Source organism: Streptomyces sp. NPDC058289, assembly GCF_042880975.1.
Classification (GTDB): Bacteria; Actinomycetota; Actinomycetes; order Streptomycetales; family Streptomycetaceae; genus Streptomyces; species Streptomyces stoeckheimensis.
This window is the reverse complement of the sequence record NZ_JBHVYI010000073.1, coordinates 1-43,673: the sequence shown is the minus strand read 5'-3', so window position 1 is coordinate 43,673 and position 43,673 is coordinate 1. Positions and strand designations below refer to the sequence as shown.

32 protein-coding genes are annotated in these 43,673 nt (G+C 73.0%); 21 read left to right on the top strand and 11 right to left on the bottom strand.

The annotated features are described in order from the left end of the window. Positions 1–308: 308 nt before the first annotated feature. Positions 309–1,268 (top strand): hypothetical protein, encoded by a 960-nt coding sequence (locus ACFVX6_RS29970; RefSeq protein WP_389696699.1) that lies wholly within the window; start codon positions 309–311, stop codon positions 1,266–1,268. 5 nt (positions 1,269–1,273) lie between these two features. Here the strand turns inward: ACFVX6_RS29970 and ACFVX6_RS29965 are convergent, their stop codons facing one another. Together ACFVX6_RS29965 and ACFVX6_RS29960 are read right to left on the bottom strand one after the other, a co-directional pair. After that, the gene (locus ACFVX6_RS29965) at positions 1,274–2,152 is read right to left on the bottom strand and encodes a pyridoxamine 5'-phosphate oxidase family protein (RefSeq protein ID WP_389696697.1); all 879 of its coding nucleotides are present in this window, start codon (positions 2,150–2,152) and stop codon (positions 1,274–1,276) included. After that, positions 2,152–2,610, bottom strand: coding sequence for a VOC family protein (locus ACFVX6_RS29960; RefSeq protein ID WP_351384907.1), 459 nt, complete (start codon positions 2,608–2,610; stop codon positions 2,152–2,154). Before ACFVX6_RS29960 ends, ACFVX6_RS29965 begins: the two co-directional genes overlap by 1 nt. Before the next feature lie 119 nt (positions 2,611–2,729). Here ACFVX6_RS29960 and ACFVX6_RS29955 point away from each other — a divergent pair, with 119 nt between their 5' ends. Beyond that, positions 2,730–3,302, top strand: a complete 573-nt coding sequence (locus tag ACFVX6_RS29955; RefSeq protein WP_389696695.1) for a CGNR zinc finger domain-containing protein — start codon at positions 2,730–2,732, stop codon at positions 3,300–3,302. A 273-nt stretch (positions 3,303–3,575) separates the two neighbouring features. Then, a complete protein-coding gene (locus ACFVX6_RS29950) occupies positions 3,576–6,893 on the top strand; it encodes a S8 family serine peptidase (RefSeq protein ID WP_389696693.1) in 3,318 nt (1,105 codons plus the stop codon). 91 nt (positions 6,894–6,984) lie between these two features. Here ACFVX6_RS29950 and ACFVX6_RS29945 read toward each other — a convergent pair whose 3' ends face one another. Continuing rightward, complete coding sequence (locus tag ACFVX6_RS29945) at positions 6,985–8,472, bottom strand: M28 family metallopeptidase (protein WP_389696692.1); 1,488 nt, start codon at positions 8,470–8,472, stop codon at positions 6,985–6,987. 251 nt (positions 8,473–8,723) lie between these two features. Here ACFVX6_RS29945 and ACFVX6_RS29940 point away from each other — a divergent pair, with 251 nt between their 5' ends. After that, complete coding sequence (locus tag ACFVX6_RS29940) at positions 8,724–9,752, top strand: aspartate-semialdehyde dehydrogenase (RefSeq protein ID WP_375956986.1); 1,029 nt, start codon at positions 8,724–8,726, stop codon at positions 9,750–9,752. A gap of 66 nt (positions 9,753–9,818) precedes the next feature. Here the strand turns inward: ACFVX6_RS29940 and ACFVX6_RS29935 are convergent, their stop codons facing one another. Beyond that, positions 9,819–10,316, bottom strand: coding sequence for a DUF1203 domain-containing protein (locus ACFVX6_RS29935; protein WP_389696690.1), 498 nt, complete (start codon positions 10,314–10,316; stop codon positions 9,819–9,821). A gap of 140 nt (positions 10,317–10,456) precedes the next feature. Here ACFVX6_RS29935 and pepN point away from each other — a divergent pair, with 140 nt between their 5' ends. Next, positions 10,457–13,027 (top strand): aminopeptidase N, encoded by a 2,571-nt coding sequence (gene pepN / locus ACFVX6_RS29930; RefSeq protein WP_389696688.1) that lies wholly within the window; start codon positions 10,457–10,459, stop codon positions 13,025–13,027. 280 nt (positions 13,028–13,307) lie between these two features. On the opposite strand, the gene ACFVX6_RS29925 is transcribed toward pepN, so the two are convergent. The 3 genes from ACFVX6_RS29925 to ACFVX6_RS29915 are packed head-to-tail and all read right to left on the bottom strand — an operon-like array spanning position 13,308 to position 16,140. Further along, the gene (locus tag ACFVX6_RS29925) at positions 13,308–14,210 is read right to left on the bottom strand and encodes a LysR family transcriptional regulator (RefSeq protein ID WP_389696687.1); all 903 of its coding nucleotides are present in this window, start codon (positions 14,208–14,210) and stop codon (positions 13,308–13,310) included. A gap of 10 nt (positions 14,211–14,220) precedes the next feature. Further along, the gene (locus ACFVX6_RS29920; protein ID WP_389696685.1) at positions 14,221–15,138 is read right to left on the bottom strand and encodes a DMT family transporter; all 918 of its coding nucleotides are present in this window, start codon (positions 15,136–15,138) and stop codon (positions 14,221–14,223) included. Between the two features lie 51 nt (positions 15,139–15,189). Then, positions 15,190–16,140 (bottom strand): EamA family transporter, encoded by a 951-nt coding sequence (locus tag ACFVX6_RS29915; RefSeq protein WP_389696683.1) that lies wholly within the window; start codon positions 16,138–16,140, stop codon positions 15,190–15,192. 129 nt (positions 16,141–16,269) lie between these two features. On the opposite strand from ACFVX6_RS29915, the gene ACFVX6_RS29910 reads away from it, so the two are divergent. Next, positions 16,270–16,761 carry a MarR family winged helix-turn-helix transcriptional regulator gene (locus ACFVX6_RS29910; RefSeq protein WP_389696681.1) on the top strand — a complete coding sequence of 164 codons (492 nt, stop codon included), beginning with the start codon at positions 16,270–16,272 and terminating at the stop codon, positions 16,759–16,761. A gap of 100 nt (positions 16,762–16,861) precedes the next feature. Here the strand turns inward: ACFVX6_RS29910 and ACFVX6_RS29905 are convergent, their stop codons facing one another. From ACFVX6_RS29905 to ACFVX6_RS29895, 3 genes are all read right to left on the bottom strand, one after another. Further along, positions 16,862–17,101, bottom strand: coding sequence for a hypothetical protein (locus ACFVX6_RS29905; RefSeq protein ID WP_389696679.1), 240 nt, complete (start codon positions 17,099–17,101; stop codon positions 16,862–16,864). 20 nt (positions 17,102–17,121) lie between these two features. Continuing rightward, a complete protein-coding gene (locus ACFVX6_RS29900) occupies positions 17,122–19,182 on the bottom strand; it encodes a 4-alpha-glucanotransferase (RefSeq protein ID WP_389696677.1) in 2,061 nt (686 codons plus the stop codon). 181 nt (positions 19,183–19,363) lie between these two features. After that, a complete protein-coding gene (locus ACFVX6_RS29895) occupies positions 19,364–19,561 on the bottom strand; it encodes a hypothetical protein (RefSeq protein WP_389696707.1) in 198 nt (65 codons plus the stop codon). A 450-nt stretch (positions 19,562–20,011) separates the two neighbouring features. On the opposite strand from ACFVX6_RS29895, the gene ACFVX6_RS29890 reads away from it, so the two are divergent. Continuing rightward, complete coding sequence (locus tag ACFVX6_RS29890) at positions 20,012–23,041, top strand: beta-N-acetylglucosaminidase domain-containing protein (protein ID WP_389696675.1); 3,030 nt, start codon at positions 20,012–20,014, stop codon at positions 23,039–23,041. Positions 23,042–23,223: 182 nt separating this feature from the next. Here ACFVX6_RS29890 and ACFVX6_RS29885 read toward each other — a convergent pair whose 3' ends face one another. Next, the gene (locus tag ACFVX6_RS29885; RefSeq protein ID WP_266877654.1) at positions 23,224–23,778 is read right to left on the bottom strand and encodes an HNH endonuclease; all 555 of its coding nucleotides are present in this window, start codon (positions 23,776–23,778) and stop codon (positions 23,224–23,226) included. 261 nt (positions 23,779–24,039) lie between these two features. Here ACFVX6_RS29885 and ACFVX6_RS29880 point away from each other — a divergent pair, with 261 nt between their 5' ends. The 14 genes from ACFVX6_RS29880 to ACFVX6_RS29815 all read left to right on the top strand — a co-directional run bounded on the left by ACFVX6_RS29880 (position 24,040) and on the right by ACFVX6_RS29815 (position 43,620). Next, positions 24,040–25,137 (top strand): mechanosensitive ion channel family protein, encoded by a 1,098-nt coding sequence (locus ACFVX6_RS29880; RefSeq protein ID WP_389696673.1) that lies wholly within the window; start codon positions 24,040–24,042, stop codon positions 25,135–25,137. A gap of 152 nt (positions 25,138–25,289) precedes the next feature. Continuing rightward, positions 25,290–26,537 (top strand): ROK family transcriptional regulator, encoded by a 1,248-nt coding sequence (locus ACFVX6_RS29875; protein WP_389696671.1) that lies wholly within the window; start codon positions 25,290–25,292, stop codon positions 26,535–26,537. Between the two features lie 139 nt (positions 26,538–26,676). Further along, a complete protein-coding gene (locus tag ACFVX6_RS29870) occupies positions 26,677–28,011 on the top strand; it encodes an ABC transporter substrate-binding protein (protein ID WP_389696669.1) in 1,335 nt (444 codons plus the stop codon). A 4-nt stretch (positions 28,012–28,015) separates the two neighbouring features. Further along, positions 28,016–28,966 carry a carbohydrate ABC transporter permease gene (locus tag ACFVX6_RS29865; protein ID WP_389696667.1) on the top strand — a complete coding sequence of 317 codons (951 nt, stop codon included), beginning with the start codon at positions 28,016–28,018 and terminating at the stop codon, positions 28,964–28,966. A 5-nt stretch (positions 28,967–28,971) separates the two neighbouring features. Continuing rightward, positions 28,972–29,889 carry a carbohydrate ABC transporter permease gene (locus ACFVX6_RS29860; RefSeq protein ID WP_389696665.1) on the top strand — a complete coding sequence of 306 codons (918 nt, stop codon included), beginning with the start codon at positions 28,972–28,974 and terminating at the stop codon, positions 29,887–29,889. Between the two features lie 5 nt (positions 29,890–29,894). Continuing rightward, positions 29,895–31,160 (top strand): 6-phospho-beta-glucosidase, encoded by a 1,266-nt coding sequence (locus tag ACFVX6_RS29855; protein ID WP_389696663.1) that lies wholly within the window; start codon positions 29,895–29,897, stop codon positions 31,158–31,160. Then, positions 31,151–32,176, top strand: coding sequence for an N-acetylglucosamine kinase (locus ACFVX6_RS29850; RefSeq protein ID WP_389696661.1), 1,026 nt, complete (start codon positions 31,151–31,153; stop codon positions 32,174–32,176). Before ACFVX6_RS29855 ends, ACFVX6_RS29850 begins: the two co-directional genes overlap by 10 nt. A 196-nt stretch (positions 32,177–32,372) precedes the next feature. Continuing rightward, the gene (locus tag ACFVX6_RS29845; RefSeq protein WP_389696659.1) at positions 32,373–33,776 is read left to right on the top strand and encodes a hypothetical protein; all 1,404 of its coding nucleotides are present in this window, start codon (positions 32,373–32,375) and stop codon (positions 33,774–33,776) included. A 203-nt stretch (positions 33,777–33,979) separates the two neighbouring features. Beyond that, entirely contained in the window at positions 33,980–34,915 is a 936-nt protein-coding gene (locus ACFVX6_RS29840) for a glutamate ABC transporter substrate-binding protein (RefSeq protein WP_389696705.1), read from the top strand. A 131-nt stretch (positions 34,916–35,046) separates the two neighbouring features. Beyond that, positions 35,047–36,354 carry a hypothetical protein gene (locus ACFVX6_RS29835; RefSeq protein ID WP_389696703.1) on the top strand — a complete coding sequence of 436 codons (1,308 nt, stop codon included), beginning with the start codon at positions 35,047–35,049 and terminating at the stop codon, positions 36,352–36,354. A 5-nt stretch (positions 36,355–36,359) separates the two neighbouring features. After that, positions 36,360–39,095, top strand: coding sequence for a tetratricopeptide repeat protein (locus ACFVX6_RS29830; protein ID WP_389696701.1), 2,736 nt, complete (start codon positions 36,360–36,362; stop codon positions 39,093–39,095). 3 nt (positions 39,096–39,098) lie between these two features. Further along, entirely contained in the window at positions 39,099–41,093 is a 1,995-nt protein-coding gene (locus tag ACFVX6_RS29825; RefSeq protein WP_389696657.1) for a protein phosphatase 2C domain-containing protein, read from the top strand. A 26-nt stretch (positions 41,094–41,119) separates the two neighbouring features. Then, on the top strand, positions 41,120–42,445 hold the full coding sequence (locus ACFVX6_RS29820; RefSeq protein ID WP_389696655.1) for a VWA domain-containing protein: 1,326 nt from the start codon (positions 41,120–41,122) through the stop codon (positions 42,443–42,445). A gap of 113 nt (positions 42,446–42,558) precedes the next feature. After that, entirely contained in the window at positions 42,559–43,620 is a 1,062-nt protein-coding gene (locus ACFVX6_RS29815) for an FHA domain-containing protein (protein ID WP_389696653.1), read from the top strand. The last annotated feature ends 53 nt before the right edge of the window (positions 43,621–43,673 follow it).

Below are 43,673 nucleotides of genomic sequence, written 5' to 3'. Positions count from 1 at the left end.
CTCCCGGGCAAGGACGGCTGGGTCTCCCTCTACCTCGCGGAGGCCGCCCCCCCCCGCCACCCCCCCCCCCCCCCCCCCGGGCACGACCCCCCCCACCAAACGGGGGAAAACCCCCCCAACCGCGGGGGGGGGGGGTTTTTTACCCCCCCCCCGCCGACGTTTGAGCCCCAGGAAGCGGTGCCCGACCTGCTCAGCGGCGCATGCCATCGGCACTCGAACGTCCGTACTTTAGCCCCGGCTTGTCCCGATTTGCCGACGGATGTGTAACAGGGGTTAGCGAGGCCATGGCCTGAGGGAATCTCAGCGTCATGAACCACAACGCACCCCTCCCCCTCGCCCACCTCACCGACAACCGCCCCCGCGTGCTGTCGCTGGCCCAGCTCCGGGAGCACGGGGTCACCGCCTCCGACGCCGCCGAGCGGTCCTGGCAGCAGATCCTGCCGGGGGTGTTCCTGCTCCACTCGGGGCCCGCGACGAGCGAGGAGCGGCTGCACGCGGCGCTCCTGTACGCGGGGCGCCGCGGGGACGAGGTCATGATCACCGGGCTGGCCGCCCTCGCGCTGTACCGGTTCTCCTCCGCCCCCGCCCTGCTCGGCCTCCCCCAGATCGACGTGCTCGTCCCGAACACCCGCCGGCTGCGCTCCGCCGGACAGGTCCGCATCGTCCGGACGCACACCCCGCCCCGACCCATGGAGGTCACCGGGCTGCCCGTCGCCCCCGTGGCCCGCGCCGTCGCCGACGCCGTCGCCCACCTCTCCGACGCCGGTACGGTCCGCCGCCTGCTCAGCGAAGCCGTCCGCGGCGGGCACTGCGAACCGGCCGCCGTGGTGCGGGAGCTGACGGTGGCCCGGCTGCTGAACCGCCCGCACGTGGTGGACGCCGTCGAATCGCTGCTCGCCGAGGGCCGGGCCATTGCCGAGGACCGGCTGTACCAGCTCGTACGGGGCTTCGAACTGCCCGAGCCCGTCTGGAACGTGGACCTGCGGCTGCCCGGCGGCCCGCACCTGGGCGGGGTCGACGCGTACTGGCCGGAGCAGGCGGTGGCCGTGGAGATCGACACTCGGGCCCCGCGCCAGGGCGAGGACGAGGCGTGGTCGGAGTCCGTCCGCAAGCGGGAGACCCTGGAACGGTGCGGGGTGACCGTCCTGCACATCACCCCGCGCAAGCTCCGCGACTGGCCCGAGCAGCAGGCTGCGGTCGTACGGACCGCCCTGACGGCGTCCGCCGACCGCGAGCCCGCCGCCTACCTCGTCGTCCTGCCCAGGTGAGGGCCCTACAGCGCAGGATTGGCCGGCGAGTACTCCGGGGCGCTCCACAGCAGCCGCCCCGGGTGCACGCTCTCCACCACGGACTCGATCCGGAAGCGGACCCGCCGGTCCCCGCCCGCCCCGAACTCGGGCTCCGCCCGCCCGCTGAGCTGGAGCAGCGCCCCGCTCTCCCAGTCCGGGAACAGCAGCCCGGCCCGCGGGTCGGCCAGCAGGTTCCCCAGGGTCAGGAACATGGCGTTGCCCGCGTAGTCCGGCCAGGCCAGTTCGGTCGGGGACAGCACCTCGACGAAGCCCGGCATTCCGCCCCGGTGGCTCGCGTCGGCCCCGTCCGCCCCCGCGGACGTGGCGACGAAGAAGGTGTCGGCGGCGCGGACGGCCCGTTCCTGGTCGGGGGTGAGCGCGTCCCCGCGCCGCACGACACCGGCTCCTTCGGCGACGAGCTGGACAGGCTGCCGCTTCTGGAGGTACTTGGGGCAGTTGGCGAAGACCCGTTCGGCCGCCAGCGCGAACCCGCCGGGGGTCACCTCCAGGGTTCCGCCCAGCCGCATCCGGCGCCGGGTGCGCGGGTCGAGGGAGATGGTCCCGACCCGGGTGCCGGCGGTGGCCAGCGCCTCGGCGAGCGGATCGCCCTCGGGGATCCCGCCCTTGACCGTTATCCGGTCCGGCCCGGTGGCCCGTACGAACCCGGGGGCGCCGGTCAGCAGTGAGGCCCAGAGCAGACCTCCGGGATCGGCCGCGCCGACGACCAGGTGCGGCTGCAGCCCCAGGAAGGCCGCCGCCACGTCCTTGATGTGCGGGGTGATGGACTGGCCGACGTGCACGGCGTGCTCGCGGACACCGACCCGCTCCTGGATGGCCAGCGAGCCCCAGTGGTACCCGGACATTAGAAGAACCCGCAGGTAGGGGCCCCTGTGGTGGGAGCCTCGGCGCCTTCGGCGCCGCTCGGCACGGAGATCTCCAGACGGGTCCCGTCGGGGTCGTGGAAGAAGATCCCGCCGGAGGCCGCCCCTTCGCCGTGGGCGACGACCCCTTCGTAGGCGAAATCGACGCCCAGACCGCGCAGCCGCTCCTCGTACGCCCTGACCTCTTCGATGGCGTCCGCGGAGAGCGCGAGGTGGTGCAGTCCGGCCGCGCCGGGTGCGTAGGCCCCCTCGGCCTGCTGCCACAAGGTGAGCACGAGCTCGCCGTCCTGGCCGAGGAAGGCGAAGCGCCGGTCCTCTTCCTTGCCCTCGCCGAGCAGCTCGAAGCCGAGGCCGTCCCGGTAGAAGACGAGCGACCGGTCGAGATCCGTGACGTTCAGGCCCACGTGGCCGGTGCGCAGCTTGCTGATGACGGTCGTCACAACGGTTCCTTCCCCAGAACTACTCAGTTTCTAACCCTCTAAATCGAGATTAGAGGTTAGAACCAGAGGAGTCAACCGCTCACGTACTCTTGAGGGGTTAGTGCCACGAGGAGGCGGACATGACGGCGGCGGACAAGACGACGGACCCACGACCCCTGACCGGGGAACCGGTGGCCCTGGACCTGCTGAACACCCGGTGGGTCCAGGAGGGCGAACCCGTCGACCTCTTCGCCGGCGCCTTCGGACTCACCCGCGTCGAAGGGCTCGCGCTCTGGCTGGAGAGCGCCGGCCTGGCCGGCCGCTTCCGCGCCGACGCCGCGACCCTGGTCCACCTGCTCACCGCCCGCGAGGCACTGGCCCGCGCGGTCGCGGACCCGGCCGACGAGAGCGCCCGCACGCTGGTCGACGCCGTCCTGGAGCACGGCCGGATCCGGGCGACCCTGACCGCCGAAGGGCCGGGCGAGCGGACGGAGTTCGACGACCCGACCTGGGGTCCGGCCTGGACGGCCGCCCGCGACTACCTGGAGCTGCTGGGCTCCGACCCCGGCCGGATCCGCAAGTGCGCCTCCGAGACCTGCGTGCTGCGCTTCCACGACACCTCGCGCAACGGCACCCGGCGCTGGTGCTCGATGTCGGCCTGCGGAAACCGGGCGAAAGCATCCCGCCACTACGCGCGCACGCGCGAGCGCTGAACACCCGGAAGTTGTCACACCTGATCTGAGACGGGGGCCCGGCCGACCCCTGACGCACGGTCGGGAAGTCTACAAATCCATGTTCCACCCCGAAGGTTCGCACCGGTTCATTCCGGTACGGGCCTTCTGGCGTATGCCCCGAGCTGGCGGGAGTCCGCCACGGCAGGTATCGGTCCGTGACAACTCTCCCCAAAGAGCTGTCACTTACGCGAGGCTGACCGGTCATCCGGCACCGAAATCCGGACCGTACCTTTCACTTAGCCAGGGATGCTGATGACCCTCGACTCCCCCAGCTCTATATCCGCGGCCCGACGCGTCTCACGCGTCGCGGCTGCGGCCGGCCTGGTGGCCGCCCTCGCGGCCACCGGCGCCATGCCCGTCTTCGCGGCGACCGGCACGAATACCCCCGCGCCCAACCCGGCGGTGAAGTCTGCCGACGAGAAGCTCGGCTCGGCCGACGCCGAACTGCTCCAGGAAGCCAAGACCAAGGGCGAGAAGACCGTCACGGTCATGGTCGCGACGGCTCCCGGCGAGACCCAGCAGGTGGCCAAGCAGCTCGATGACGTCCAGGGCGCCTCGGTGGGCCAGACGTACGACAAGCTCGGCTACGTGCGCGCCACCCTGCCGATCGACAAGGCGGAGGCCGCGCTGAAGGCGGCCGCCAAGCTGTCGTCCGTGCACGGCATCGACCTGCGGCACGAGATCCAGCTCCCGGACCCCCGTCCGGACGCGGACCGCGAGACGGGGACGGTGAAGCGGACCGCCGCCGAGACCTACCCCGGGCCGGGCAAGAACACCCCGGCGAAGAACCCGTACAACCCGTCCTTCGAGACCGGTGCGCTGGACTTCCTCAAGAAGAACCCGACGGCCGACGGCCGCGGCGTGACCATCGGCATCATGGACTCGGGCGTCGACCTCGGCCACCCGGCGCTCCAGAAGACCACCACCGGCGAGCGCAAGATCGTCGACTGGGTCACCGCGACCGACCCGATCACCGACGGCGACGCCACCTGGCGTGCCCAGATCACCCCGGTCGCCGGTGGCACCTTCACCGCGGGCGGCGGCAGCTGGAAGGCTCCCGAGGGCTCGTTCCAGTGGAGCCGTTTCACCGAGTCGATCACCGCCACCGGTGACATGAAGGGCGACGTCAACCGGGACGGGGACACCACCGACCGGTTCGGCCTGCTCTACGACCCGGTCGCCGGGACCGTCCGCGTCGACACCGACCAGGACAACGACTTCACGAACAACGAGCCGATGAAGCCGTACAAGGACGGCTACCAGATCGGCTACTTCGGCACGGACAACCCGGCGACCGAGGTCGCCGAGCGCATCCCGTTCGTGATCGAGATCCGCAAGGACGTCCCGATGGACCCGCTGGGCGGTGACTGGGTCGGCAAGAAGGCCGACTTCGTCAACGTCGGCATCATCGAGTCCGAGCACGGCACGCACGTCGCGGGCATCACCGCCGCCAACGGCCTGTTCGGCGGGGCGATGAACGGCGAGGCGCCCGGCGCCAAGCTCGTCTCCTCGCGCGCCTGCTCCTGGTCCGGCGGCTGCACCAACATCGCGCTGACCGAGGGCATGATCGACCTCGTCGTCAACCGCGGCGTGGACATCGTCAACATGTCGATCGGCGGCCTGCCGGCCCTGAACGACGGCAACAACGCGCGCTCCGAGCTCTACAAGAACCTCATCGACACCTACGGTGTCCAGCTCGTCATCTCGGCGGGCAACGAGGGCCCCGGCATCAACACCATCGGCGACCCCGGTCTCGCGGACAAGGTCATCTCCGTGGGTGCGGCGGTCTCCAAGGAGACCTGGGCGGCCAACTACGGCTCCGGCGTGACCAAGAAGTACAACATGTTCCCCTTCTCCTCCCGCGGTCCGCGCGAGGACGGCGGCTTCACGCCGACGATCACCGCCCCCGGCGCGTCGATCAACACCATCCAGACCTGGCTGCCCGGCGCACCGGTGAAGGAGGCCGGCTACAACCTGCCGGCCGGTTACGGCATGCTCCAGGGCACCTCGATGTCCTCGCCGCAGGCGGCGGGCGCCAGCGCCCTGCTGATCTCGGCCGCCAAGCAGCAGAAGATCGCCCTCACCCCGGCGAACCTGCGCATCGCGCTCACCAGCAGCGCGAAGAAGATCGATGACGTTCCGGCGCACGCCCAGGGCGCGGGCCTGATCAACATCCCCGGCGCGTGGGAGTCCATCCAGCGCGGCGCGAAGGCCAACGACTTCACCGTCAAGGCCCCGGTCGACACCGCGATCGACCAGTTCCTGAAGACCCCGGGCTTCGGCACCGGCGTCTACGACCGCGAGGGCGGCCTTAAGGTCGGCCAGAAGAAGGTCTACGACGTCGTCGTCACCCGCACCACGGGCGTCAAGTACGGCACCCGGCACGACCTGACCTGGCGCAACAACGACGGCACCTTCAAGGTCATCGGCGGCTACGACTACGTCACCCTGCCCCTGAACAAGCCCGTCACCATCAAGGTCGAGGCCAAGCCCAAGACGGCCGGCGTCCACAGCGGCATCCTGCAGCTCGACGACGAGACCACCGAGGGCATCGACAAGCAGATCCTCTCCACGGTCGTCGTCTCGACCCCGCTGGCGAAGCCCTCGTACAGCTACTCGGACACCTCCTCCGTGCAGCGCAACAGCCACAAGTCGTACTTCGTGACCGTTCCGGCGGGCGCCAAGACCCTCGAGGTCGCCCTCGGCGGACTCGCGGCGGGCAGCCAGACGCGCTTCATCTCGATCCACCCGTACGGTGTGGGCGTCGAGGACAGCGCGACGACCCAGTGCTACCCGAACTACGACAACCCGGCCAACCAGTGCCGCCCCGACCTGCGTTCGTACCCGAACCCGCAGCCGGGCGTCTGGGAGATCGAGGTCGAGTCGCGCCGTACGTCGCCGCTGCTCGACAACCCGTTCAAGCTGGACGTCTCCGTGCTCGGCGCGGCCTTCGACCCCGCGGTCAAGGTCCTGCCCGAGGTCAAGCTCGGTACCCCGGCGCCGGTCCAGTGGACCGTCAAGAACGAGGGTGCGGCGATCTCCGCCGGCAAGCTCCAGGGTGGTCCGCTCGGCTCCGCGAAGGTCGCCAAGCCGACCATCGCCACCGGTGAGACCCACACCACCGAGGTCACGATCGGCGAGGGCGTCTCCCGCCTCGACATCGCGATCGGCAAGGTGTCCGACACCGCCGCCGACCTCGACCTGGACGTGTACAAGGACGGCGTCAAGGTCGGCTCCTCCGCCGACGGCGACTCCGAGGAGGCCGTGAGCCTCGTCAACCCGGCCGCGGGCACCTACACCATCGAGGTGCTCGGCTACGCGATCCCGTCCGGCTCCACCACGTACGACTACCGCGACGTCTACTACTCGGCCGCCCTGGGCACCGTCCAGGTCGACGAGGCCGCCGCGGTCAACCTCGCCAACGGCGCCTCGGCGACCGTCTCCGCGAACGTGCTGGTCAACAGCGCCGCTCCGGAAGGCCGCCAGTTCTTCGGCGAGGTCAAGCTGCTCAACGCCCGCGGCACCGCCGCCGGCACCGGCAGCGTGCAGATCGAGAAGGTCCTGCCGTAACCCGGTAGGAGCCTGAACACAGCGGGGGCGGTGCTCGTCAGAGCACCGCCCCCGCCTGTTTCCCCCAGCCCGTTTCCCTCTCGGGTGCGGACTACTTCCCCAGCGAACTCAGATCCTGTGCGTACGTGCCCACCGCGTGGGCGATCACGTCCAGGTTGGTGTCGAAGGCCTTCAGGTCGATGTTCTTCAAGGTGTCCCCGGCCCCGTGGTAGTTCGGGTCGTACGGGGCCCCGGCCGTGCCGCCGTACCGCTCGGCCTGCTCCGGCGTCTTGATGCCCTCGGCTCCGGTGAAGGTGCCGCCGGCCGGGATGCCGTTCGCGATGAAGGGGCCGTAGTCGGAGCGGCCGTCGAAGTCGCTACCCTCGTGCGGCTTCGCCTTCTTGTCGAGGAAGCCGTTGATCAGCGCCTCGATCTGCGCCGAGCCGGCCGGTCCGGCGCCCTCGCCGGTCTTGTCCGAGTCGTCGCCGTCGTAGACGAACTGCGCCGGGTTCGGCGAGGCGATCATGTCGAAGTTCAGATAGAGCGCGATGTCCTTCTTCTGCCGCTCGGACAGCTGCGCCACGTAGTGCTCGGAGCCCAGCAGGCCGAGCTCCTCCGCCGACCACCAGGCGAAGCGGACCTTGTTGGCGGTCTGCTTGCCCTTGCCCTTCTTGTTGGCGCCCTCGTCCGCGAGCTCGAGGGCCACCTCCAGCAGGCCGGCCGAGCCGGAGCCGTTGTCGTTGATGCCCGGCCCCTCGGGGACCGAGTCCAGGTGGGAGCCGACGGTGACCACGCGGTCGGCGCGGCCGCCGCGGGTCTCGGCGATCACATTGCGCGTGGTCTTCTTCACGTGCTCCTGGTCCAGCTCCAGCCGCACGCTCACCTCACCCTTCGCCGCGGCAGCGCTCAGCGCCTCCCCGTCGGCGAGGGTGATGCCGGCGCTGGGGATGATTCCCTCGGCGGGCGAGGAGAAGCTGCCGCGGACCGGGGTGGTCCCGCTGTGGTTGTAGACGATCACGCCGATCGCGCCCGCCGCGGCGGCGGCCCGCTGCTTCTCCACGAAGGTGCAGGTGCCGCGCTTGACCAGGGCGATCTTCCCGGTGAAGGCGCCGGCCGCGTAGTCGTCGGCGTCGCAGCCGGGACTCTCGTCGACCCGGGCGAGGGCGAGCGCGGCGGTCAGGCCGCCGGCCGGGGTCGACTTGGTGAAGGTGAAGGCGGCGGTGGCCAGCTCACGGGACTCCGCGCCGAGGACGGTGGTCTTCTCCGTCTTGGTGTGCGCGTCGTAGATGTCGAAGTCCTGGTACGAGACCTGGTACCCGGCCTTCTTCAGCGTGTCGTGGACGTAGGCGGCGGAGGCCGCGTGGCCGGGGGTGCCGGCGGCGCGGTTGCCGCCGTTCGCGTCGGCGATCTGCTGGAACTTCGCCAGGTGGCGGTAGGCGCCGCGGGCGGTGACCTCCTCCACCAGCTCCCTGGCCAGCCGGCCCTCGCGCGGGTGGGCGGCGGCCGGCGTGGCGGCGAGCAGGACGGGTGCGGCGACGGCGGCGGCCGCGAGGGCGGCGAGCGCCGGTATGGACCGGCGGCGGTGGCGGATGGCGCGCACGTGGTTCTCCCCGAGTTCGAAGTACGGAACACGCGTCCGAATTGCGGACGCGACAGACGGGACCGTAACCGGCTACGACCAGGCGAAACGCCCACCGGGCGGCGGTGCAACACGCCCGCCACGGAGTTGTCACGCGGGTTCACAGGAAGAACACCGTCCGCTCCTCGGACAATGGATTGGACAAGGCTCGTGGGGTCGAACGCATGATGGCTTCACGCGCGCCCGCGTCGTACGTACCAAGAGGAGTCACCGTGAGGGTCGGAATCGTCGGAGCCACCGGACAGGTCGGCGGAGTCATGCGCGGCATCCTGGCCGAGCGCAAGTTCCCGGTGGACGAGCTGCGGCTGTTCGCCTCGGCCCGTTCGGCCGGCTCCACCCTCGAATGGGAGGGCCGGGAGATCACCATCGAGGACGCCTCCACGGCCGACTACTCCGGCCTGGACATCGTGCTCTTCTCCGCGGGCGGCGCCACCTCCAAGGCCCTCGCCGAGAAGGTCGCCTCGCAGGGTGCCGTCGTGATCGACAACTCCTCCGCCTGGCGCCGCGACCCCGAGGTCCCCCTCGTCGTCTCCGAGGTCAACCCGCACGCGATCAAGAACCGCCCCAAGGGCATCATCGCGAACCCGAACTGCACCACGATGGCCGCGATGCCGGTGCTGCGCCCCCTGCACGACGAGGCCGGTCTGACCGCGCTGATCGCCACCACCTACCAGGCCGTGTCCGGCTCGGGCCTGGCGGGCGTCGCCGAGCTCAAGGGCCAGGCCTGCGCGGTCTCCGAGGCCGCCGACCAGCTGACCTTCGACGGCGACGCGGTGGAGTTCCCCGAGCCTGCCGTCTACAAGCGTCCGATCGCCTACAACGTGATCCCGCTCGCGGGCTCGATCGTCGACGACGGCTCCTTCGAGACCGACGAGGAGCAGAAGCTCCGCAACGAGTCCCGCAAGATCCTCGAGATCCCGGAGCTCAAGGTCTCGGGCACCTGCGTGCGCGTGCCGGTCTTCGCCGGCCACTCCCTCCAGGTCAACGTCCGCTTCGCCCGCCCGCTGAGCGTCGAGCGCGCCTACGAGCTGCTGAAGGACGCCCCGGGCGTCGAGCTCTCGGAGATCCCGACCCCGCTGCAGGCCGCCGGCAAGGACGCCTCGTACGTGGGCCGCATCCGCGTCGACGAGACCACCGAGAACGGCCTCGCGCTGTTCCTCTCCAACGACAACCTCCGCAAGGGCGCCGCGCTGAACGCGGTCCAGATCGCGGAGCTGGTCGCGGAGGAGCTGCGCGGCTGATCCCGTTCGCACGACCGGAGGGCGGCACCGTCACGGTGCCGCCCTCCGGCGTTCCCCCCGCGCCCGCTACGCCCGGCGGACCTCGAAGAGGTAGCAGCCGAATTCGGCCGAGCGGACGTGGACGAGCGCGGTCCGAGGGTCCTCGAAGGCCTCCGTCAGCGCCTGCCCGACCACCGCGTCCGGGTCCTCGGCGAGGTCGAGCACCCGCCCGCCGAGGATGCGGCCCGCCGCGTCGTAGCGGCGGGCCGTGCGCAGGGCGCCCGGGTGGGCGAAGGGAAGGCCGGACTCCGGGGCCGGTCCGCCGCAGTCGGCGGCGTGGATGAACACCGGGCCCTGCTCGTCGTAGGCCTCGGGGTCGGCGCCTGTCGCGGCGGCCCAGCGGCGCAGCGGGGCGTACGCGACGAGGGCGATCCGCTCCCCGGAGACGCTGCGGCGCAGGCAGCAGCGCAGCGGGGCGCCGCCCTCCGGGTCCTCGTAGGCGGTGCAGGGCCGCCCGGCATCGTCGACGGCGCGCAGGCGGGAGAGGACGGGAGGGGCGATGGCGAGCACGGTGTGGGTGGTCATGGGGTCCAGGGTGCTCCCGGCGGACCGGCCGGAGCTGGCGGAAATCGGACGTCGCGTTTCGCCCGTGGATGACTCCGGCGCGGGGGCGCGGCCCGCGTGGAAGGATGGGCCGGAACGTCACCATCGAAGGAGATGACCGCGTGCCAGGCACGAATCTGACCCGTGAAGAGGCTCAGCAGCGCGCAAAGCTGCTCACTGTCGACTCGTACGAGGTCGAGCTCGATCTCAGCGGCGCGCAGGAGGGCGGCACGTACCCCTCCGTGACCACGGTGCGCTTCCAGTCCGCCGAGGCCGGCGCCGAGACGTTCATCGACCTGGTCGCCCCGGCCGTGCACGAGGTCGTCCTCAACGGCAAGGCCCTCGACGTGGCCGCCGTCTTCCGCGACTCCCGGATCGCGCTCGCGCACCTCGCCGCCGGGGCCAACGAGCTCCGCGTCGTCGCCGACTGCGCCTACACCAACACCGGTGAGGGTCTGCACCGCTTCGTCGACCCGGTCGACGAGCAGGCGTACCTGTACACCCAGTTCGAGGTCCCGGACGCGCGCCGCGTGTTCGCGAGCTTCGAGCAGCCCGACCTGAAGGCGACGTTCCGGTTCACCGTGACGGCCCCCGCGGGCTGGACGGTCATCTCGAACTCCCCGACGCCCCAGGCTCCGGCCGACAACGTCTGGCGCTTCGAGCCCACCCCGCGCATCTCCACGTACATCACGGCCCTGATCGTCGGCCCGTACCACGCGGTGCACAGCTCGTACGAGGGCAAGGACGGGCAGTCCGTCCCGCTCGGCATCTACTGCCGCCCCTCGCTCGCCGAGTTCCTCGACGCCGACGCGATCTTCGACGTGACCCGGCAGGGCTTCGACTGGTTCCAGGAGAAGTTCGCGTACGACTACCCGTTCGCGAAGTACGACCAGCTCTTCGTGCCGGAGTTCAACGCGGGCGCGATGGAGAACGCGGGCGCGGTCACCATCCGCGACCAGTACGTCTTCCGCTCCAAGGTGACGGACGCGGCGTACGAGACGCGCGCCGAGACGATCCTGCACGAGCTCGCGCACATGTGGTTCGGCGACCTCGTCACCATGGAGTGGTGGAACGACCTGTGGCTGAACGAGTCGTTCGCCACCTACACCTCCATCGCCTGCCAGGCGTACGCGGAGGGCTCGAAGTGGCCGCACGCCTGGACCTCCTTCGCCAACTCCATGAAGACCTGGGCGTACCGGCAGGACCAGCTGCCCTCCACGCACCCGATCATGGCCGACATCCGTGACCTGGACGACGTCCTGGTCAACTTCGACGGCATCACGTACGCCAAGGGCGCCTCGGTGCTCAAGCAGCTCGTTGCCTACGTCGGCCAGGACGCCTTCTTCAAGGGCGTGCAGGCGTACTTCAAGGCGCACGCCTTCGGGAACACGCGCCTGTCGGACCTGCTGGGCGCCCTGGAGGAGACCTCCGGCCGCGATCTGACCGCCTGGTCGAAGGCATGGCTGGAGACGGCCGGCATCAACATCCTGCGCCCGGAGATCGAGACGGACGCGAACGGCGCCATCACCGCCTTCGCCGTCCGCCAGGAGGCCCCGGCACTGCCCGTCGGCGCCAAGGGCGAGCCGGTGCTGCGCCCGCACCGCATCGCGGTCGGCCTGTACGAGCTGACCGACGGCAAGCTGGTGCGCGGCGAGCGGATCGAGCTGGACATCGACGGCGAACTGACCGCCGTACCCGAGCTGATCGGCCGGACCCGTCCGGCCGTGGTCCTGCTGAACGACGACGACCTGTCGTACGCCAAGGTCCGCCTCGACGAGGTGTCGCTCGCCAACGTCACCGCGCACCTGGGCGACTTCACCGAGTCGCTGCCGCGCGCGCTGTGCTGGGCCTCGGCCTGGGACATGACCCGCGACGGCGAACTGGCCACCCGCGACTACCTCGCCCTCGTCCTGTCGGGCATCGGCAAGGAGTCGGACATCGGCGTCGTCCAGTCGCTGCACCGCCAGGTCAAGCTGGCCGTGGAGCTGTACGCCGACCCGGCGTGGCGCGACCAGGGCCTGGCGCTCTGGACGGAGGCCTCGCTGGAGCACCTGCGCGCGGCCGAGCCGGGCAGCGACCACCAGCTGGCGTGGGCCCGCGCCTTCGCGGCGACGGCCCGCACCGAGGAGCAGCTGACCTACCTGTCGGCGCTGCTGGACGGCTCGGCCGAGGTCAAGGGCCTGGCCGTGGACACCGAGCTGCGCTGGGCGTTCCTGGAGCGCCTGGTCGCCACGGGCGTCGCCGACGAGCCGGCCATCGCGGCCGAGCTGGAGCGGGACAAGACCGCGGCGGGCGAGCGGCACGCGGCGACCGCCCGCGCGGCGCGTCCGACGGCGGAGGCCAAGGCGGAGGCGTGGGCCTCGGTCGTCGAGGGCGACTCGCTCCCGAACGCGGTGCAGGAAGCGGTGATCGGGGGCTTCGTCCAGACCGACCAGCGCGAGCTGCTCGCCCCGTACACGGCGAAGTACTTCGCGGCGGTCAAGGAGGTCTGGGAGACCCGCAGCCACGAGATCGCCCAGCAGATCGCGGTGGGGCTCTACCCGTCCCTCCAGGTCTCCGCGGAGACCCTCGCGGCGACGGACGCCTGGCTGGCCTCGGCCGAGCCGAACGCGGCCCTGCGCCGCCTGGTCTCGGAGTCCCGCGCGGGCATCGAGCGCGCGCTGACCGCCCAGGCGGCCGACGCTCGGGCGTAAGCGGCTCGCGCCGCTGCCGGGGCTCCGCCCCGAACCCCGCGCCTCAAGCGCCGGCGAGGCTGAGATGTGCCGCTGCGCGGCACGTTCAAGCCCGTCCGGCCTTGAGGCGCGGGTCCGGGCGGAGCTGATTTCAGCCCGTCCGGCGTTTGAGGACCGGGTCCGGGCGGAGCCGATTTCAGCCCGTCCGGCGTTTGAGGACCGGGTCCGGGCGGGGCTCGGGGAACGGGCGAAGGGCGGGTAGGGGACTCTGCCCCGCAGGGCCGCCCACCCGCAGCGGCGGCTACGGCCGGGCGGCGGCTACGGTCCGTAGGGCCGCCAGGACGTGCGCCACGGCAGGCGCCGACTCCGAGCCCCGCCGCAGGGCGGCGATGACGTGCCGGGTGGGCCGGTCGTGGGACAGCACCCGCACGGCGACGCCGGCCGCGCGACTCGCCACCATCCGCGGCACCAGCGCCACCCCCATCCCCGCCTCGACCATCGCCAGGATCGCGGTCCACCCGGACGCCGAGTGCGCCTGTTCCGGGACGAACCCCGCCGCCTCGCACGCGTTGCGGGTGATCTCCGACCAGGGCCCGGAGCCGCCGTAGATCCACGGATCCCCGGACAGGTCCGAGAGCCGCAGCTCCGTGGCTCCGGCCAGCGGGTGGTCCGGGGGCAGGGCCACGTCGAGGGGGTCCTCCAGCAGGGTCCTGCGGGTGAAGCGGGGATCGCGGGCGGTCGGAGCGTGCGCGGCGAGGGAAAGCGCGAGGTCGACGACCCCGGCGGACAGCAGCTCGTAGGACTCGGCCGCCTCGGTCTCCCGTACGCGGACCTCCACCCCGGGGTGCGAGCGCCTCAGGGCGGCGACCGCCGGGACCACGAGGACCGGTACGGCGGTGGAGAAGGCGCCGATCCGCACCTCCCCCGCCTCCCCCGCGAGGTACCCGGTCAGCTCCGCGTCGGCCCGCTCCAGCTGCGCGAACACGGCCTCCGCGTGCCGCAGTACGAGGTGTGCGGCATCGGTGAGCCGGACCCGGCGGCCCTGCGCCTCCAGCAGCGGGACCCCCAGCATCCTGGCCAAGTTGGTCAGCTGCTGCGAAACGGCCGAGGGCGTCATGTGCAGCGCCTCGGCCGTCGCGGTCACGGTCCCCTGTTCGGCGAGGGTCCGCAGGATCCGCAGCTTCTTGATGTCCCACTCGATCATGGGACCGAACTTACCGCCGGGCACCCAGACCCACGCCGCCGAGGATCAGCGCCATGCAGAGGAGCTGCGTCGGACCGGTCGTCTCGCCGAGGAGCAGCAGGCCGAGGCCCGCGACGCAGACCGGCTGGAGGTAGTAGACGACTCCGGCGCGAGCGGCGCCGATCATCCCGATGGCCTTGTTCCAGGCGAAGAAGGCGACTGCGGAGGAGAAGACGCCGACGTACAGGAGCATTCCGGCGGTGGAGGGGGTGACCTGGAAGCCGCCCTGGACACCGACGGACACGGCGTAGGCGGGGGCGAGCATCAGGGCGCCGAGGACGAAGGTGGTGAGCAGGAAGGCGAGTCCGCCCAGTTCGGCGGGCTTGCGCTTGAGGAGCGCGCTGTACGTGGCGAAGGACAGCGCGGCGCCGAACATCCACAGGTCGCCGGCGGCGAAGTCGAACCGGATCGATCCCTTGCCGACCAGGAGGAGCACGCCGAGGGCGGCGAGGGCCAGGCCGAAGGTGCGCCGGACGCCGAGCTTTTCGCCGCCGAGCCGGGCGTACAGGGCCATGATGACCGGCGAGGCGGCCATGATCATGCCCATGTTGGAGGCGGAGGTGGTCAGTCCGGCCTGGTGGACGAGCGTGTTGTACAGAGTGACGCCGAAGAGGGTGGCCAGGGCGACGTAGCCGAAGTGCTCGCGGATCAGGGCCCGCTGCTGCCAGGCCTGCCGGGCGGCGAAGGGGGCGACGGCCACGGTGGCGATCACCCAGCGCCAGAAGACGGCCTGGACGGGCGGGATGCTGTCGGCCATGCCGCGGGTGGCGACGAAGCTGCCGGACCAGACGACCGTCGCGAGCAGGGCGAGGAGGATGCCGAGACCGGCGGCCACCTTCTTCGCCTTGCCGGGCAGTGCTTCCTGCGGGACGGTGCGGACTCGGTCCATGACGGCCACGGTGTGTCTCCCCCTCGGGGTTCGGAGTGTCGGTTCGTTGGTCTACCGTCGCACTGGGGTACCCGTCAGGTCCATCGAAACATTTCGATCGGTCTCTTCAGCAGAACTGAACGGTCCCGCCTTCGGTCGCGTCGTGCCCGTCGAGCCCGCCGCGAGCTGCCCCGCGATGGTGGCGCCGAAGGCGATCACCATGCCCAGCACCTGCACGGGCGACAGCGCCTGCCCCAGAGCGGCCCACCCGATGACGGCGGCGGTGAGCGGCGAGAGCGGGCCGAGGAGGGTGACCGACGTGGCGCTGAGCTGCCCGATGCCGCGGATCCAGAGCCAGTACGCAATGCCGGTGTTGATCAGCATCATGTAGCCGTACCCGAGGAAGGCCTTGCCGTCGAGGGCCGGCGGCGCCCCTTCCACCAGCGCGGCGACCGGGATGATGACCAGGCCGCCCGCGGTGAGCTGCCAGCCGGTCATGGCCAGCGGGCCGACGCCCTCCGGGCGCCCCCACCGCTTGGTCATGACGATGCCCGCGCCCATCGAGGCGGAGGAGACGACGCCGGCCACCACCCCGACCGGGTCGAGCTGCGCCTGCGCGGTCAGCACCACCATGCCGACGCCGAAGGCCGCCACGACGGCGGCGAGCACGGTCCGCAGCCGGGCCCGCTCGCCCAGGAGGAGGGCGGCGAGCCCCACGACGAACAGCGGCCCCAAGGAGCCCAGTACGGCCGCGACCCCGCCGGGCAGGCGGTAGGCGGAGAGGAACAGGAGCGGGAAGAAGGCTCCGATGTTGAGGCCGCCCAGGACGGCCGCCTTCCACCACCACTGCCCCGTGGGCAGCTTCCGCGCGAGGGCGGTGAGGAGCAGTCCGGCGGGCAGGGCCCGCATCACCCCGGTGAACAGCGGCCGGTCGGGCGGCAGCAGCTCGGAGGCCACGAAGTAGGTGGAGCCCCAGGAGACGGGGGCGAGGGCGGTCAGGACGAGGGTGGTGACGCGCTTCACGGCGGGTGCTCCTCCGGCAGGGACGAGTGGCTCGAGCGAGTAGCTCACTTGGAAGTAGCTTAGCAGTAAGCTACTTTCCTGCAAGCAACTTTCTTGCCAATGAACAAGCGAAAGCCGGATACTGCGCCTATGACCGACAAAGACCCCGTCGACGCGATCGCCGACCAGTGGTTCGTGGTGCGCCCCGATCTGGACACCACGCCCATGGCCGTCTTCGGCCGGATCTACCGGATCTCCAAAGCCATGGGCGACGCGATGGAGAAGGCCTACGGGCGCTACGGGATCTCGCGCGGGGAGTTCGACGTCGTGGCCACGCTGCGCCGCAGCGGAAACCCGTACACCCTCTCGCCCCGCCAGCTCTCGGCCACGCTGATGCTCACCACGGGCGGGATGACGGGACGGCTGGACAAGCTGGAGAAGGCCGGGCTGCTCCGCCGCAGCCCCGATCCGGACGACCGGCGAGGGCTCCGGGTGACCATCACCGACCGGGGGCTCGCGCTCATCGACGAAGCGGTCACGGCGGGTCTGGAGGTGCAGCGGGAAGCGCTCACCGGGCTGGACGAGGCGGAGATCGCGGCGCTCACCGGCCTGCTGCGCAAGGTGATGGCAGGGGTCCCCTAGCGGAGACGGGCCTGCGGGGCCGGGCCCTGGGAACCGGGCCCGGGTACGACGAGGCGCCGGGGGTCCTCAGGGACCCCCGGCGCCTTCGTTCAGTCTTGGGTCAGCCTTCGTGCTGCGTCTTGCGCGACTTGTCGCCGACCATCACCAGACCGGCAATGATCAGGAACAGCACGATCGGCGCGGCCACGTAGAGGCCGAGCGTCTCGGCGACGCTCAGGCCCGGACCCGGGTCGTCGCCGTCGTCACGGGTGACCGCGAGGGCGGGAGACGTCATCAGCAGCATCATCAGCGTCGTTCCGGCCGTGACGGCGCCGGCGCGCAGAGCGTTCTTCTTGTCCACGGTGCAAACGTAGCGAACACCTAAACGCCGCGCGCGCCCGGGGGTGCCGTACGGGTTCCCGCCGCCCCCCGCACCGCCCCCAGCAGGGCGTTCGCCCGCGGCGAGGCGGCCAGTGCCTCCAGGCTCAGCGGCCGGCCCTCCGCGTCGGCGACCGGGAGCCGCCAGTTGGGGTACTGGTCCCAGGTGCCGGGCAGGTTCTGCGGCCGCCGGTCCCCCACCGCGTCGGGCAGCCAGACCCCGACCAGCCGGGCCGGTGTGCGCAGCAGGAACCCGTACAGGGCCCGTACGGCGGCCTCCTCGCCCTTGGCATCGAGCCCGAGGTCCTCCAGTACGTCCAGCCAGCGCGCGGTATCGGCCGCGTCCTCGGCGCGCTCCCGCTCGGCCGGGCGGGTCAGCAGGCCGAGCCGGTCGCGCAGTTCCACGTGGGAGCCGGCCAGTTTGGCGGCCGTGGGCGGCAGATCGTGGGTGGTCACGGTGGCCAGGCAGTCGGCCCGCCAGCGCTCCGGCTCCAACGGCTCGCCGTCGCCGCCCCAGTCCCGCTCGAACCACAGCACCGAGGTGCCCAGCACCCCGCGCCGGGCCAACGCCTGACGGACCCCCGGCTGCACGGTGCCGAGGTCCTCGCCGATGACCAGGGCCCCCGCCCGGTGCGCCTCCAGGACCAGCAGGGCGAGCATCGCCTCCCCGTCGTACGCGACGTACGCGCCTTCGGCGGGCGGGGCCCCTTCCGGGATCCACCAGAGCCGGAACAGTCCCATGACGTGGTCGATGCGCAGCGCGCCCGCGTACCGGAACACCCCCCGCAGCAGGGCCCGCAGCGGCGCGTACCCGGTGGCCGCCAGCCGGTCGGGCCGCCACGGGGGCAGCCCCCAGTCCTGGCCGCGCGCGTTGAAGGCGTCCGGCGGGGCCCCGACGGAGACGGCCCGGGCGTAGTGGGGGGCTCCGAAGGGGGCTCCGGTGGCGTCCGAGCCCTCCGGGTGCACCCCGACGGCCAGGTCGTGCACGATGCCGACCGCCATCCCGGCCTCCTTGGCTGCGCGCTGGGCGGCGGCGAGCTGGGCGTCCGTCAGCCAGACCAGCCAGCGGTGGAAGTCGGCCCCGGTCGTCGGGTCCTCCCCGGCGTGCCCGGCGCACCAGGCGGCGTGCCGGTCCAGCTCGGCGCCCTGCTCGGCGCGGAACTCCCCGTAGGCCGCTTCCCGTTCGGGGGTCCGCGGGACGGCGTACAGCAGCTCCAGGGCGGCCCGCTTGAGGGACCAGACGGCGTCCCGGTCGATCAGCGCCCCCTTCTCCAGCACCTCGCGCCGCAACTCCGCTCCCCGGTCGGCCAGTTCCGCGAGGGCGGCCCGGTCGGGGCAGTCGGCGTACTCGGGGACGTCCTCGATCCGCAGGTGCACCGGGTCGGGGAAGCGGCGCGAGGAGGGCCGGTACGGGGAGGGGTCGGTCGGGGTGCCGGGCACGGCCGCGTGCAGCGGGTTGACCTGGACGAAGCCGGCTCCGTGGACACGGCCCGCCCAGCGCGCCAGCTCCGCCAGATCGCCCAGGTCACCCATGCCCCAGGAACGCTCGGAGAGCACCGAGTAGAGCTGGACGAGCAGCCCGTGGGTGCGTTCGGGCGCCGCCGGAGCCCGGTCGGGGGCCACGATCAGGGTGGCGGTCGCGGTGCGGCCGTCGGGGGCCTCGGCATGGATCCGGTGCACGCCGAGCGGCGGCTCCCCCGCGTCGGCCGCACCCCAGACCGCCGGCGGCGCCTGGGGGGCCGCACGGCCCGCAGCCTCCGGCGGCCCGGCCCCCTCCGTCTCCGCCTCCAGCAGCGTCCGGGTCCCCGGCGGCAGCGCGCCCAGCTCCACGGGCGGCCGGGATCCGGCCCACCACACCAGCACGCGCGGCAACAGCCGGTGCGCCGCGTCGTGTTCGGCCGCGGCCAGGTCCGCCCGTACGGACTCCGGGGTGTCCGTGTTCACCCCCAACTGCCGCAGTACGGCGGCGACGGTGGCCTCCGGGACCCGGAGGGTGACGTCCTCGGCGGGCTGGTAGGTGGTGGCGACTCCGTACAGGGCCGCGAGCCGGGCGAGGTCGTCCATCAGGTTCCTTGTCGTCTAGGGGGTGTTGGGTGGATCAGGGTCGGCCAGGTCGCGGGGCCTGGTGCGGTGCATCGCAAGGCGCCGGAGCGTCTCGACAGCGGAGCTGTCGGGGCGTTTCGGCAACGCGGCGAGGTGCCGTGCCAGGCCCCGCGACCCCGGTCCTGATCCATCCGACACCCCCCTAGTCACCCGCGGCGGCCGCCGCGGCATGGGTGGTCGGCTCGCTGGTCAGCGGGGCCTCGCAGGCGAGCGGGGGCTCACTGGTCAACGGCGCGTGCGCGGCGTCGGCGAGCGACGGCTCGCTGGTGAGGGGCCGCTCGTCGGGTCCGGCCTGCGCCGGCAGGTGGGCGAGCGGCGGAAGCCGTTTGGGGACGGATATGGCGGTGGTGGCGTTCTTGGTGTTCGCAGCCTTGGTGTTCACCGGCAGGCACTCCTTCGTGCGTGAGGATCGGTCAGGACCCGTGGATGTCTCCCACTGTGTCGGTCCGCGCGCCGTCCGCGCACCACCGACAGCGGAAATTCTCCGGTGCGGGACGTGAATCCGTACAGACGTGCCTGTGTCGGCCCCTCGCACGGGAGGTGTTGCGGAGCTCCGCGCCGGTCACCACGCGTCCGGAGCATCGGTCCTGGCGTGCGGGAACGTCGGGAACGCGCTCCGGAACACCCTCCGGCGCGCGCCGGAGAACATCACAGCCATACCCAGTCGGCCGCACCGCATTCCTGGCCGATCCAGGCCAGATCACCCGCCGACGTTGACACCCCGGGCGTACGGATGGTGGGCTCTGGCTCATTCGTACGAGCGGGGGACGACTCGGGACGGGGTGGCTCCTTGCAGACCAGGGGCAGCAAGCGGGCCACGGCCACGGCTGCGGCGGTCGCCGTCATCGGCGCGCTGCTGGGCGGCTCGGCGGTGGTGGGTCCTCCCAGCGCCTTCGCCTCGCCGACCGCTCCGGACGGACCCGCCGCGCCGGACGCGGGCGCGGCGCCCGCGGCGCCCGCCGCACTGCGCGACCCGGCGCCCGTTCCGGTGCCCGCCCCCGTGCTCGACCCCGGCTCCGATCCGGCGCGCGCCGCCGCCGAGGGGCCCGCGGTGTGGCCCCGGCCGCAATCGATGGCCGCCGACCCGGCGCGCGCGGTGCCGCTGGGCGCCGAGGCCGTCCTGGTGCTGCCCGCGGGCGTGGACGCGTACGCCGCCCAGGTGGTCCGCGACGCCCTGCACGGGGCGGGCGTACGGACCCTGCACGAGCGGGCCGACGGGGAACCCCTGCCCGACGCCGTCCCGGTCGTACGGCTCCAGGGGCCGCAGGCCGAGCGGGCGCTGCGGGCCCTGGGCGCGGACGCGGCCGGCGACCTGCCGGCCGGCGGCTACCGGCTGGCAGTGGGCCGCGTCGAGGGGCGGGACACGGTCGCGCTGGCAGGCGCCGGCGACGACGGACTGTTCCACGCGGCACAGACGCTGCGTCAACTGCTGGCCCAGGGCGGCGGGAAGGTGCCGGGGGTCCTCGTACGGGACTGGCCGTCCGCGCCGGTGCGCGGGATCACGGAGGGGTTCTACGGGACTCCGTGGACGGCCGCCCAGCGGCTCGCGCAGGTGGAGTTCATGGGCCGCACCAAGCTGAACCGGCTGCTGCTGGCGCCCGGGGACGACCCGTACCGGACGACGGACTGGCGCCGCGACTACCCGGCGCCGCGGGCGGCGGAGCTGCGGGAGCTGGCCGACCGGGCGCGCGCCAACAAGGTGGTGCTCGCCTGGGCGGTGGCGCCCGGGCAGTCGATGTGCCTGGCCTCCTCGGCCGACCGGGCGGCGCTCGCCCGCAAGCTGGACGCCATGTGGGACCTCGGGTTCCGGGCGTTCCAGGTGCAGTTCCAGGACGTCAGCTACACCGAGTGGGGCTGCGGGGCCGACCGGGAGCGGTACGGCAAGGGCCCGGAGGCGGCTGCGAAGGCGCACGCGGAGGTGGCGGGCGAGCTGGCCGCGCACCTGGCCCGGCGCTATCCGGGGGCGCCCGCGCTGTCGCTGCTGCCGACGGAGTACTACCAGGAGGGCGCGACGCCCTACCGGACCGCGCTGGCCGGGGCCCTGGACGGCCGGGTGGAGGTGGCCTGGACGGGCGTCGGCGTGGTGCCGCGCACGGTCACCGGCCAGGAGATGACCGGGGCTCGCTCGGCGCTCGGGCAGCACCCGTTGGTCACCATGGACAACTACCCGGTCAACGACTGGGATCCGGGCCGGATCTTCCTCGGCCCGTACGCGGGACGCGACCCGGTGGTCGCGGGCGGTTCGGCGGCCGTGCTGGCCAACGCCATGCCCCAGGGCACGCTGTCGCGCATCCCGCTGTTCACCGCGGCGGACTTCACGTGGAACCCGCGCGGCTACCGGGCCGCCGACTCCTGGGCGGCGGCCGTGGCCTCGCTCGCCGGACCCGACCCCAAGGCCCGCGAGGCCCTGGCGGCGCTGGCCGGGAACAACGCCTCCTCCGGCCTCGCCCAGCCGGAGTCCGCCTACCTGGTCCCGCTGACCGAGGAGTTCTGGCGGGCCCGCAGCTCCGGCGACCCGGCGGCGGGCGACCGGCTGCGCGCCGCCTTCCGCGTGCTGCGCGAGGCCCCGGACCGGCTGCCCGCGCTCGCGGAGGAGGCGGGGCCCTGGCTGTCGCGGCTCGCGCGCTACGGGGCGGCCGGGGAGCTGGCCCTCGACGTCCTCCAGGCGCAGTCCCGCGGGGACGGGGCGGCGGCCTGGCAGGCCTCGCAGGCCTTCACCGCCGCTCGTGCGGCGCTGTCCGGGGCGGAAGCCGCCCGGGTCGACAAGGCGGTGCTGGACCCCTTCCTGGCGCGGGCGGCGGCCGAGGCCGACGCCTGGACCGGCGCGGCCCGCGAGCCGGGCACGGTGACCCGGCAGGCCGACGCGTGGACGGTCCAGCTGTCGGATGCCCGGCCGGTGTCGGTGGTGACCGTGATGACCGACCCGCTGCCGCCGGGCAGCCGGGGCGCCGTGATCGAGGCCCACGTACCGGGCGAGGGCTGGCGCAAGGTCGCGGAGGCGGCGGCCTCGGGCTGGACCCAGGCGGACGTGGGCGGGCTGCGGGCCGACGCGGTCCGGCTCGTCTGGTCGGGCCCGGCTCCGGCCGTGCACAGCGTGGTCCCGTGGACGGCGGACGGCCCGGAGGCCCGCTTCGAGCTGGCGGAGACCGTGGACGCGGAGATCGGCGGGGCCCCGCAGCGGATCCCGGCGCAGCTGTCCGCGCTGCGTCCCGGCGAGGTCCGCGGGCCCCTGTCGGCGACTGCGCCGCCGGGGATCTCGGTGCGCCTGCCGGAGACGGCCGCGGCCGCGCGCGGTACGACTGCGACCGTTCCGGTCGAGGTCACGGTGGCCGCGGGCACGGCGCCGGGCACCTACGAGGTCCCGGTCGCCTTCGGCTCCGAGACGCACACGCTGAAGGTCCGCGCCCATCCGCGCACGGCCGGCCCGAACCTGCTGCGCTCCGCCGTGGCCTCCTCCTCGGCCGACGAGACCCCGGCGTTTCCCGCGTCGGGGGCGCTGGACGATTCCCCGACCACCCGCTGGTCCTCGCCCGCGGCCGACGGGGCCTGGTGGCAGGCTGAGCTGCCGGCTCCGGCGCGGATCGGGCTGCTGCGGCTGCGGTGGCAGGAGGCGTACCCGTCCCGGTTCCGGGTGGAGACCTCGGCGGACGGTGTCAGCTGGCACCCGTCGGCGACGGTGGCCTCCCGCGGCGGGGTGGACTCCGTCCACCTGGACCCGGCGGCCGGCCCGGCCCGCTTCGTCCGGGTCACCTGCGAGACCCGCGCCACCCGCTACGGCTGCAGCCTCCTCGGAGCCGAGGCCTTCGCGGTGGCCCCGTAGCGACCCTGCGGGGCTGGTCCCCTACCCGCCCTTCCACCGTTCCCCGGGCTCCGCCCGGACCTGGTCCTCAAGCGCCGGACGGGCTGGATTTGCCGCTGCGCGGCACAATTCAGCCTCGCCGGCGTTTGAGGCGCGGGGTCTGGGGCGGAGCCCTAGGGGGGCCCGGGGCCCGGCTCAGGGGGCTACGACGCGACCGCCGCGGCGGCCACCGGGACCCCGATGCGATCCAGCGCATCCTCCGCCCCGTACGGCTGGAGGTACGGCATCCAGCACGGATCCCGGTGCCCCGTCCCGATGATCCGCCAGGCCAGCCCCGACGGCGGAGCCGGCTGGTGCCGCAGCCGCCAGCCGAGGTCGACGAGGTGCCGGTCGGCCTTGACGTGGTTGCAGCGACGGCACGCGGCGACGACGTTGTCCCAGGCGTGCTGCCCGCCCCGGCTGCGCGGAATGACGTGGTCGACACTGGTGGCGACGGCCCCGCAGTACATGCAGCGGCCGCCGTCCCGGGCGAACAGTGCGCGGCGGGTGAGTGGAACGGGCCCCCGGTAGGGGACCCGCACGAAGCGCTTGAGCCGAACCACGCTGGGAGCGGGGACGGCCCTTGTCGCGCTGTGCAGAAAGGCGCCGGATTCTTCCAGGGAGACGGCTTTGTTCTCCAGGACGAGGACGAGCGCGCGACGGAGCGGTACGACGCCGAGGGGCTCGTACGACGCGTTGAGGACCAGGACGTGCGGCACGGACTGCCTCCTTGTACGCCGGCGGCGCGTGGCTCGCGCCGGGACGATCTGCTTTCCAGTCTCCCCTTACGGCTGGTCGAAGCGCCACCACGCGCCCGTAACGGGTCCGAGGTGTTTTCGACCACACCCGCTTCATCCCCGCGTGAGTCTGGTCTCTCCCTCGAACACGGCAACAAGTCCGGCCGAGTGCCCCGTTAGGGTGGATGGTCTGCCCGCACCACCCTTCCGCGGGCAGGACGCTACATCTGGAGGTACCCCGCCGTGGCCAGGCCTGCCGCCCTGCTCCCGCTCGCAGCCGACAACCCGGACGCGTCCGAAACGATCAGAGAGACCCACGAGAGCGTCACGAACGCCGCCAGTTTCATCGAGGAGAACTGGGCCGGATGGCTGTACCTGGGCCTGCGGATCCTCCTCATCCTGGTCATCGCCTTCGCCCTGCGCTCCGTGGTCCGCAAGTCGCTGACCAAGCTGATCACCCGGATGAACCGCGGCGCCGACGCCGTCGAGGGCACGGCCCTGAGCGGGCTGCTGGTCAATGCCGAGCGGCGCCGGCAGCGGTCCGAGGCCATCGGTTCGGTGCTGCGCTCGGTGGCCTCGTTCCTGATCCTCGGCACGGCGGCCCTGATGGTGCTCGGCGCGCTCGACATCAACCTGGGGCCGCTGCTGGCGAGCGCCGGTGTGGCCGGTGTGGCCATCGGTTTCGGCGCCCGGAACCTGGTCACGGACTTCCTCTCCGGCGTGTTCATGATCCTCGAGGACCAGTACGGCGTCGGCGACAAGATCGACGCCGGGGTGGCCTCGGGCGAGGTCGTCGAGGTGGGTCTGCGCGTCACCAAGCTGCGCGGCGACAACGGCGAGATCTGGTACGTCCGCAACGGCGAGATCAAGCGGATCGGCAACCTCAGCCAGGGCTGGGCCACGGCGAGCGTCGCGGTGCAGGTCAAGCCCACCGAGAGCCTCTCCCGCATCCGCGAGGTGATCAAGAACATCGCCGACACCATGGCCAAGGAGTCCCCGTGGGACGAGCGCCTGTGGGGTCCGGTGGACGTGCTGGGCCTGGACGAGGTGCTGCTGGCCTCGATGTCGGTGTCGGTGTCGGCGAAGACGATGCCGGGCCAGCAGTTCGCCGTGGAGCGCGAGCTGCGCTGGCGGATAAAGGACGCCTTCGACGCCGCGGGCATCGGGATCGTCGGGGGCCTGCCGGCGCCCGAGGAGGATGCGGCCCCGGCCGACCCCTCGGCCGCCGTGGCCGCGCCGTCGGCGCTCGCGAACCCGACGTCCCCGCAGTCCCTGGCCACCGCGGAGATCCCGCAGCCGGCCGCGGGCGGCTCGTCCTCGGGCCCGCGCATCACGAAGTAGCGCCCGCCCCGCACGACCCCACACGCACGTACACCGCTGCCCCCGTAGGTCCGACCTGCGGGGGCAGCGGTGTACGCAGTGCCATTGACACGAGCGACCCACCAATAGGAAACTTACCTAACAGTTCACCTCGGTGAGAGAGAAGTCACCCCATGCCCGCCACCCCCGGTACGCCCAGCCTGTTGCGCGCCCTGAACGACCGGGCCGCGCTCGAGCTCCTGCTGACGCACGGTCCCCTGTCCCGGACCCGGATCGGGCATCTCACCGGCCTCTCGAAGCCCACCGCCTCCCAGCTGCTGGCCCGACTGGAGGCCGCCGGGCTCGTCGTCGCCACCGGCACCGCCACCGGCCGCCCCGGCCCCAACGCGCAGCTCTACGCCGTCAACGCGCGGGCCGCGCACGTCGCCGGGCTCGACGTCACCCCGGGCCGGATCCTCGCCTCCGTGGCCGACCTGACCGGCGAGGTGATCGGCAGCCACGAGCTCCCGTACGCGGAGTCCACCGGGCCGGTCGAGCAGGTCACCCGCGCCCTCGGCGAAGCCGTCAAGGACGCCGGGCTGCACCTCGCCGACATCCACCGGGTGGTCATCGCGACCCCCGGCTCCTTCGACCCCCGCACCGGGGTGCTGCGCTACGCCGACCACCTGGCGGGCTGGCAGTCCCCCACGCTCCTCGACGAGCTCGCCGCGGCCCTGCCGATGCCGGTCGAGTACGAGAACGACGTGAACCTCGCCGCCGTCGCCGAGCAGAGCCTCGGCGCCGCCCGCGGCCACGAGGACTTCGTCCTGCTGTGGAACGAGGAGGGCCTCGGAGCCGCCCTCGTGCTCGGCGGCCGGCTGCACCGCGGCTGGACCGGCGGCGCCGGGGAGATCGGTTTCCTGCCGGTCGCCGGGCACCCCCTGGTCCGCCAGGTCACCCGGGTCAACTCCGGCGGCTACCAGGAGCTGGCCGGCGCACAGGTCCTGCCCGCGATGGCGGCCCGGCTCGGCGTCGAAGCGCCTCCGGCCGCGGCGGCCGGGGCCGGTTCGGTGCACGGCGCCGTGCACGGGGCCGAGTCCGGAGCCATGGTCGAAGCGGCGGCCGCGCTGCTGGCCCAGGCCGCCGCCTCGCCCGAGGGGGCCCACCTGGAGCTCCTGCGGGAGTACGCCACCGCCCTCGCCACCGGTCTCGCCTCGCTGGTCGCGGTCCTCGACCCGGAGGTCGTGATCCTTTCCGGCGCCCTGACCATCGCGGGCGGAGAGCCGCTGCGCGAGCTACTCGAAGCCGAGCTCGCCGACCTCGCCCCGTCCCGGCCCCTCCTGGTGACCGGCGAGGTACGGGAACGGCCCGTACTGCGCGGGGCTCTGGAGAGCGCCCTCGCGGCCACCCGCGACGAGGTCTTCGACACCTCCCGCCGCTGATCCGCACCACCCGCACCACCCGTACGACCCCGCACCACCGGCACCACCGGCACCACCGGCACCTCCCCGCACCACGGCACGCCTCCCCCTGCACCACCACCCCTCCAGGAAGTCCCCCCGCGCAGAGAGTGACTCCGCCATGCCCGGAATCCGCCGCCTGACCGTCGCCGCAACCGCCGTCGCCGCGATATCCGTACTCGCCACCGCCTGTACGGGCTCCGCCTCCAACACGGCCGCCGACGACCCGAACAAGGACGTCACCCTCAACTTCTGGCACGGCTGGTCCGCCCCCAGCGAGATCAAGGCCATCGAGGACAACATCGCCCGGTTCCAGAAGGCCCACCCGAACATCAAGGTGAACGTCACGGGCAACATGACGGACGACAAGATCAACCAGGCGCTCCGCGCCGGCGGGGAGAAGGCCCCCGACGTGGTCTCCTCCTTCACCACCGACAGCGTCGGCAAGTTCTGCAACTCCGGTGCCTTCGCGGACCTGAACCCCTTCCTGAAGAAGTCCGGGGTCGACAAGGAGAAGGTCTTCCCCAAGACCCTGCTGGAGTACACCCAGTTCAACGGCAACCAGTGCACGCTGCCGCTGCTGAACGACGCGTACGGCCTCGTCTACAACAAGACCGCCTTCGAGGCCGCCGGGATCACCGAACCGCCCAAGACCTGGAGCCAGTTCGAGGCCGCCGCGCAGAAGCTGACGATTCACAAGGGGGATTCGTACGAGCAGCTCGGCATCATGCCGACCTACCACGGCTACGAGACCGCCCCCCAGCGGCTGGCCGCGCTGTGGAGCCCGTCGTACTTCGACGCCGACGGCAAGTCCAACCTGGCCAAGGACCCGGGTTTCGCACAGATGCTGACGGCGCAGAAGGACCTGGTCGGCAAGCTCGGCGGGTACGAGAAGCTGGAGAAGTTCCGCACCACCTTCGGCGACGAGTGGAGCGCCGAGCACCCCTTCCACCTCGGCCTGGTGGCCATGCAGATCGACGGCGAGTGGCGGGCGCCCATGGCGAAAGAGGCCGGGGTGAAGTTCGAGATCGGGACCGCGCCGATGCCCGTCCCCGACGACCGGATCGCCGAGTACGGCAAGGGCTACCTCGCCGGCACGATCATGGGCATCGCCTCGGGCAGCAAGAAGCAGAACGCCGCCTGGGAGCTGACGAAGTACATGACGACCGACACCGAGGCGGTCGTGGAGTTCGCCAACGCCATCCACAACGTGCCCTCCACGCTGGCCGCCCTGGACTCCCCCAAGCTCCAGGTGAGCCCGGAGTTCAAGACGTTCATCGACATCGCCAAGCACCCGAAGTCGACCACCACCCCGGCGCAGGCCGACGGCGGCACCTACCAGCTGACCTTCACGGACTTCGCGTACGCGGTCGAGAAGGGCGAGGTCACGGACATCCCGGCCGGTCTCGCCAAGACCGACCAGCAGGTCGACACGGACATCGCGAAGGCGAAGTAGCCCGATGGACGGCACGCTCTCCCCCGCCCTGCGCACCAAGCGCCGCAGGGCCGCGCTGCGCACGGCGGCCTTCATGTCGCCCTGGCTGATCGGGTTCAGCGTCTTCTTCGCCTACCCGCTCGTCTCCACCGTCTACTTCTCCTTCACCAAGTACGACGGCTTCCGCCCGCCCGTCTTCAACGGGCTGGACAACTGGACCTACGTCTTCTCCGACCTCCCGATGTTCTGGCCGGCCATGCGCAACACCCTGTGGCTGGTCGTGGTCATGGTCGCCTGCCGGGTCGCCTTCGGCCTCGGCATCGGGCTGCTCATCACCAAGATCAAGCTGGGTACGGGCGTCTTCCGCACCCTGTTCTACCTGCCCTACCTGGCCCCTCCGGTGGCGGCGACCCTCGCCTTCGTCTTCCTGCTCAACCCGGGCACCGGCCCGGTGAACACCCTGCTTGACGCCGTCGGACTGCCCACGCCCGGCTGGTTCACGGACTCCGCCTGGTCCAAGCCGGCGCTGACCGCGCTCGCGGTGTGGGGGGTCGGCGACCTCATGGTCATCTTCATGGCCGCGCTGCTCGACGTACCGCGCGAGCAGTACGAGGCCGCCGAGCTGGACGGTGCCGGGTCGCTGGCGCGCTTCCGCCACATCACCCTGCCGAACATCTCGCCGATCATCCTGTTCGCAGTGGTCACCGGGGTCATCCAGGCGATGCAGTTCTACACGCAGCCCCTGGTGGCGGGGAAGGTGGCGTCCGGCGTGATGGGCGGCTCGGGCCAGCAGTTCGAGCCCGGGTACCCCGACAAATCCACCCTGACCCTGCCCCAGGTCATCTACAACGTCGGCTTCCAGCGCTTCGACTACGGCACCGCCTGCGTGGTCGCCCTGGTGCTGTTCGCCCTCTCCATGGCCTTCACCGCGCTCCTCATGCGGCGGCGCGGCGGGCTGATCGAGGCAGGTGACTGAGGATCATGAGCCAGACCATCACCCGCGGCGCGCGGCGGACCCCGCGTCCCGCCGCGCCCGGTACTCCGGATTCCGCGCGGGCCGTACGCACCGCACGCCGCCGGGCCGCCCTGCACTGGGTGGCCGTGCACTCCCTCGGCGTCGCGGCGGCGCTCTTCTTCGTCCTCCCCTTCGTGTTCCTCTTCCTGACCTCGGTGATGAGCGACCAGCAGGCGCTGACCCGCGACCTGTGGCCGCACAGCTGGGAGTGGGGCAACTACGGGAAGGTCTGGGACACCCCCGGCTTCCTGACCTGGTGGCGCAACACCCTGCTGTACGCCGGCCTCGGCACCCTGCTGACCGTGGTCTCCTCGGTGCCCGTCGCCTACGCGCTCGCCAAGTTCCGCTTCCGCGGCCGGCGGCTGTCGCTGCTGCTCGTGATCGCCATGATGATGCTGCCGCCCCAGGTGGTCGTCATCCCGATGTACCTCTTCTGGGCCAAGCAGCTGGACCTCTCCGGCACCCTGTGGCCGCTGATCATCCCGATGGCCTTCGGCGACGCCTTCTCCATCTTCCTGCTGCGCCAGTTCCTGCTGACGATCCCCGACGAGTACCTGGACGCGGCGAAGGTCGACGGCTGCGGCGAACTGCGCACCCTGCTGCGGGTGGTCCTGCCGATGGCGAAGCCCGGGATCGCGGCCGTGGCGCTGTTCCAGTTCTTCTGCGCCTGGAACGACTACTTCGGCCCGCAGATCTACGCCTCCGACAACCCTGCCGCCTGGACGCTCAGTTACGGACTGGAGTCCTTCAAGGGCGCGCACCACACCAACTGGAACCTGACCATGGCGGCGACCGTGCTGGTCATGGCCCCGGTGATCGTCCTCTTCTTCTTCGCCCAGAAGGCGTTCGTCGAAGGCGTCACCCTGACCGGAGTGAAAGGCTAATGACCATGAAACTCGCAGTGGTGGGCGGCGGTTCCACCTATACCCCCGAGCTGATCGACGGGTTCGCCCGGCTGCGCGACACCCTGCCCATCAGCGAGCTGGTGCTGATCGACCCGGCCGCCGAGCGGCTGGAGCTGATCGGCGGCCTGGCCCGGCGGATCTTCGCCAAGCAGGAGCACCCGGGCCTGATCACCACCACCTCCGACCTCGACGCGGGCGTCGCGGACGCGGACGCGGTCCTGCTGCAGCTGCGCATCGGCGGGCAGGCGGCCCGGCTCCAGGACGAGACCTGGCCGCTGGAGTGCGGCTGCGTGGGCCAGGAGACCACCGGTGCCGGCGGTCTCGCCAAGGCGCTGCGCACGGTCCCGGTGGTCCTCGACATCGCCGATCGGGTCCGGCGGTCCAACCCGGACGCGTGGATCATCGACTTCACCAACCCGGTCGGGATCGTCACCCGCGCCCTGCTGCAGGCCGGGCACAAGGCGGTCGGGCTGTGCAACGTGGCCATCGGCTTCCAGCGCAAGTTCGCCGCGATGCTGGACCTGACGCCGGCCGACATCCACCTCGACCACGTGGGCCTCAACCACCTCACCTGGGAGCTGGGGGTGCGCAAGGGCGGCCCGGAGGGCGAGAACCTGCTGCCGCAGCTCATCGCCCGGCACGGCGATGCCATCGCCGCGGACCTGCGGCTGCCGCGTACGGTGCTGGACCGGCTCGGCGTGGTCCCCTCGTACTACCTGCGCTACTTCTACGCGCACGACGAGGTGGTCCGGGAGCTCGGCACCAAGCCCTCGCGGGCCGCCGAGGTCGCCGCGATGGAGAAGGAACTGCTCGGCCTGTACGGGGATCCCGCGCTGGACGAGAAGCCCGAACTGCTCGCCAAGCGGGGCGGCGCCTTCTACTCGGAGGCCGCGGTGGACCTGGCCGCGGCCCTGCTGGGCGACGGCGGGAGCGCCGTACAGGTGGTCAACACGCTGAACAACGGCACCCTGCCGTTCCTCCCGGACGACGCGGTCGTCGAGGTGCAGGCACGGGTGGACCGCACCGGGCCGTCGCCGCTGGCCGTACCGCGGCTGGACCCGCTGTACGCGGGGCTCATCGCCCACGTCACGGCGTACGAGGACCTCGCGCTGGACGCGGCGCTGCGCGGCGGCCGCGAGCGGGTCTTCAAGGCGCTGCTGGCGCACCCGCTGGTGGGCCAGTTCGACCTCGCCGAGGGGCTGACGGACCGGCTCCTCGCGCACAACAAGGAGCACCTGGCATGGGCGTGAGCCGGCCCGTTCCCCCGCCTGCGTCCGCGGCGGTCCTCGCCGTCGACGCGGGCAACAGCAAGACGGACGTGGCGCTGATCGCCGCGGACGGCCGCGTCCTCGGCACCGGACGCGCGGGCGGCTTCCAGCCCCCGCGCGTCGGGGTCGAGGCGGCGGTGGACGTCCTCGCGCAGGCCGTCGCCGAGGCGGCCGCGGCCGCCGGGCTGCCGGGGCCCGCGGCCGGGGCCCCGTACGCCGTCCGGGTTTCGGCCTGTCTGGCCAACGCGGACCTCCCGGTGGAGGAGGCCCTGCTCGCGCAGGCCATCGGCGCGCGCGGCTGGGGCACGGCCACCGAGGTCCGCAACGACACCTTCGCGATCCTGCGGGCCGGCCTCGGCGAGGACGCCGGGGGGCCGCGCGGGGTCGCGGTGGTCTGCGGGGCGGGCATCAACTGCGTGGGCATGCTGCCCGACGGGCGCACCGCCCGGTTCCCGGCGCTCGGGCAGATCTCCGGCGACTGGGGCGGCGGCGGCGGGCTGGCCGCCGAGGCCATGTGGTGGGCGGCGCGCGCCGAGGACGGGCGCGGCGGTCCCACCGAGCTCGCGACGGCCCTGCCCGGGCACTTCGCACGGGAGTCCGTGTACTCGCTGATCGAGGCGCTGCACCTGGGCATCGTCGAGCCCGTACGGATGCACGAGTTGGTGCCGGTGCTGTTCGCGGTGGCCGCGGCCGGTGATCCGGTCGCCGCGGCCCTCGTCGAGCGGCAGGCCGAGGAGGTCGTGGCGCTGGCCTCGGTGGCGCTGGAGCGGCTCGGACTGTTGGCCGATGAGGCGCCCGTCCTGCTGGGCGGCAGCGTCCTGGCCGCCCGGCATCCGCAGCTGAACGGCCGGGTGGAGGCCCTGCTGGCCGAACGGGCCCCGCACGCCCGGGTCTCGGTGGTGACGGCCGCGCCGGTGCTGGGCGCCGGCCTGCTGGGTCTGGACGCGTTGGGGGCCGGGCCCGAGGCCTACGGGAAGCTGCGTGCCCATTTCGGATGAACCGTGCCCGCACCGGAACCATCGCGGCCCCCGGGGCGTACTGACGGTGAAGGGGTGGAGCGGACGGGGGGACCGGCCGGGGCAGGACCGGGGACGGATCGGGGCGGATCGTGCCTGATCCCGGACCGGGTGCTGTGGAGGACCGCCACTAAGGCCATACTGCTGCGAAGCACGAAGGACCGAGGGGGAGGTCAGGGTGGCCATCACATCACGCGCGCCCGCGCCCGGCGGCGTCTCGGCGCCCTCCGGGCCGCCGGCGCCGCCGCCCGACGGGCTGCCCCGCCGGGGCACCGCCTGGGCCGAGGGTGTGGAGCGGCTGCGCGCGGCCGCAACCACCGAGCCCGGCCGGCTGCGGATCGTCGGCGCGGCCCTGGCCGCACTGGTCCTGCTGTTCGGCGCGGTGGCCGTCTGGGAGATCTCCGGCCGGGTCACCGCGGCCGACGACGTCGTGGGCCGCAGCCAGCCGCTGAGCGCCGACGCGGCGAGCATCTACCGCTCCCTCGCGGACGCCGACACCGCCTCCTCCAGCGGGTTCCTCGCGGGCGGCAACGAGCCCCGCGAGGTCCGCAGCCGGTACGAGAAGGACATAGCCAACGCGTCCCGGCTGCTGGTGAACGCGGCCGCCAGCACCACGGCCGGCGAGGACTCCCGCAAGCAGATCACCCTGCTGAGCGAGCAGCTCCCCCGCTACGCCGGCCTGATCGAGCAGGCCCGGGCCACCAACAAGCAGGGCCTGCCGCTCGGCGGCGCCTACCTCCGGTACGCGAACGAGCAGATGAGCACCCAGCTGCTGCCCGCCGCGCAGCGGCTCTACGAGGCGGAGACCGGCCGGCTCTACACGGACTACGACGACGCCCGCGCGCTGCCCCTGGCCTCGTTCGGGGCGGGTCTGCTCGCCCTCGCCGCCCTGCTCTGGGCCCAGCGGCGCAACTACCGTCGGACGAACCGCGTCTTCAACCACGGGCTCGTCGCGGCGACCGCCGCCTCGCTGGTGCTGCTGCTGTGGCTGGCCGCGGGGCACACGGTCGCCCGGTCGGGGCTGAGCGAGGCCCGCACGGACGGTCAGGAGTCGCTCAAGGTGCTCAACGACGCGCGGATCGCCTCGCTCCAGGCGCGGGCCAACGAGAACCTCACCCTGGTGTCGCGCGGAGCCGTACTGGCCGAGGACAAGAAGTCCGACAAGTACGACGTGGACTTCTCGAACGACATGAAGGACCTGGACGCGGGGCTGGCGACGGCGGCGAAGCTGGCCGACGACACGGCCGGCCGCGATCCCGTGGCCCGCGCCGCGGAGGGCGTGAGGCAGTGGAAGGGGCTGCACGCGGCGGCCCGGCAGACCGACTTGACGGGCGACTACCAGGGCGCCGTCGGGCAGGTCATCGGCGACAAGGACCACCCGAAGCCCACGGGGACCGCCTTCGACACGGTGGACGCCTCGCTGGAAGAGGCCGTGGTCCACGAGCAGCGCGAGTTCACCCGGGCGGCGCGGGACGGGCTCGGGGCGCTCGACGGTTTGGTGACAGGTACGGCGGCCCTGGCGGTCGTCGGCGCGGTGGCCGCCCTGCTCGGCATCGGGCGCAGGCTTTCGGAGTACAGGTGAGAGCGATGCCGGGACGGGTGAAGCGCACGGGCAAGGGTTCCGGGGGGTCCGGGGGCACCGCGACCCCTGCGGTGGCTTCCGAGGGCATCGTGGCCTCCACGGGCTCCGCGGAAGCCTCGGCGGAGGGCGCCGCCGAGGTCCAGGAAGTACGCGGCCTGCGGCGGCTGACGGGCCGGCTGCGCGGCTGGGGCGGGGTCGGTGCCATGGCCGCGGCCTGCGCGCTGACGGCGGCGGCCGTACTGCTGCCCCTGGCCCAGGCGGCCCCGGGCGGCTCGGGAGCCTCCTCGCTGGTGCGCGAGCCGGCCAGGATGGCCGTCGCTCCGCAGGCACCGGGGGACACCTGTGAGAACCCGGAGGCGAGCCTGCGCCCCAACAGCCTGGACGGCTCCGCGATCCAGCGGATCCGCGCGGCGGGCCACCTCGTCGCGGGCGTGGACCAGAACAGCTTCAAATGGGGCTACCGCAATCCGGCCGGGGAGCTCGACGGCTTCGACATCGCCCTGGTCAAGGCCATAGCGAAGGACATATTCGGCGAGGACGGCAAGGTCATCTACCGGGCCATCCCCACCAGCCAGCGCATCACCGCGCTCAAGGACGGCACCGTCGACATCGTCGTGCGCACGATGACCGTCAACTGCAAGCGGCTGGAGGAGGTCGCCTTCTCGACGGCGTACTTCGAGGCCGGGCAGCAGGTGCTGGCCCCCAAGGGTTCGACGATCACCGGCTACGACGCCTCGCTGAAGGACCGCCGCATCTGCACGGCGGCGGGCTCCACGGCCGAGGCGGCACTGACCACCCAGTCCTACGGCGCCGTCCCGGTCAGCGTGCCCAATCAGCTCGACTGCCTGGTCCGGCTGCAGTTGGGCGAGGTGGACGGCATCATCACCGACAACGCCCTCGCTGCCGGCCAGGCCGCGCAGGACCCGTCGATCGCCCTGGTGGGCTCCCCGTTCACCAAGGAGTTCTACGGGGTGGCCATGAACAAGGACGCCGGCGACCTGGTCCGCCGGGTCAACAAGGTGCTGGAGGACTACCGCGCGGGCGGCGACAACAGCCCCTGGATGAGGGCCTACAGGGACCACCTGGAGCCCGTGCTGCCCGGCGTGGGCGGCCCGCCCGCTCCCAAGTACCGGGACTGAGGCCGGTGTCGGATTCTGAGCCCGATGTCACAAGACCGGAGGCGGGATCGGTGGAGGCACATCCTTTGGGGCCACAGCCTTTGGGGGCGCAGTCTTTGGGAGCGCAGTCTTTGGGGGCACAGCCGGCGGTGATGGACCGGGACGGCGTGGACCGTGCGCTGGCCCGGCTGGGTGCGGAGCACGAGGCCGTCGAGACCTCGTTGCTGGCGCTCCAGGACCACTCCGGGCGGCGGCTCCTGGAGGGCGCCGGGCTGACCGGGGTCACCAAGGAGCGGTGGGCCGAGGCCGATGCGGCCATCACCCGGCTGTGGCGGTACTTCGACGCCTACAGCGGGGCGCTGGGCGCCGCCCGGGAGATCCGCGAGCGGCGCCGCTGGCCGAGCCGCGAGGACCTGGTCGAGCTGACCGACCGGCTGCGCGGGCCCGGGGTCCTGATCTCCGGCGCCGCGGTGGAGGGGGCCCCGCTCGCGGAGCGGTTCTCCCTCGCCGAGCTGGTGTCCCGCATGAACGAGCTGTACGCGAGCTCCCTGGACGTGGTGGTCGCCGCGGACTCCGTCTGGTCGGCGCTGCCCGCCCGGATCGACCTCCTCGCCGCCGAACTGCACCGCACCCGCGCCCTCGCCCACTCGGTGGGGGTCCGGCCGGGGGAACACCCCTCCGGGGACGACCTGGAGGCCATCACGGCCGAGCTGGCGGACCTGCGGGCCCGGGTGATCGAGGACCCGCTGGCGTTCTGGTTCGCGGTGGCCGGGAGCTCCGCGCCGGGTGGCGGCCGTCCGGACACCGGGCGCTACGACCGGGCCGCGCTCGCGCTGGAGGACGTACGGCGGGAGGTCGAGGCGGTACTGACCGTCCGGCAGGACGCCGAGCAGCGGCTGATCGGGCTGCGGGACGTGCTCTCGCGGGCCGACCGGACCCTGGCGGAGGCCCGGGTGGCCCGCGGCGAGGTGCTGGCGAAGATCGCGGCGTCCGAGGTGCCCGCGGTGAGCGGCCCGCCGACGGCGCTGCAGGAGCAGCTCTCGGCGGCGGCCGAGTACCGGCGCCGGGCCCAGTGGCACCGGCTGTCGCCGCTGCTGGAGTCCTTGGAGGAGCGGGCCGAGGAGGAATTGCGCCGGGCCCGCGAATCGTTGACCGCGGTGACGGCTCCGCTGGCCGTGCGCGCGGAGCTGCGCGGAAGGCTCGACGCCTACAGGGCGAAGGTGGCCCGGCTCGGCATGGCGGAGGATCCGCTGCTGATGGAGCGGTACGACACCGCCCGGCGGATGCTGTGGAGCGCTCCGTGCGATCTGCGGGCCGCCGAGCAGGCGGTGCTGCGCTACCAGTGGGCGACGGCCGAGGCGTTGCCGTCACCGCAGCAGGACCAGGGGTACCAGCAGGATCAGCAGGGGCACCGACCGGTGCACGAGTGGCCCGACGGGCCGAGGGAGGGGGACGCGTGAGTCTGATCGGAACGGCGTGCATGCGCCCCGGCTGCCCGGGGACGTACGAGGACATGGGCGGCGGCGAGGTCTACTGCGGCACCTGCGGGCTCGCGCCGGCCGGCGCCGTCGCGGCGGGCGCCGAGGAGCTGGTGTCCGTACCGACGGCGATGACGAGCGCGGCGCGCCACGGCGACTCGCAGGGGTCGCACGGATCCCAGAGCTCGCACGGGTCCGGGCGGTCCTCGTCCTCCTCCTCGCGGGCTTCCCGCTCGTCGAGGTCGTCTTCCTCCCGGCGTTCCGTGTCGGGACGGCTCTCGCGCGCCCTCTCGGGGGCCGCGTCCACCCGGTCGGTGTCGGTGCGCAGTTCGGGTTCGGCCGCCTCGGGGTCGGGCCGCGGCCGCCTGGGCGCCGGGCTGGTCAACGTACCGGAGGTGCCTCGTCCGGATCCTTCGGCGGCGGTGCTGGAGAACCCGGAGGTCCCGGAGCGCAAGCGGTTCTGCTCTCGGTCGGACTGCGGGGCGCCGGTGGGGCGGGCCCGCGGGGAGCGGCCGGGACGGACGGAAGGTTTCTGTACCAAGTGCGGACACCCGTACTCCTTCGTGCCCAAGCTGCGCGCGGGCGACCTCGTCCACGGCCAGTACGAGGTCGCGGGCTGCCTCGCGCACGGCGGGCTGGGCTGGGTCTACCTCGCGGTGGACCGGGCCGTGTCGGACCGGTGGGTGGTGCTCAAGGGCCTGCTGGACACAGGGGACCAGGACGCGATGGCGGCCGCGATCTCGGAGCGGCGCTTCCTCGCGGAGATCGAGCACTCCAACATCGTGCGGATCTACAACTTCGTGGAGCACCTGGACCAGCGGACCGGTTCGCTGGACGGGTACATCGTCATGGAGTACGTCGGCGGCAAATCCCTCAAGGAGATCGCCAACGAGCGGCGCAGGCCGGACGGCCGCCGCGACCCGCTGCCGGTGGAGCAGGCGTGCGCGTACGGCATCGAGGCGCTGGAGGCGCTCGGCCACCTGCACACGAGGAACCTCCTCTACTGCGACTTCAAGGTCGACAACGCCATCCAGCAGGCCGACCAGCTGAAGCTGATCGACATGGGCGCGGTCCGGCGGATGGACGACGAGGAGTCGGCCATCTACGGCACCGTCGGCTACCAGGCGCCGGAGGTGGCGGAGCTCGGCCCGTCGGTCGCCTCGGACCTGTACACGGTGGCGCGCACGCTGGCCGTGCTGACCTTCGACTTCCAGGGCTACACGAACGTGTTCGTGGACTCGCTGCCGGACCCGGAGCACATCGAGGTGTTCGGGCGGTACGAGTCCTTCTACCGGCTGCTGGTACGGGCCACCGACCCGGATCCGGGACGGCGCTTCGCGTCCGCGCAGGAGATGGCGGACCAGCTGACGGGGGTGCTGCGCGAGGTCGTCGCGCTCCAGACGGGCCGCCCGAGGCCGCAGGTCTCCACCCTCTTCGGCCCCGAACTGCGGGTGCCGGACGACCGGCTGTTCACCGACGACAAGTCGGGCGCACACGTGTCCCGGCTGGGCGAGCGGCCCGTGAAGCGGGGGCGGACGGGGCGGGGTCCGGCCCCGTCGCGGGTCCCGGCCGCCGTCCCGGGACCGGGACCGGCCCCGGCTCCTGATCCGGCCTCCGCGGCTGCGGGGGGTCCCGCCGCTCCTTCGGCTTCGCCGATCACGGGGTACGGCACGACCGGGCTGGTCACCACGGCGACGCACCGCGCCGCCGGTCCCGGCGTGCCGGCCCCGCGCCGGGCACCGGCGGCCGCACCGCTGCCGCCCGTCGAAATCACCGCCGCGCGGCGGCCGGAGGCGTCCACGCTGGACACCCGCGAGGCCGCGCTGGCGCTGCCCGTGCCGCTGGTCGACGCCGGGGACCCCAACGCCGGTTTCCTGGCGGGTCTGCTGGCCTCCGCGCCGGCCGACCTGCTGACCGCGCTCGGCTCGGCGCCCGCCGAGTCCGCGGAGCTGCGGCTGCGGGAGCTGCGGGCCCGGATCGAACTGGGCGGCGCCGACGCGCCGCTCGTCGCCGACGCGCTGGCCCGGCTGGAGGTGCGGCACCCCGACGACTGGCGCGTGGTGTGGGCCCGCGGCATCTCCTCGCTGGCCGTCGGGGAGGACGAGACGGCGGCCCTGTCCTTCGACGCCGTCTACGACGCCTTCCCCGGCGAACCGGCGCCGAAGCTGGCGCTGGGGCTGTGCGCGGAGGTGCTGGGGCAGCTGGACAACGCCGCCGAGTACTACCGGCTGGTGTGGGCCACGGATCCGGGTTTCGTCGGGGCGGCGTTCGGGCTGGCCCGGGTGCAACTGGCCGCCGGGGACCGGGCCGGAGCCGTGCGCACGCTGGAATCCGTCCCGGAGGCCTCGATCCACCACACCGCCGCGCGGGTGGCGGCAGTACGGGCACGCCTGCGCGACCGGTCTCCCCAGGAGGCACTGCTGCCCGATCTGACGGCGGCCGCGGCGCAGGTGGAAGCCCTGGGGCGGTTCGGCCTGGACTCGGTGCGCCACGAGCGGCTCAGGGCGGAAGTTCTGGGCTCGGCGCTGGACTGGGTACTGTCGGGTAGCCGGGGTTCCGACTCCGGCCCTACCTCGCTGCTCGGCTGCCAACTGGAGGAGCGGGGGCTGCGCTTCGGCCTGGAGCGCTCGTTCCGCGTGCTGGCTCGGCTGGCGCAGCGGGGCGAGGAGAGGATCGAACTGGTGGAGCGGGCAAACCGTTTCCGTCCCCGGACGTGGGTGTGATTGATGTCGATGCATCGGCTGTCGGGCTGCCCCAGCTGCGCGGAACCGCTGGAGGAGGGTGACCGTTTCTGCGGCCTCTGCGGCTACGCCCTCACCACCCCGGCTCCCACGGAGCCCGGCCCCCCGGAACGAACGGCACCCCCGACGCCCCCGTCGGGCTCGGCGTACGCGACCCCGGCAGCTCCGGGCGTCCCACCCGCGGCCGGCCCGGCCACGCCGGTGTTCCCGGCAGGCTCGGCGTACGCGACCCCGGCGGCTCCGGGCTCCCCGGCGGGCCCGGCGCACACGGCTCCGGTGGCCCCGGCTGCGCCGGTCAGCCCGGCGGGCTCGGCGCCTCCGGTGGCCTCGGCCTTCCCTGCCCCGGCAGGGGCGGATCAGGCTGCGGCCGCTCATGCGGGCACCACCCCGGCGGGCGGGATCCCGGCCGCGCGCGGGCTCCCGTCGTCCGAGGAGGACCTCGCGCCCCGGCACTCCGGTGGCTACGCCGAGCCCGCGGCCCCCGGGTACGCCGGCGAGGCCGCGCCCGGCTGGGGCAGCGTCTCCACGGCCGCCCCCACCCTGGTGTCGGGCTCCACCGGCTGGTCCGACCCCGGTCCCCTGGCCGGCCCGCACGGCACGCCTCCGGCCCCGGAGAGCCCGTACGGCGCGCCCCCGCAGGGTCGCCACCCCGCGGACACCGCCCCCTACGGCGCGAGCACGCAGGGCACGGGTTCCGCGGGCGGAGCCGCGTACGGCGGCCACGACGGCCACGACGCGTACGGCACCCCGGGCCCCGGCGAGTACGCCTCCCCCTACGACCACCCCGCGCAGCAGGGGGAGCACCCCGGCGGCGAGACCCCGTACGGCGCCGCGCCCGGCGGCCACGACCCGGCCGGGCACGGTACCGACCCCCAGGGCCCCGGCCCGGGGCACGAAGCCCCGTACGGCGACCCCTCCTCGCAGGGGCACGCCCCCGGCGGCGAAGCCCCGTTCGGCAGCTCCACCCCGCAGGGCCACCACCCCGAGGGCGAAGCCCCGTACGGTGGCGCCCCCGCAGAGCAGGGGCCCGCCCCGCAGGGGGACGCCGGCGGGAAGACCTGTGTGGCCTGCCGGGCCGGGCGGGTGGACACCGACGGGTACTGCGAGCACTGCGGGCACGCGCAGCCCCGGGAGCGGGACCACCTCGAAGAGGAGCTCGGGAGCGTCGCCGCCGTCAGTGACCGCGGGCTGCGCCACCACCGCAACGAGGACTCCTTCGCCGTCGCGGCCACCGCGCTGCCCGACGGCTCCGCCGCCACCGTGGCCATCGTCTGCGACGGCGTCTCCTCCGCCAGCCGCCCCGACGAGGCCTCCGCGGCGGCCGCCGGAGCCGCCAACGAGGCGCTGCTCGACGCCCTCCCCCGCGGCGCCCACCCCCAGGAGGCCATGCACGAGGCGATCCTGGCGGCCGCCGCCGCCGTGAACGCCCTCGCCCCCGAGGTGCCGGGCGCCCAGAACGCCCCCGCCTGCACCCTGGTCGGCGCCGTGGTCAGCCGCGGCCTGCTGACCATCGGCTGGGTCGGCGACAGCCGCGCGTACTGGGTCCCCGACGACCGCGCCGCTCTGCCCCGCCGCCTCACCGAGGACGACTCCTGGGCCGCCCAGATGGTCGCGGCGGGCCTGATGGGCGAGGCCGAGGCCTACGCGGACGTCCGCGCGCACGCCATCACCGGCTGGCTCGGGGCCGATGCCTACGACCTGGAACCGCACACCGCCACCTTCAAGCCCGACCACGACGGCGTGGTCGTGGTCTGCACCGACGGACTGTGGAACTACGCCGAGTCCGCCCGCGACATGGCCCAGGTCCTCCCCCAGGACGCCGCCGTCCGGCCCCTGCACAGTGCGCAGGTCCTGGTGGGGCACGCCCTCGACGGCGGCGGGCACGACAACGTCACCGTGGCCGTCGTCCCCTTCGCCGCGACCCCGCCGACCCCGCCCGCCGGCGCCGTAGGCCCCGCCGCCCCGCAGGCCCAGGCCTGATCCCCGTCCTCGAGGAGTAGCGACCGATGGCGAACTTCGCCAAGCCGAGCGCCCCCCGCTTCAGCGTGGAGGTGTACCAGAACGAGTTCCTCGCCGAGGGCGCCCGCGACGTCCACGCGATCGTCACGGTCACGTCCACCGGCGGAGCCACGGCCACCCGGACGGCCGTCGCCCCGGGCGGCGCCGCCGTGGTGATCATGGTCGACTGTTCCGGCTCCATGGAGTACCCGCCCGACAAGATGCGCGGCGCCCGCGAGGCCACGGCCGCCGCCGTCGACACCCTCCGCGACGGCACCGCCTTCGCGGTGATCGCCGGTACCCACGTGGCCAAGGAGGTGTTCCCCCGCCGGGGGCACCTGGCCATCGCCGATGCGACCACCCGCGCCCAGGCCAAGGAGGCCCTGCGCGGCCTCTCCTCCGGCGGCGGCACTGCCATCGGCACCTGGCTGCGCCTCGCCGACGGCCTGCTGCGCGGGTCCACCGCGGCGATCCGGCACGGGATCCTGCTCACCGACGGCCGCAACGAGCACGAGGACCCGGCCGTGCTCCGGGCCACGCTCGACGCCTGCGCGGGCCGTTTCACCTGTGACGCCCGCGGCGTGGGAACCGACTGGGAGGTCAAGGAGGTCACCGGCATCGCGAGCGCGCTGCTCGGCACGGCCGACATCGTGGCCGATCCGGCCCGGCTGAGCGCCGACTTCACGCACATGATGGAGGCGGTCATGGGCAAGGAAGTGGCGGACGTCTCACTGCGCCTGTGGACCCCGGTCGGCGCGGAGATCATGTACGTCAAGCAGGTCGCTCCCGCCGTGCAGGACCTGACCGGCCGCCGCACGGAGGCGTCCCCGCGCGCCGGGGACTATCCGACGGGTTCCTGGGGCGACGAGTCCCGCGAGTACCACGTGTGCGTACGGGTCCCGGGCGCGGCCGTCGGCCAGGAGATGCTCGCCGCCCGCGCCGCCCTCGTCATGCCGGGGGCCCCCGGCGAGGCCCCGGCCGTTCTCGCCCAGGGCCTGGTCCGCGCCGTCTGGACGGACGATCTCGCCTCGTCCACCGCCATCAACCCCCAGGTGGCCCACTACACGGGACAGGCGGAGCTCGCACAGGCCATCCAGCAGGGTCTGGAGGCCCGCAAACTGGGGGACGTCGGCGGCGCCACGGCCAAGCTCGGCCGGGCCGTGCAGCTGGCGAGCTCCTCGGGCAACGCCGACACCGCCAAGCTGCTCGCGAAGGTGGTGGATGTCGTCGATGCGGCGGCGGGTACTGTGCGCCTGAAGGCAAAGGTCGCCGACGCGGACGAGATGACACTAGAAACGCGTTCCACTCAAACCGTTCGAGTGCGAAAATCTTGACGTAGAGCTTGACGCTCTGATCAGGCGCGGACCAGGCGCCGATCAGATGCCATGAAGAAGCAGCAGAAGCAGACCCTGCCTCGTTGACGCAGGAAGAAGGAGGAAGCGCCGCGATGCCGACCTGCCCGAACGGGCACCAGTCCGCCTCCGACGACTGGTGCGAGGTCTGCGGCCACCGCATGGCCGCCCCTACGGGCACCCCCGGGGCGCCCTCCTACGGCTACGGCTACCCTCCGTCCGGCGAGCCGACGGCACAGGCCGAGCTCTGCCCGCAGTGCCGGACCCCGCGCGAGGCCATGGCCCCGTTCTGCGAGGAGTGCCGGTACAACTTCCTGACCCGTACGGCGACCTCGTACGCACCGCTCTCCCCGGACATGCCCCCGCCGCCGCAGCCCCCTTCCCCGGGCGCGCCCGCGGCCCCGCCGGCGTACTCCCAGGACCACTTCGACTACCAGGGCTCGCGGCCCTCCCGGGTCAACCGCCCGGCCGAGCCGCTGCAGCGCGATGACGACTGGATGCTGCCGCCTCCGGCGCGCCAGGACTTCCAGCAGCCCCCGTACCAGCAGCAGCCGCCGCCCCCGCAGCAGCAGCACCAGCAGCACCAGGCGCAGCAGCACCAGCAGGCACAGCAGCCTCCGCCGCCGTACCAGCAGCAGCCCTCCCGGACCGGGCAGTACCAGCCGCCCCAGCCGCCTCCGCACCACCAGCAGCAGCATCAGGCGCCGCAGGCCCACCCGCCGTACCAGCAGCCCTACCAGCCCCAGGGCGGCGCGGCCTGGACCGCGACCATCGGTCCGGACCGCACGTACTTCATGGCGATGATGCAGCGCAGCGGCCCCGAGGCGGCGGGGCTCGACCTGCCCGCGTACTCCCCCGAGCAGCACCTCCCGCTCGCCGGCGGCCAGATCACCATCGGCCGCCGCCGCGCCTCGACGGGCGAGTCCCCCGACATCGATCTGTCGGTGCCCCCGGAGGACCCGGGCGTCTCGCACCAGCACGCGGTGCTCGTCCAGCAGCCGGACGGCAGCTGGGCCGTGGTGGACCAGAACTCCACCAATGGCACCACGATCAACAACGGCGACGAGTCGATCCAGCCCTACGTGCCGGTTCCGCTCGCCGACGGCGACCGGGTCCACGTCGGCGCCTGGACCACGATCACCGTCCGGCGCGGCTGACCGGGCGCGCACCCCGGTCCTGAACGCGGCGAAGCCCCCCCTGTGTGACCGGT

Excerpts from the sequence above, each read along its gene's own strand:
- ACFVX6_RS29970 (WP_389696699.1), top strand. The coding sequence starts at position 309 with ATGAACCACAACGCACCCCTCCCCCTCGCCCACCTCACCGACAACCGC.
- ACFVX6_RS29965 (WP_389696697.1), bottom strand. The coding sequence starts at position 2,152 with ATGTCCGGGTACCACTGGGGCTCGCTGGCCATCCAGGAGCGGGTCGGT.
- ACFVX6_RS29955 (WP_389696695.1), top strand. The coding sequence starts at position 2,730 with ATGACGGCGGCGGACAAGACGACGGACCCACGACCCCTGACCGGGGAA.
- ACFVX6_RS29950 (WP_389696693.1), top strand. The coding sequence starts at position 3,576 with ATGACCCTCGACTCCCCCAGCTCTATATCCGCGGCCCGACGCGTCTCA.
- ACFVX6_RS29935 (WP_389696690.1), bottom strand. The coding sequence starts at position 10,316 with ATGACCACCCACACCGTGCTCGCCATCGCCCCTCCCGTCCTCTCCCGC.
- ACFVX6_RS29925 (WP_389696687.1), bottom strand. The coding sequence starts at position 14,210 with ATGATCGAGTGGGACATCAAGAAGCTGCGGATCCTGCGGACCCTCGCC.
- ACFVX6_RS29920 (WP_389696685.1), bottom strand. The coding sequence starts at position 15,138 with ATGGACCGAGTCCGCACCGTCCCGCAGGAAGCACTGCCCGGCAAGGCG.
- ACFVX6_RS29910 (WP_389696681.1), top strand. The coding sequence starts at position 16,270 with ATGACCGACAAAGACCCCGTCGACGCGATCGCCGACCAGTGGTTCGTG.
- ACFVX6_RS29900 (WP_389696677.1), bottom strand. The coding sequence starts at position 19,182 with ATGGACGACCTCGCCCGGCTCGCGGCCCTGTACGGAGTCGCCACCACC.
- ACFVX6_RS29875 (WP_389696671.1), top strand. The coding sequence starts at position 25,290 with ATGCCCGCCACCCCCGGTACGCCCAGCCTGTTGCGCGCCCTGAACGAC.
- ACFVX6_RS29870 (WP_389696669.1), top strand. The coding sequence starts at position 26,677 with ATGCCCGGAATCCGCCGCCTGACCGTCGCCGCAACCGCCGTCGCCGCG.
- ACFVX6_RS29865 (WP_389696667.1), top strand. The coding sequence starts at position 28,016 with ATGGACGGCACGCTCTCCCCCGCCCTGCGCACCAAGCGCCGCAGGGCC.
- ACFVX6_RS29860 (WP_389696665.1), top strand. The coding sequence starts at position 28,972 with ATGAGCCAGACCATCACCCGCGGCGCGCGGCGGACCCCGCGTCCCGCC.
- ACFVX6_RS29855 (WP_389696663.1), top strand. The coding sequence starts at position 29,895 with ATGAAACTCGCAGTGGTGGGCGGCGGTTCCACCTATACCCCCGAGCTG.
- ACFVX6_RS29850 (WP_389696661.1), top strand. The coding sequence starts at position 31,151 with ATGGGCGTGAGCCGGCCCGTTCCCCCGCCTGCGTCCGCGGCGGTCCTC.
- ACFVX6_RS29840 (WP_389696705.1), top strand. The coding sequence starts at position 33,980 with ATGGCCGCGGCCTGCGCGCTGACGGCGGCGGCCGTACTGCTGCCCCTG.
- ACFVX6_RS29835 (WP_389696703.1), top strand. The coding sequence starts at position 35,047 with ATGGACCGGGACGGCGTGGACCGTGCGCTGGCCCGGCTGGGTGCGGAG.
- ACFVX6_RS29825 (WP_389696657.1), top strand. The coding sequence starts at position 39,099 with ATGTCGATGCATCGGCTGTCGGGCTGCCCCAGCTGCGCGGAACCGCTG.
- ACFVX6_RS29820 (WP_389696655.1), top strand. The coding sequence starts at position 41,120 with ATGGCGAACTTCGCCAAGCCGAGCGCCCCCCGCTTCAGCGTGGAGGTG.
- ACFVX6_RS29815 (WP_389696653.1), top strand. The coding sequence starts at position 42,559 with ATGCCGACCTGCCCGAACGGGCACCAGTCCGCCTCCGACGACTGGTGC.